51 protein-coding genes are annotated in these 55,931 nt (G+C 63.9%); 28 read left to right on the top strand and 23 right to left on the bottom strand.

All coding sequences use genetic code 11. The annotated features are described in order from the left end of the window. Nucleotides 1-54: 54 nt before the first annotated feature. Together ACFMBG_RS09045 and ACFMBG_RS09040 are read right to left on the bottom strand one after the other, a co-directional pair. On the bottom strand, nucleotides 55-546 hold the full coding sequence (locus ACFMBG_RS09045) for a hypothetical protein (protein ID WP_421054375.1): 492 nt from the start codon (nucleotides 544-546) through the stop codon (nucleotides 55-57). 208 nt (nucleotides 547-754) lie between these two features. Continuing rightward, nucleotides 755-1,396, bottom strand: a complete 642-nt coding sequence (locus tag ACFMBG_RS09040; RefSeq protein WP_421054374.1) for an NAD(P)H-dependent oxidoreductase — start codon at nucleotides 1,394-1,396, stop codon at nucleotides 755-757. 124 nt (nucleotides 1,397-1,520) lie between these two features. On the opposite strand from ACFMBG_RS09040, the gene ACFMBG_RS09035 reads away from it, so the two are divergent. Beyond that, entirely contained in the window at nucleotides 1,521-1,898 is a 378-nt protein-coding gene (locus tag ACFMBG_RS09035; RefSeq protein WP_421054373.1) for a winged helix-turn-helix transcriptional regulator, read from the top strand. A 17-nt stretch (nucleotides 1,899-1,915) separates the two neighbouring features. Here the strand turns inward: ACFMBG_RS09035 and ACFMBG_RS09030 are convergent, their stop codons facing one another. Together ACFMBG_RS09030 and ACFMBG_RS09025 are read right to left on the bottom strand one after the other, a co-directional pair. After that, nucleotides 1,916-2,185, bottom strand: coding sequence for a DUF6525 family protein (locus ACFMBG_RS09030; RefSeq protein WP_174147210.1), 270 nt, complete (start codon nucleotides 2,183-2,185; stop codon nucleotides 1,916-1,918). Beyond that, nucleotides 2,178-3,380 (bottom strand): GTP-binding protein, encoded by a 1,203-nt coding sequence (locus tag ACFMBG_RS09025; protein ID WP_421054372.1) that lies wholly within the window; start codon nucleotides 3,378-3,380, stop codon nucleotides 2,178-2,180. The genes ACFMBG_RS09030 and ACFMBG_RS09025 overlap by 8 nt, the downstream gene beginning before the upstream one ends. A gap of 191 nt (nucleotides 3,381-3,571) precedes the next feature. On the opposite strand from ACFMBG_RS09025, the gene ACFMBG_RS09020 reads away from it, so the two are divergent. Together ACFMBG_RS09020 and ACFMBG_RS09015 are read left to right on the top strand one after the other, a co-directional pair. After that, complete coding sequence (locus ACFMBG_RS09020; protein WP_421054371.1) at nucleotides 3,572-5,038, top strand: sulfatase family protein; 1,467 nt, start codon at nucleotides 3,572-3,574, stop codon at nucleotides 5,036-5,038. Beyond that, nucleotides 5,035-5,427, top strand: a complete 393-nt coding sequence (locus ACFMBG_RS09015) for a hypothetical protein (protein ID WP_421054370.1) — start codon at nucleotides 5,035-5,037, stop codon at nucleotides 5,425-5,427. The genes ACFMBG_RS09020 and ACFMBG_RS09015 overlap by 4 nt, the downstream gene beginning before the upstream one ends. Before the next feature lie 80 nt (nucleotides 5,428-5,507). Here the strand turns inward: ACFMBG_RS09015 and ACFMBG_RS09010 are convergent, their stop codons facing one another. Together ACFMBG_RS09010 and ACFMBG_RS09005 are read right to left on the bottom strand one after the other, a co-directional pair. Then, complete coding sequence (locus tag ACFMBG_RS09010; protein WP_421054369.1) at nucleotides 5,508-8,705, bottom strand: 2Fe-2S iron-sulfur cluster-binding protein; 3,198 nt, start codon at nucleotides 8,703-8,705, stop codon at nucleotides 5,508-5,510. Between the two features lie 16 nt (nucleotides 8,706-8,721). Next, entirely contained in the window at nucleotides 8,722-9,174 is a 453-nt protein-coding gene (locus ACFMBG_RS09005; protein WP_421054368.1) for a MarR family winged helix-turn-helix transcriptional regulator, read from the bottom strand. 439 nt (nucleotides 9,175-9,613) lie between these two features. Here ACFMBG_RS09005 and ACFMBG_RS09000 point away from each other — a divergent pair, with 439 nt between their 5' ends. From ACFMBG_RS09000 to ACFMBG_RS08990, 3 genes are read left to right on the top strand one after another with little or no spacing between them, the layout of a single operon-like run. Beyond that, nucleotides 9,614-11,401, top strand: coding sequence for a substrate-binding periplasmic protein (locus ACFMBG_RS09000; protein ID WP_421054367.1), 1,788 nt, complete (start codon nucleotides 9,614-9,616; stop codon nucleotides 11,399-11,401). Then, the gene (locus tag ACFMBG_RS08995; RefSeq protein WP_421054366.1) at nucleotides 11,370-11,918 is read left to right on the top strand and encodes a sensor histidine kinase; all 549 of its coding nucleotides are present in this window, start codon (nucleotides 11,370-11,372) and stop codon (nucleotides 11,916-11,918) included. The genes ACFMBG_RS09000 and ACFMBG_RS08995 overlap by 32 nt, the downstream gene beginning before the upstream one ends. After that, nucleotides 11,902-12,309, top strand: coding sequence for a response regulator (locus ACFMBG_RS08990; protein ID WP_421054365.1), 408 nt, complete (start codon nucleotides 11,902-11,904; stop codon nucleotides 12,307-12,309). Before ACFMBG_RS08995 ends, ACFMBG_RS08990 begins: the two co-directional genes overlap by 17 nt. A gap of 202 nt (nucleotides 12,310-12,511) precedes the next feature. Here the strand turns inward: ACFMBG_RS08990 and ACFMBG_RS08985 are convergent, their stop codons facing one another. Continuing rightward, the gene (locus tag ACFMBG_RS08985; protein ID WP_421054364.1) at nucleotides 12,512-12,685 is read right to left on the bottom strand and encodes a DUF1328 domain-containing protein; all 174 of its coding nucleotides are present in this window, start codon (nucleotides 12,683-12,685) and stop codon (nucleotides 12,512-12,514) included. A gap of 42 nt (nucleotides 12,686-12,727) precedes the next feature. Then, nucleotides 12,728-13,144, bottom strand: coding sequence for a hypothetical protein (locus ACFMBG_RS08980; RefSeq protein ID WP_421054363.1), 417 nt, complete (start codon nucleotides 13,142-13,144; stop codon nucleotides 12,728-12,730). A gap of 85 nt (nucleotides 13,145-13,229) precedes the next feature. On the opposite strand from ACFMBG_RS08980, the gene ACFMBG_RS08975 reads away from it, so the two are divergent. From ACFMBG_RS08975 to ACFMBG_RS08965, 3 genes are all read left to right on the top strand, one after another. Beyond that, complete coding sequence (locus ACFMBG_RS08975; RefSeq protein ID WP_421054362.1) at nucleotides 13,230-13,961, top strand: Crp/Fnr family transcriptional regulator; 732 nt, start codon at nucleotides 13,230-13,232, stop codon at nucleotides 13,959-13,961. A gap of 245 nt (nucleotides 13,962-14,206) precedes the next feature. After that, on the top strand, nucleotides 14,207-14,377 hold the full coding sequence (locus tag ACFMBG_RS08970; protein WP_421054361.1) for a DUF1328 domain-containing protein: 171 nt from the start codon (nucleotides 14,207-14,209) through the stop codon (nucleotides 14,375-14,377). Nucleotides 14,378-14,504: 127 nt separating this feature from the next. Then, entirely contained in the window at nucleotides 14,505-15,002 is a 498-nt protein-coding gene (locus tag ACFMBG_RS08965) for a Dps family protein (RefSeq protein ID WP_421054360.1), read from the top strand. A 175-nt stretch (nucleotides 15,003-15,177) separates the two neighbouring features. Here the strand turns inward: ACFMBG_RS08965 and ACFMBG_RS08960 are convergent, their stop codons facing one another. Continuing rightward, complete coding sequence (locus tag ACFMBG_RS08960) at nucleotides 15,178-15,993, bottom strand: response regulator (RefSeq protein ID WP_421054359.1); 816 nt, start codon at nucleotides 15,991-15,993, stop codon at nucleotides 15,178-15,180. A gap of 47 nt (nucleotides 15,994-16,040) precedes the next feature. Here ACFMBG_RS08960 and ACFMBG_RS08955 point away from each other — a divergent pair, with 47 nt between their 5' ends. The 4 genes from ACFMBG_RS08955 to ACFMBG_RS08940 are packed head-to-tail and all read left to right on the top strand — an operon-like array spanning nucleotide 16,041 to nucleotide 20,067. After that, nucleotides 16,041-16,286, top strand: a complete 246-nt coding sequence (locus tag ACFMBG_RS08955; RefSeq protein WP_421054358.1) for a NepR family anti-sigma factor — start codon at nucleotides 16,041-16,043, stop codon at nucleotides 16,284-16,286. Beyond that, nucleotides 16,279-16,836 (top strand): RNA polymerase sigma factor, encoded by a 558-nt coding sequence (locus ACFMBG_RS08950; RefSeq protein WP_421054357.1) that lies wholly within the window; start codon nucleotides 16,279-16,281, stop codon nucleotides 16,834-16,836. The genes ACFMBG_RS08955 and ACFMBG_RS08950 overlap by 8 nt, the downstream gene beginning before the upstream one ends. Continuing rightward, nucleotides 16,833-18,605 (top strand): sensor histidine kinase, encoded by a 1,773-nt coding sequence (locus tag ACFMBG_RS08945; RefSeq protein ID WP_421054356.1) that lies wholly within the window; start codon nucleotides 16,833-16,835, stop codon nucleotides 18,603-18,605. The genes ACFMBG_RS08950 and ACFMBG_RS08945 overlap by 4 nt, the downstream gene beginning before the upstream one ends. After that, nucleotides 18,583-20,067, top strand: a complete 1,485-nt coding sequence (locus tag ACFMBG_RS08940; RefSeq protein WP_421054355.1) for a phospholipase D family protein — start codon at nucleotides 18,583-18,585, stop codon at nucleotides 20,065-20,067. The genes ACFMBG_RS08945 and ACFMBG_RS08940 overlap by 23 nt, the downstream gene beginning before the upstream one ends. A gap of 233 nt (nucleotides 20,068-20,300) precedes the next feature. Here the strand turns inward: ACFMBG_RS08940 and ACFMBG_RS08935 are convergent, their stop codons facing one another. The 5 genes from ACFMBG_RS08935 to ACFMBG_RS08915 form a co-directional block, all read right to left on the bottom strand. Next, nucleotides 20,301-20,426, bottom strand: coding sequence for an entericidin (locus ACFMBG_RS08935; RefSeq protein WP_421054354.1), 126 nt, complete (start codon nucleotides 20,424-20,426; stop codon nucleotides 20,301-20,303). 10 nt (nucleotides 20,427-20,436) lie between these two features. Next, a complete protein-coding gene (locus ACFMBG_RS08930) occupies nucleotides 20,437-20,925 on the bottom strand; it encodes a hypothetical protein (protein WP_421054353.1) in 489 nt (162 codons plus the stop codon). A gap of 554 nt (nucleotides 20,926-21,479) precedes the next feature. Continuing rightward, nucleotides 21,480-22,130, bottom strand: coding sequence for a PRC-barrel domain-containing protein (locus ACFMBG_RS08925; protein WP_421054352.1), 651 nt, complete (start codon nucleotides 22,128-22,130; stop codon nucleotides 21,480-21,482). Nucleotides 22,131-22,422: 292 nt separating this feature from the next. After that, on the bottom strand, nucleotides 22,423-23,451 hold the full coding sequence (locus ACFMBG_RS08920; RefSeq protein WP_421054351.1) for an AI-2E family transporter: 1,029 nt from the start codon (nucleotides 23,449-23,451) through the stop codon (nucleotides 22,423-22,425). A gap of 358 nt (nucleotides 23,452-23,809) precedes the next feature. Continuing rightward, on the bottom strand, nucleotides 23,810-24,511 hold the full coding sequence (locus ACFMBG_RS08915; RefSeq protein WP_421054350.1) for a GntR family transcriptional regulator: 702 nt from the start codon (nucleotides 24,509-24,511) through the stop codon (nucleotides 23,810-23,812). Between the two features lie 204 nt (nucleotides 24,512-24,715). Here ACFMBG_RS08915 and ACFMBG_RS08910 point away from each other — a divergent pair, with 204 nt between their 5' ends. The 3 genes from ACFMBG_RS08910 to ACFMBG_RS08900 all read left to right on the top strand — a co-directional run bounded on the left by ACFMBG_RS08910 (nucleotide 24,716) and on the right by ACFMBG_RS08900 (nucleotide 27,913). Further along, complete coding sequence (locus ACFMBG_RS08910) at nucleotides 24,716-25,801, top strand: TRAP transporter substrate-binding protein (protein WP_421054349.1); 1,086 nt, start codon at nucleotides 24,716-24,718, stop codon at nucleotides 25,799-25,801. 67 nt (nucleotides 25,802-25,868) lie between these two features. Beyond that, complete coding sequence (locus ACFMBG_RS08905) at nucleotides 25,869-26,366, top strand: TRAP transporter small permease subunit (protein ID WP_421054348.1); 498 nt, start codon at nucleotides 25,869-25,871, stop codon at nucleotides 26,364-26,366. Then, entirely contained in the window at nucleotides 26,363-27,913 is a 1,551-nt protein-coding gene (locus ACFMBG_RS08900) for a TRAP transporter large permease (RefSeq protein ID WP_421054347.1), read from the top strand. The genes ACFMBG_RS08905 and ACFMBG_RS08900 overlap by 4 nt, the downstream gene beginning before the upstream one ends. Before the next feature lie 99 nt (nucleotides 27,914-28,012). Here ACFMBG_RS08900 and ACFMBG_RS08895 read toward each other — a convergent pair whose 3' ends face one another. Further along, nucleotides 28,013-28,708 carry a GntR family transcriptional regulator gene (locus ACFMBG_RS08895; RefSeq protein ID WP_421054346.1) on the bottom strand — a complete coding sequence of 232 codons (696 nt, stop codon included), beginning with the start codon at nucleotides 28,706-28,708 and terminating at the stop codon, nucleotides 28,013-28,015. Nucleotides 28,709-28,842: 134 nt separating this feature from the next. Here ACFMBG_RS08895 and ACFMBG_RS08890 point away from each other — a divergent pair, with 134 nt between their 5' ends. The 9 genes from ACFMBG_RS08890 to ACFMBG_RS08850 all read left to right on the top strand — a co-directional run bounded on the left by ACFMBG_RS08890 (nucleotide 28,843) and on the right by ACFMBG_RS08850 (nucleotide 39,592). Further along, nucleotides 28,843-29,541 carry an aspartate/glutamate racemase family protein gene (locus ACFMBG_RS08890; protein WP_421054345.1) on the top strand — a complete coding sequence of 233 codons (699 nt, stop codon included), beginning with the start codon at nucleotides 28,843-28,845 and terminating at the stop codon, nucleotides 29,539-29,541. Nucleotides 29,542-29,563: 22 nt separating this feature from the next. Further along, the gene (locus ACFMBG_RS08885; protein WP_421054344.1) at nucleotides 29,564-30,931 is read left to right on the top strand and encodes an NCS1 family transporter; all 1,368 of its coding nucleotides are present in this window, start codon (nucleotides 29,564-29,566) and stop codon (nucleotides 30,929-30,931) included. Nucleotides 30,932-31,249: 318 nt separating this feature from the next. Next, nucleotides 31,250-32,041 (top strand): cyclase family protein, encoded by a 792-nt coding sequence (locus ACFMBG_RS08880; protein WP_421054343.1) that lies wholly within the window; start codon nucleotides 31,250-31,252, stop codon nucleotides 32,039-32,041. Nucleotides 32,042-32,128: 87 nt separating this feature from the next. Beyond that, on the top strand, nucleotides 32,129-32,632 hold the full coding sequence (locus tag ACFMBG_RS08875) for a MarR family winged helix-turn-helix transcriptional regulator (RefSeq protein WP_421054342.1): 504 nt from the start codon (nucleotides 32,129-32,131) through the stop codon (nucleotides 32,630-32,632). 27 nt (nucleotides 32,633-32,659) lie between these two features. Beyond that, nucleotides 32,660-34,825, top strand: coding sequence for a thiamine pyrophosphate-dependent enzyme (locus ACFMBG_RS08870; RefSeq protein ID WP_421054341.1), 2,166 nt, complete (start codon nucleotides 32,660-32,662; stop codon nucleotides 34,823-34,825). Further along, nucleotides 34,822-36,363, top strand: a complete 1,542-nt coding sequence (locus tag ACFMBG_RS08865; RefSeq protein WP_421054340.1) for an indolepyruvate oxidoreductase subunit beta family protein — start codon at nucleotides 34,822-34,824, stop codon at nucleotides 36,361-36,363. The genes ACFMBG_RS08870 and ACFMBG_RS08865 overlap by 4 nt, the downstream gene beginning before the upstream one ends. A gap of 391 nt (nucleotides 36,364-36,754) precedes the next feature. After that, complete coding sequence (dctP, locus tag ACFMBG_RS08860) at nucleotides 36,755-37,723, top strand: TRAP transporter substrate-binding protein DctP (protein WP_421054339.1); 969 nt, start codon at nucleotides 36,755-36,757, stop codon at nucleotides 37,721-37,723. 40 nt (nucleotides 37,724-37,763) lie between these two features. Then, entirely contained in the window at nucleotides 37,764-38,264 is a 501-nt protein-coding gene (locus ACFMBG_RS08855; RefSeq protein WP_421054338.1) for a TRAP transporter small permease, read from the top strand. A gap of 11 nt (nucleotides 38,265-38,275) precedes the next feature. After that, nucleotides 38,276-39,592: a TRAP transporter large permease gene (locus tag ACFMBG_RS08850; RefSeq protein ID WP_421054337.1), complete on the top strand. Its 1,317-nt coding sequence runs from the start codon at nucleotides 38,276-38,278 to the stop codon at nucleotides 39,590-39,592. 26 nt (nucleotides 39,593-39,618) lie between these two features. Here ACFMBG_RS08850 and ACFMBG_RS08845 read toward each other — a convergent pair whose 3' ends face one another. The 6 genes from ACFMBG_RS08845 to ACFMBG_RS08820 all read right to left on the bottom strand — a co-directional run bounded on the left by ACFMBG_RS08845 (nucleotide 39,619) and on the right by ACFMBG_RS08820 (nucleotide 49,547). Continuing rightward, nucleotides 39,619-43,746 (bottom strand): response regulator, encoded by a 4,128-nt coding sequence (locus ACFMBG_RS08845; protein WP_421054336.1) that lies wholly within the window; start codon nucleotides 43,744-43,746, stop codon nucleotides 39,619-39,621. Nucleotides 43,747-43,800: 54 nt separating this feature from the next. Continuing rightward, entirely contained in the window at nucleotides 43,801-45,450 is a 1,650-nt protein-coding gene (locus tag ACFMBG_RS08840) for a Glu/Leu/Phe/Val dehydrogenase dimerization domain-containing protein (protein WP_421054335.1), read from the bottom strand. A gap of 180 nt (nucleotides 45,451-45,630) precedes the next feature. Next, nucleotides 45,631-45,813: a helix-turn-helix domain-containing protein gene (locus ACFMBG_RS08835; RefSeq protein ID WP_421054334.1), complete on the bottom strand. Its 183-nt coding sequence runs from the start codon at nucleotides 45,811-45,813 to the stop codon at nucleotides 45,631-45,633. Nucleotides 45,814-46,066: 253 nt separating this feature from the next. After that, nucleotides 46,067-46,774: a sulfite exporter TauE/SafE family protein gene (locus tag ACFMBG_RS08830; protein ID WP_421054333.1), complete on the bottom strand. Its 708-nt coding sequence runs from the start codon at nucleotides 46,772-46,774 to the stop codon at nucleotides 46,067-46,069. Further along, complete coding sequence (locus ACFMBG_RS08825) at nucleotides 46,771-48,186, bottom strand: amidohydrolase family protein (protein WP_421054332.1); 1,416 nt, start codon at nucleotides 48,184-48,186, stop codon at nucleotides 46,771-46,773. The genes ACFMBG_RS08830 and ACFMBG_RS08825 overlap by 4 nt, the downstream gene beginning before the upstream one ends. After that, nucleotides 48,183-49,547: a uracil-xanthine permease family protein gene (locus ACFMBG_RS08820; protein ID WP_421054331.1), complete on the bottom strand. Its 1,365-nt coding sequence runs from the start codon at nucleotides 49,545-49,547 to the stop codon at nucleotides 48,183-48,185. Before ACFMBG_RS08820 ends, ACFMBG_RS08825 begins: the two co-directional genes overlap by 4 nt. Before the next feature lie 173 nt (nucleotides 49,548-49,720). Between ACFMBG_RS08820 and ACFMBG_RS08815 the strand changes: the two genes are divergently transcribed. Next, entirely contained in the window at nucleotides 49,721-50,719 is a 999-nt protein-coding gene (locus tag ACFMBG_RS08815) for a LacI family DNA-binding transcriptional regulator (protein WP_421054330.1), read from the top strand. A gap of 435 nt (nucleotides 50,720-51,154) precedes the next feature. Here the strand turns inward: ACFMBG_RS08815 and ACFMBG_RS08810 are convergent, their stop codons facing one another. Next, on the bottom strand, nucleotides 51,155-52,924 hold the full coding sequence (locus ACFMBG_RS08810; protein ID WP_421054329.1) for a BCCT family transporter: 1,770 nt from the start codon (nucleotides 52,922-52,924) through the stop codon (nucleotides 51,155-51,157). A gap of 86 nt (nucleotides 52,925-53,010) precedes the next feature. Then, nucleotides 53,011-53,625, bottom strand: a complete 615-nt coding sequence (locus ACFMBG_RS08805) for an HD domain-containing protein (protein ID WP_421054328.1) — start codon at nucleotides 53,623-53,625, stop codon at nucleotides 53,011-53,013. A 93-nt stretch (nucleotides 53,626-53,718) separates the two neighbouring features. Here ACFMBG_RS08805 and ACFMBG_RS08800 point away from each other — a divergent pair, with 93 nt between their 5' ends. Both ACFMBG_RS08800 and ACFMBG_RS08795 read left to right on the top strand, forming a co-directional pair. After that, nucleotides 53,719-54,564, top strand: a complete 846-nt coding sequence (locus ACFMBG_RS08800) for a LysR family transcriptional regulator (RefSeq protein ID WP_421054327.1) — start codon at nucleotides 53,719-53,721, stop codon at nucleotides 54,562-54,564. A 181-nt stretch (nucleotides 54,565-54,745) separates the two neighbouring features. Beyond that, the gene (locus ACFMBG_RS08795; RefSeq protein WP_421054326.1) at nucleotides 54,746-55,885 is read left to right on the top strand and encodes a mandelate racemase/muconate lactonizing enzyme family protein; all 1,140 of its coding nucleotides are present in this window, start codon (nucleotides 54,746-54,748) and stop codon (nucleotides 55,883-55,885) included. The last annotated feature ends 46 nt before the right edge of the window (nucleotides 55,886-55,931 follow it).

Here is a 55,931-nt window from a genome sequence, read left to right as displayed (position 1 = left end):
GATCTCTCCGATGGCTAGGGGCTTAGGGCAAAAGGGCGCCGCTGCAGGTGAAGTTCAGCCCGGCTGCTGGTGTCCGTATTCTTTCTCCAGCAGAACAACACCGACCAGCACGTAGTCGACGGCCTCATGCTCGCCAAGCAGCGGAAGATAAATCTCGGAAGTGCTTTGGTAATCCGGCAGAGGTCCGACATAAGGGAGCGAGACCAGGAGCGGCCGGGGGTTGGCGGCGATCTCGGCAAAACCGCTCCAGATCAGTGACCCGGGCCCGAAACCGGGATGGTCGGAGAGCCGCGTCCCCACGAATTTGTCACGAAGCGTGTTGCTGATTTTGCTGCGCGCATACAGCGCCTTGAAGTCGGTGGCATCACCGGAAGCGGACCGTTCGATTTCAAAAACGGACAGGATGTTGGGGGCGTTTTCGGCATTTGGCAGCCCGAATTCCGGCAGACTCGGGAAACGGCCGTCCTGCGACGCGCTGTGCCAGAGCAGGAACATGGACTTCAGCTCCGGCTCCAGGTCGCTCACTGAAAATTCGGCTGTAAACATGGCTTAGGTGGCCCCCCGCAAAGACACTCCAAGCTGCAGCTGCCCTCTAGAAGACTGCTGGGACTCGAAAACAGATTATCGTTGGATTCTTAATGTAGCCTGAAATCAGGGCATTAAAGGTTTTGGGCTGCCAAATTCCGGGGGCAGAAACAGGCCAGCCAGATCGGCGGGCGGCAGTGACTGCCGCCCGCGCTGTGTTTAATAGGCCTCAGGCGATCTCGGTCACGATGGTGTCGCGGGACTTGCGGACCTTCTTCATCGGCAGCAGCCAGTCGCCTTCCTCTGCGCGGTAGCCCAGCGGCAGCAGCACCACCGAGCGCAGCCCCTTATCCCGCAGGCCGAGGATTTCATCGACCTTCGCCGGGTCGAAACCTTCCATCGGGGTGCTATCCACTTCCAGCTCCGCGGCGGCGGCCAGCGCAAAGCCCAGCGCGATATAGGCCTGGCGGGCGGCGTGGTCGTGGTTGGTGCGCTCCTCGCGCGGCAGGTAGGTCGCCTTGAGATTGTCGTAATACTGGTTCAGCATCGGGATCTCACCGCGTTCTTCGGTCATCTGGCGGGTGACGGCGTCGATGCGGTCTTCGGAGTAGTTGTCCCAGGCGGCAAAGACCAGCAGGTGCGAGCCGTCGGTGATCTGGGCCTGGTCCCAGGCGTGCGGTTGGATCTGCGCGCGGATTTCCGGGTTGGTGACCACGAACACCTCAAATGGCTGGGTGCCGGAGGAAGTCGGCGCCATGCGGATCGCCTCGAGGATCTGGTCGACCTTCTCCTGCGGGACCGCTTTGACGGGGTCCATCTTCTTGGTGGCATAGCGCCAGTTCAGCTTCTCGATCAGGGTGCTCTTGCTCATCTCTTTGGTCCTTTCACGGCCGGTTGCCAGGGGTGGTATAGATTTGTGACTGGCTATATAAGCGGCACTGGATTGGGCACAAGAAGGCACATTTCTGAGCCCCGGTTACACGGAGGGAACCACCATGGCGGAGGGGCAATGCCCGGAGTGCGGCCGCATCAACGAGGTGCTGTCGCGGGTCGGCGACCGCTGGAGCGTGCTGATCGTGATCTCGCTGGCGCAATACGGCGTGCTGCGGTTCAATGAGCTGAAGCGGCATCTGGGGATTTCCCAGCGGATGCTGAGCCTCACCCTACGCGAGCTGGAGCGCGACGGGCTGGTGAGCCGAACCTATTACCCGACGATCCCGCCCAAGGTGGAATATGCGCTGACGCCGCTGGGCGAGTCGTTCCGGGAGCCGGTGTGGGCCATGGGGCTGTGGGCGCTGGAACATCTGCCCGCGATTGACGCGGCGCGGGCGGAATATGATGCCGCAGCGGAGGCGGAGAAGAAAACCGCCTGATGTGGCGTCGCCCGCGGCTAGTCCCGGAACGCCCAGACGCGTGCGTCCCGTTTCAGCATCGCCTGTTCTGCGGCATCCAACCGGGCGGCAGCGGCAGCGGGATCACGGCTGCCGCCCGCCCTGGTCCAGATCCTGAGCGCCGAGGCCGGGCTCCAGGGCAGGCAGGCAGAGGCCAGCCACTGCCGCAGGCCCGGCGGCAGGGCGTCATAGGCCTGCATCGGGTCCCCCGCCCGGCGCCGCCGTTTCAGGCGGGAGTTCAGGTTGCGGCGCGCCCGGCGGTCAGCCATTGCGGTGCCAGCTTGGGAAGGGGTCCTCCAAGGAGGCCCAGGCCGGGTCGAAGCCATTCGCCGTTTCCGGCATCAGGCAGGCATCGAGGCGGGCGGTGGTGGCTTCCTTGTCGAGACCTGCACCGATGAACACCAGTTCCTGCCGCCGGTCGCCCCAGGTTTCGTCCCAGTTCTGCAGGAACTCGCGCCGGGCCTCGGGGTGTGCGGGCCAGCGTTCCGTTGGCACCGCCGCCCACCACAGGCCCAGCGGGCGGACCGAGGAGATGGCGCCGGCCAGGGAGTACTCGGCGGCCCACTCAGGACGGGTGGCCAGCCAGAAATGGCCCTTGGCGCGGATCACGCCGGGCAGGCCGCCATTCAGCAACGCGTGGATCTTGGCGGGGTCAAAGGGGCGTTTGGCGCGGTAGACGAAAGAGGAGATGCCGTATTCCTGGGTTTCCGGCACGTGGTGCTCGAAGCCGTAAAGCTCCTTGGCCCAGAGCGGATGTTCGTGCGCGCGGTCGAAATCGAAGCGGCCGGTGTTGAAGATGCGGTCTCCGTCAACTTCGGAATAGTCGGTCTGAATCACCTCGGCATCCGGGTTCAGCGCCTTGATCACCAGCATCGCTGCTTCGGTCTGGGCCGGGCCGGCCTCAGTCACCTTGTTCAGGATGATGACGTTGGAAAATTCGATCTGATCGGTCAGCAGATTGACAAGGGTGCGATCGTCCTCCTCACCCAGGCTTTCGCCGCGGTCGCTGAGGAAATCATGGCTGGAGAAATCCCGTAGCAGGTTCACCGCATCGACCACGGTCACCATTGTGTCGAGGCGGGCCACGTCCGAGAGGCTCTGTCCTTCGGCATCGCGGAAATCGAAGGTCGCGGCCACCGGCAGCGGCTCGGCAATGCCGGTGCTTTCGATCAGCAGGTAGTCGAACCGCCCTTCACCGGCGAGGCGGCGCACCTCCTGCAGCAGGTCGTCGCGCAGGGTGCAGCAGATGCATCCGTTGGTCATTTCCACCAGCTTTTCATCCTGGCGCGACAGTTCCGTTCCGCCGCGCACCAGGCCGGCGTCTATGTTCACCTCGCTCATGTCGTTGACGATCACCGCAACCCGGCGTCCCGCGCGGTTGTTCAGGACGTGGTTCAAGAGCGTGGTCTTGCCCGCCCCGAGGAAGCCCGAGAGCACCGTTACCGGCAGCCTGCTGTCTGTCATGCGAGAATCCTTTATGTTATATCATAACATCAACTGGAGCGGGGATAGCAGCCTGTTCCGCAGCCCGCAACCCAGGAAGCAGCGGAGTGCTGGATTGCAAAGGGGTATTCCGCCGCCCGGATGCCGCAAACCGGCATTCAGGCGCCGCGTTCTGCCGCCAGTCTGGGACCAAAGCCAAAAGGGAGCGTACGATGAGCCGGCAGGTGAATTTCCTCGTCATCATCTCGGACGAGCACCGCAAGGATGCGATGGGCTGCGCGGGCCATCCGATTGTGAAGACCCCGAACCTGGATGCGCTGGCGGCACGCGGCACGATGTTCACCGCGGCCTATACGCCCTCCCCCATGTGTGTGCCGACACGGGCGGCGCTGGCCACCGGCGATTGGGTGCATAAGACCGGGCATTGGGACAGCGCGACGCCTTACGCAGGCAGCCCGCGCAGTTGGATGCATCAGCTGCGGGAGGCAGGGCGCGAGGTGGTCTCGATCGGCAAGCTGCATTTCCGGTCTGCTGAGGACGACAACGGGTTTTCCGAGGAGATCCTGCCGATGCATGTGGTCGGCGGGGTCGGCTGGGCCATCGGCCTGCTGCGGGAAAACCCGCCGCCCTATGACTCAGCCGCAGAACTGGCCGGTGATGTGGGCACCGGGTCCAGTACCTATACTGACTATGACCTGGCGATCACGGATGCGGCGGAGACCTGGCTGGCCGATCCCAGGCGGCAGGACCAGCCTTGGGCGGCCTTTGTGTCCTTGGTCAGCCCGCATTACCCCCTCACCTGCCCAGAGGAGTGGTACAGCCAGTACGACCCGGCAGAGATGGACCTGCCAGTGAGTTATGGCCAAGGGCTGCCGGACCACGAGGAGCTGCGCAACATCGCAGCCTTCTTCAACTACGATGATTACTTCGACGAACAGAAGATGCGCGAGGCCAAGGCCGCCTATTACGGGCTGACATCGTTCATGGACCATTGCGCGGGCCGGGTGATCCGGGCGCTGGAGGCCAGCGATCAGCTGGAGAACACGGTGATACTTTATGTGTCGGATCATGGCGACATGATGGGGGATCAGGGGTTCTGGACCAAGCAGGTGATGTATGAGCAATCCGCTGGCGTGCCGATGATCGCGGCTGGTCCGGGAATTCCAGCGGGGCACAGGGTGGCGACCTGCACCAGCCTGACCGACATCGCCGCCACCGCGCGGGAGGTCTGCGGGCTGGCTGCAAAGGCTGGGCTGCCAGGTGTCTCTCTGCGCCATATTGCCAACGCCCCCTATGACGAGAGCCGCACGGGCTTCAGCGAATACCACGACGGCGGGTCGAAAACCGGCGCCTTCATGGTGCGTTGGGGCAAGTGGAAATATGTCCATTACGCCGGGCTGCAGCCGCAGCTGTTCGATCTGGAGGCCGACCCGCATGAACAGGCTGACCGGGCCAAGGACGGTATGGATGATCCCGTGGCCGAAGAGGCCCTGTCGGAAGGCGAACGCCGTCTGCGGGCGATCTGCGATCCGGAAGAGGTGAACGCCCGAGCCTTTGCGGATCAGCGCAAGAAGATCGAAGAGCTGGGCGGCGAGGACGCCTGCCGCACGGCCTATGTGTTCAACCACACGCCCACGCCTGCAGAGCAGGACAAGATGAGGGAGGGCTCGCCGCTGTGACACTGGAAGAAGCGATTGCAACCCAGCCGCAATGGGTGCAGATCTGGGTCAGCATCCTGTTCCTGGGCGCCTTTGTCCTGCCGCTGGCGCTGCTGATCTGGAAGCCAAGCCGGCTGGCCGGGCTGGTGACGGTGGCAGCCAGCGTCCTGGCGGCAGCCGGAGTCTATTGGATTTACAACCGGCTCGGCTATGTCCGGCTGCTGGGCCTGCCGCATATCGTTTTCTGGACACCGCTGGTTTTCTGGCTTTGGCGGCAGCAGGCGCGCCCGGATATGCCAGCCTGGCCGCGGCGGATCATTCTGGCGGTATGCGCGGTTATCGCGGTATCGCTGGTTTTTGACTACGCGGATACGGTGCGCTACCTGCTGGGCGAGCGGCAGCCGTTCTAAGCTGCCGCATCCTCGCGCGCAAAAGTTTTGCAAAAACTTTTGGCAATTTTCTTATCCAAGAAAATTGCGCCGCCTGCCGCTTACAGATCGATTTCCAGCACCCCGTCCGGCTCCAGCGCACGGGACTGGCACAGGATGATCGCACCCTCGCGCTGCTTGTTGGAGAGCACGAAGTCACGGTGCTCCGCCGCGCCCGAGAGCAGCCCGCATTTGCAGACGCCGCAGATGCCGTCGGAGCATTTAACGTCCACATGGATGCCGCTGTCCGCCAGTGCTTCCGTGGCCGTTTTCCCGGCCGGCACCGCGATTTCGCGGCCCGATTTTGCCAGTTTCAGGGTGAAGGCATGGTTCTCGTACTCAGGCTGTTCGGGGACCGAGAAATACTCCATGTGGCGGTTTTCCTCAGGGAAACCGTTGCTGCGTGCGGTGTCGAGCACCGCTTGCATGTAGGCCTCCGGTCCGCAGGTGTAGACGTGGCTGCCGGGAGCATACTGCAGCACCTGTTTCAGATCGGCGCGGGTACCCTGATCCGAGAAGTGCAGATGCACTTTGCCGGCCCAGGGAACGTTCTGAAGGTCATTCAGGAACCCGGCGTTCTCCATCTTCGAGCAGGAATAGCGGAACTCGAAATCCCGGCCCAGCGCATGCAGCCGGTGGGCCATGGCGATCATCGGCGTCACCCCGATGCCGCCGCCCATCAGGTAGGATTTGGCCGCATCCTCGACCAGCGGGAAGTGGTTGATGGGCTTGGAGATGAAGACCATCCGCCCCTCCTCGAAGATCCGGTGCATGAGCTTGGAGCCGCCGCGGCCCGCATCCTCGCGCAGGACGGCGATCTGGTACTTCGTGCGGTCCGCCGGGTCCCCCGACAGCGAGTACTGGCGGAAGAACTCCGGTGCGACCACCACGTCAATGTGGGCGCCTGCGGTTGCCGGCGGGAGTGGCGAACCGTCCGGCAGGGAGAACTCGTACTTGGTCACTGCATCGGTCATATGCTCGACCTTCGACAGCCGCACCCGCATCACCGGGGCGTCGCCCTCACCGGCGGTATAGACATGCTCCGGCGGCAGGCCCGCGGCGCGGCGGCGCTTGTGCTCCGCTGCCGGGATCATGGCCTGATAGGCGGCAATCCCGGCCTCCCGATCCATTGGCGCGGGCCAGGCGTAGGGCGGCGGCGCCAGCGGCGCGGGGTAGACGGCAAGGGTCTGATCCTCGAATTTCAGGTCCAGGCCTTTGGACAGCTGGCGGGCATTGACCGGATGCTGCGAGGGGGCATAGGGCCCCTCCTCCAGCATCTCCAGATCCCACCACCATTTCTTGGCCGTGTTGACCTCGCCATTGCCCAGCGCGTCGTCGAGTTTTGCCAGCAGCGGCGCGCTGCCCGGCAGGTTCATTGCGGCCCAGCGGAACGGCGCCTCGGCGAACAGGCCTTCGAGGTTCCAGGGGCAGGTCTTCATGCAGCGGCCGCACATGGCGCCGCCGGGCACGGTGACCCGGTAGGTGGTGCATTTCTGGCTGTCGGACTTCCAGATCTCGTAGCCGTTGAACATCAGCTTGGGCCCGGCGGTGATGGCGCCGGAGGGGCATTCACGGGCGCATTTGCTGCAGGCCTCGCAGAACCGCTGCAGGCCGAAGTCGACCGGCTTGTCATGGGTCATCGGCAGGTTGGTGGTCACCGCGCCGGATTTCAGGCGGGGGCCGAGGAAGGGATTGAGGATCACTTCGCCGATGCGGGATACCTCACCGAGGCCGGACAGCAGCAAGAGCGGCGGCTGCAGCACTTCACCGTCCATCACTGAATGCACCCGGGCGGTATAGCCGAGGTTGCGGATCTGCTGGGCGATCACCCCGCCCAGCAGCGAAAACCGCAGGTAGGCCCGCATCGACTGGGCGCAGGCGATCCAGTCGTCGCCGGAGGCGCCCTCCATGGTTTCGTGGCCCTGGTCGATGATGGTGCTGATGGCGTTTTCGTGGTAGGGCGCCAAGGGGTCGCCCGCGGCATCGTGGGAGTAATAGGCCCAGTCCGGGCAGCGGGAGATGCCGACCGCGTCGCAGCCGAGGAAATAGGCTGCGGCCTTGATACCCGCGGCGTTGCGGGCGGCGTCTGCGGCGCTGGGGTCGATTTGCGGCGCGGCTTCGCCGTCCTGCAGCAGCACGAAGGCGGCAAGCGAAGACCGGAAGGCAAAGGCGGAGGAGGATTTACGCACGTAGTTGCCGTTCTTTGCCGCCTCCTGCGGGCCCTTGCCGAGGTCGCCGAACAGGGCGCGGGCAAACATGTCGGCGCGTTTCGGCACCCGGGCGACGTTCACCTCGTCGATATAGGTTGTCGGATCGTCCACCCGCTTCAGGGTCTCAAACGGATGCGGACCGTCCATGAAACGGCGCTTGGCGTAGGGGTCGCGGGTGGCGGCGCTTTTGGCGTGGGTGCCGAGGCCCAGACGGTATTTCAGGCCCGGCGCCTGCCCTGGTTCCAGCGGCTGATCGGGGGCCAGCGCCAGCGTGGTGGTGACGGCGGCGATGCCGAAACGGCTGCCCAGGAAGGGGTTGATTAGGACTCCATCCTCATAAGTGGCAAGGCCGGCCTGCACCGCCAGCCTGGCCAGATGCACATCCGCGGCAGCGCCGGTGTGGGCGCGCGCCTCCCACCCAAGCAGGCGGATGTAGTTGGCAAGCGTCACTACGGTCTCCGCCGCCCGCAGGCAGGCGCGCTGCTCCTGCGCGTCCGCAAGCCAGTCAGTGCCATCCTCGCCTGTTCCGGGATCGCGGGGGAATTCATAGACATAGACCAGCGCGTGCGTGTGGTGGCGGCAGTCTGCGGGCGGAGCCTGCATCGACTCGCGCAAAGACGCCATCACCACGTCGATGCCGGAGGCAAATGTCTTGGTCTGCTTGGTGCGCAGTGTTTCCGCCAGCGCCGCCACATCCGGGTTCACCAGCGGCGTGTCCAGCCAGGCCGCGGACGGAACCACGCAGGCGCCTGCCAGCGAGGCGTCGCAGAAATAGCCAAAGGCCTTCAGGTGATCGCTGCGCTCCTGCGGGCTGGCGGGAATGACGGCGCGTTCTTTTTTCACAAGCCCCTCGCGGGTCGCATCGAGCATCGCCTGGTAGTCGCGCATCGCATTGACAATCGACAGCGGCGCATCGGGGCGGCGGAAGCTGACCTGCGGCAGCGGCGGTATGTCCTCCAGATCCACGGGGCCCTCGCGGCGGCGCAGTGTCTCCTGCGGATAGGGTCCCAGATGCACCGGCCGGTGGCGGTAGGAGAACAGTTTGCCCATGGTCATTCCCTGGATGCTACAGCTTGGCGACGATGCGCGGTTCGTCCTCAAGCAGCTTGGCGGCAGCCGCCCGCAGCTGCGTGAGCTCCTGGCCTGTGAGCTTGGCCTCGAAATGCGCCGCGTTTTCCTGTGCGATGGGCAGCACCGCCTGCAAAGCTGCTTGCCCGGGTGCAGTCAGGCCAACCCGGATCGAGCGGCCGTCGCCCTCGCCGCTTCTGCGTGTGATGAGACCGCGCGCCTCCATCTGCCGCAAGGCGCGGGAGGCAGCGGTGCGGTCAATGCCTATGAAATCCGCGATCTCCGACGGGGTGCTGCGCCCCTCCTTCCCCACAGCCAGCAGAACACACCAGGTGACGCGGGTCAGGCCGAACTCCGCGATCCGTTGCTCGAAGCGGCGCTCAATCACCCGGGCCAGCATGGTCACCTGGTAGCCCAGGGAGAGGTGAAGATGGAAACGGTCGTCAGACATGATGATTGGCAGCGTCAACCATTTAATTGACATTGTCAACTAAACTGTTTCAGTTCTTGCCATTTGTCAGCCCTGCGGCGGCTGGCCCTGCCCTCCCGAACCCTGAACCGGCAAGGCAAGAACAGGCAGCGCAACACAATCATAAATTGCGCAAAATCAGCACAAAAACGCGTCTGCCTACTTACCCGCCCCGGCGTGACCTGCCTGCCGGCCCCGAATGCTGAAACCCGCACCACCCCCTTAAGCCGCTATAAAGTAGCGCAAATGGCATCCGAACCGTAACTCATCGGCACCGCAACATGTGCTCTGCACCGGAATTGAGGCGCCTGCACCCAACAAGAGATTGTTAATCTTCTCGCCCGTAAGATTTATCCACTCCCCTCAAGATTGAATTTTCAGGACCTTTTGAATGAACGTTTTGCATCGGCTGTGGTGTTTGTTGTCTGCCGGACTGCTTTGCCTCCCGGGTCTCAGCTGGCACATTTCCGCACAAGCGCAGGAAACCCGGGGCGGGCTGACGGCGGCGTTTGTGCCGGTGCCGCCGTTTGCACAGCGGGACGCGGATGGCGGCCGGAGCGGGTTTTTGGTCGAACTGGCAGAACAGATCGGCGCGGAAACCGGTGCCGCGATCAGCTATCTGGACCTGAATACCTCGCGCGAGTTCATCCGTCAGCAAGCCGATGGCGGCACCCAGATCATCGCCGGTGTTGCGCGGCTGCCGCCGCTGGAGGCCACCAATGTGTTTTCCTCGCCCGTGGCAACTGAAACGCTGCGCCTGACGGTGCTGCGCCGCCGGGCCGCGGAGCTGGCAGGCCGCCCCCGCAGCGGTCTGCGCATCGGCATCGTGCCGCCGGCAGTCGGGTCGGCGGTGCAGGACCTGCTGGCCGCGAACCGCCCGGTGGAGTTCGTGACCCCGGAAGCGGCGCTGATGAACCTGCTGACAGGCGGCGTCGATGCGGTGCTGATCCCTGAACCGGTTGCCTTCTCGATTGCCAGGAACGCGCGGATTGATGCCCAGATCAGCTTTCTCGATCCGCCGGTCCGCGCGTTCGACCGCTTTGTCGCCCTGCACCAGAGCCGGGCGGACCTGCTGCCGGAGGTCAACGCAGCTCTCGCCCGGATGGAAGCGGATGGCCGTCTGCCGGCGCTGCGGCAGAAATACTTCCTCGATATCCCTAGGCCGGTTCCCGGGGTGCTGACCGTGGGTGTTTACCACAACCCGCCCTATCAGACCGTGGAGCCCGGCGGCGGATTCTCCGGATTTGGCGTGGAGGCGCTGCGCGGCCTGGCGGACCGCGCCGGCCTGGCGCTGGACTTCAGGCAGATCTCCCTTGCGGACTGGCATGCAGGCCCCGGGCCTGGCCGTTATGACCTCTTGCCCGGCCTGCGGATCACTGGCGAGCGGCGCCAGATGATGGATTTTTCCCTGCCGCTGGAACAGGTGCCGTTTTCCCTGTTCGCCCGCGCGGGGAAACCCGGGGAAATCACCGGGCTGGATGATTTGACCGGGCGCAGGGTTGCGGTGCTGCAGAGCAGCCCCGCGCAGGAGTTTGCCGTCGCTCATCAGGGTTTGATCGTGCTGGCGGAGGAAACTGAGGGGGCTGTGCTGAAAAGCCTTCTGGATGGCCGCGCGGATGCCATTCTGGCGCCCGCCGCAGGGACGCAGGCGCTGGCCCGGGAATGGGGCGCGGCGGGACAGATTACAGCCGCCGGCCCGCTGGTTTTTACCAGCGCGCGCGCCCCGGCGCTGCGGTTCGGTCTCGGTTCCGTCCGGGACCGGCTGAACGCGGTTATCCCGGGATACCTGGTCTCCGGCGAGTTCGCCTGGCTGCGGGAGAAATACTTTGGAACGCCGGAATTCTGGACCCGCCCGCGCCGGTACGCAGCCGCGGGTGCGGCGGGGACCGTCATCCTGGCGCTGCTCGGCTTTCTGCTCTGGCAGCACCAGCGCCAGCGGCAGCAGGCGTATGAACGCCAGGCGCGTGAGCTGGAACTGGAACAGACCCACCGCCGCCAGCTGTCGGGCATGGTGGACCGGCTTGAGACCGCAAACCGGCAGCTTGCAGAGGTCACCTATGCGATGTCGCATGACCTCAAGGCGCCTGCCCAGACGATGCGCGCTGCTGGCGGAATTGCGCAGCACGGCCGGCGCCGGCCTGGACAGCGGCGGGCGGGAACTGCTGGACGATCTGGACATGACCAACGCGCGCATGGCCCGGCTGGTTGAAGACCTCAAGGTTTTTGCCCGCTCGGTCGATGAGAAGCGGCCTGTTGAGCCCGTCGATCTGACCCGCGAGGCCGAAGCCGCAGCCGCGGACATCGCCGCCGATATTGCCGCCGCGGGCAGTGTCATCAGGACCGGCCCGCTGCCGGAGGTAGAGGGCAATCCGGAACAGCTCAGGACGCTGATCCGGCAGCTGATCGCCAATGCGGTGGCATACCGCGATCCGTCGCGCAGCAGCATGATCGAGATCGGCAGCGGCCCGGCGGCCCCTGCGGGGTGGATCACCTTCAGCGTGCGCGACAACGGCATCGGGATAGAACCCGAGTATCACGACCGGATTTTCGGGCTGTTCAAACGCTTGCACAAACACAGCGACCGCCAGGGGTCCGGGATCGGCCTGACCTTGTGCCAGCGCATAGCAGCCAATCACGGCGGCAGGGTTGAAGTTTCATCGCAGAAGGGGGCTGGCAGCACATTCACCGTAACGCTGCCGGAAAAAGCACATGACCGCAGCCATTAATAATCTGATGCTGATCGATGACGATCACGCCGATCTGAAACAGTTCAAACGGGTGCTGGCACGTACCGGGCTGGCGGGCCGCATCACGGCCTTTGATGATGCGGCCGAGGCATTTGATTACCTGTCTCAGAACAGCAGCGCAGCGGTTGATGCCATTTTCCTGGACATCAACATGCCGCGGATGAACGGTTTCGAGTTTTTGGAAAAGGCCGCCCGGGACCTGGAGCAGCAGCTGGCCGGTACCATCGTCATCATGCTGACCACTTCGACCGACCCGGGCGACCAGCAGCGGGCGCAGCAATTCAAGATCGTTCGCGGGTATGTGGCGAAACCGCTGCTGGAAGCGGATGTGCATCATGCCGCGCGCCTGCTGGCGGGCGCCCGCGGCTGAAGCAGACGGGCGGACGGCAGGGACACAAACCCGGCCGGTGCGCCAGCCCCGGATCCGGGATGGGGTTTCGCGCCCCTGCCCCCTGTCAGCCGCGCAGACCGCGGGGACCGCCGGCCCAGTGGCGCAGCCGGACAGCGTCATTCACCACGCCCGCCGCACTGACGCTGCCGGTGCGGGCGCCCCCGGTATTTACAACAGCTGTTTACACTGGCGGTTTGCCCTTCATTGCGCGGGCAATCATCGCAATGACAAACAGAACCAGGAAGATGAAGAACAGGATCTGTGCGATACCGGCGGAGGCGCCGGCGATCCCGCCGAACCCGAGCAGGGCGGCGATCAAAGCGATAACCAGAAACGTAAGTGCCCAACCAAGCATGTTTTTTACTCTTTTCAGCAAAGCTGCCGCAGACAGCATCCGCTAAACCAACCCGGCAACGCCGCCATTGTTCCCTGCACCCGGCCGCAACGGCGCGAGCTGGGCCCGGATCATCTGGCTGGACACCGGCCGGGCAAGCACCGGCCACCGCAGGCACGGCGAGTGCGCATCCAGTTCGTTTTCCGCGGCGCTCCCCAAAAGGACCAGGCGGCCGCCACGGACCTGAACATCCCGGTCGATGCGGAGCCGGGTTACCAGGTCGGAGCCCGCTTCGATGAAGGCCACGGCAATCCGCCGGTACCGCGCAAGCGCCACCAGCGCGGTATCATGCGCCTGTTGCACGCTGAGTTCGGCGGAAGGGTCGAAATCCAGAATGGCGTCGCAAATATCACATGTGATCAGGTAGTTTCTGGACATGATCAGATAGACATGCGAGCCGCCTGGAGTAAGCATTTCCATTGCACCAGCTCCCCTGCAGGCCTAGAGTGTGCATCCATTTCACACCGGGCGCATTTAACTGCGACATAGCTGCCAGGGGAGCGCCATGTCTTCGACCGCCTGCCGCGACTGCCCGCTGCGCAAACGGGCCATTTTCACGCCGATGTCGCGTGAGGAGGTCGATTTTACCCAGCAATTCAAAACCGGCGAGCTGGTGGTGGATGCGGGTACTACAATTCTGCTGGAAGGCTCGAACAGCCCGCAGCTCTACACAGTGCTCAAGGGCATGGGCACGCGCTACACGACCCTGGAAAACGGCCGCCGGCAGGTGATCAACTTCCTGTTTCCGGGGGATTTTGCCGGGCTGCAGGCCGGGCTGATGGGAGAGATGAAGCATTCGGTCGAGGCGACCACCGCCATGACGCTGTGCGTGTTCCGCCGGTCGGCGCTGTTCGAGTTGTTCAAGCAGCAGCCGGAACGGGCCTATGATCTGACGTGGATTGCTGCGGTCGAGGAGCATTTTCTGGGGGAGACCATTGCCTCGCTTGGCCAGCGCGACGCGGCGCAGCGGATCGCCTGGGCGCTGGTGCGGATCTATGAGCGGCTGAAAGCCGTGGGGATGGAGGAAAAGGGCACGGTGCCGCTGCCCTTCAAACAGCAGGACCTGGCAGATGCCCTTGGCCTGTCGCTGGTCCACACCAACAAGAAGCTGAAAATGCTGCGGGACAGAAAACTCGCACAGTGGCAGAACGGCAGGCTGAAGGTCAGCGATCTGCCAGCCTTGGCAAACGTGGCGATGGTCGACTTGGCAGCGCCCGAACCCCGGCCGCTGATCTGACGGCAAAGGCCGGGGTAGGCCGCGCCAGGCTGGCCGCCTGGGTATTTTCCTAATCCGGAAAATCCGGCCTGCCTGACCTCTCCGGGGGCCGGGCATTCCCGGCTTTACCATTTACTCCGCCGCGGTCCGGGTCGCCACGCCCAAGCAGCCGTGCAGCCGCAATCTAAAACTCTAGGTAACAGGCCGGAACCTTTCACCGGGCTTGCGGGTTGGGACGGTACAAACCGCAACTGAAAGGACACGGCATGCTGTACTGGGCGCTCGTTTTCCTGGCCGTTGCAATCATTGCCGGCATCTTCGGATTTGGCGGCATCGCTTCGGCCTCCGCCGGGATCGCACAGATCCTGTTTTTTATTTTCCTAGTGCTGTTTGCAGTAGCGCTGATCGTGCGCCTGCTGCGCGGCGCCTCCCGCTGACGGCCGGGGCTGGCGGCGGCCTCTTGCGGCCGCCGCCCGCGTTCCAGCCAGCAGGCCGGACAGAGCGTTTCCCGCCGTCCGGTTTTCCTTCCACCCCTTAAACCATGACTGACAAAAGGAGTTTCCCATGACTGGCGCACTTTCCGCCACCCCAAGCCCTGACACTGTCGAAACCGGTGTCCGCGACACCGGCCCGATCGCCAGCGGTTTGGCGGATGTGCTGGCCGACACCTACCGGCTTGTCTTCAAGACCCACGCCTATCACTGGAACGTCGAAGGCCCGGCCTTCTACTCGATGCACAAGCTGACCGAGGAGCAGTACGAGAACATGTTCGCCGCCGCCGACACCCTGGCAGAGCGCATCCGGGCGCTGGGGCACCTGGCACCGTCGCGGATGGATGAGATCCTGAACCGCTCGAAAATCGAGGATGCCAGCGGCGAGCTGACCGCCGGCGGCATGGCGCAGGACCTGGCCGCCAGCCACGAGCGTATCGCCCACCGGCTGCACGCGCTGGCCGAGCTGGCCAGCAGCCGCCGCGATATCGTGACCGAGGATCTGGCCACGGCGCGCTCCGCGTTCCATGAGCAGGCCGCCTGGATGCTGCGGGCGCTGGCCAAGTCCTGACCTGAAGCTGTTTCCGCCTTCCTGCCACCCTCCCGTCCTGCAGGAAGGCGCCAAACCCCGCCCCGTCTCCTCCCCGGGGCGGGGCCTTTTTATGACCGCTGGCACGCGGCCGGAACAAAAGACCCGGACCGCACATGCGGCCCGGGCCTCTGGCTTTCTGCCCCGCCGGGCAGCGTCAGCCTTTCAGCGTTTCGGTCGAGGAGAAGAACATCGCCTGGCTTACCGCCGAGCGTACCTGCTCCTCGGTGTAGGGTTTCGAGATCAGGAACGCCGGTTCCGGCCCCTCGCCCGTCAGCAGGCGTTCCGGGAAGGCGGTGATGAAGATCACCGGACGGTCGCCATGCTTGGCCAGGATACCGTTCACCGCGTCGATGCCGCTGGAGTTGTCCGCCAGCTGGATGTCCGACAGGATCAGATCGGCGGAATCCTTTGCCGCCAGGTCCAGCGCGTTTGACTCGGTGCGGGCGATGCCGGTCACCGAATGCCCCATGCCGGTGACGATCGCTTCGAGGTCCATGGCGATTACCGCTTCGTCCTCGATGATCATGATTTTACCGGCGGTCGCCCGCGACATTTCCTCGTAGGCGATCGAGATCAGCTCCGAGGCTTCGCTTTCGCTCACGCCCATGATGGTGCCGGTATCGGCTGCGCTGAACTCCTCGATGGTGTGCAGCAGCAGCGCCTCCCGGGTGTTCGGGGTCAGCCGGCGCAAGTATTTCTGCGCCCTGGCTGCCAAGCCCGCATCGCTTTCCTCCTCGCCCGCCGGGGCACCGGAGGAGGACCAGATTGCATGGAAGACACGAAACAGTGCCACCTTTGGGGACAGTCCGCTGTCGTATTCGGCGTCACCCGCCAGGATCGCCTCCAGCGAGGCCAGGGCATATTGGTCGCCGCTGCTTTGGCTGCCGGTCAGCGCCCGGGCGTAGCGGCGCAGATAGGGCAGGTTTGCACCAATCTGGCTGGCGATCAGTTCTCCCGATTGAGCGGTCATTTTGTGATGTCCTTTTTTGCAATATACATGGAACTATACGCGCCGCTGTGCGTTTTGGTTCCAGAAAACCGCGCAAAAAACCGATGGATGGCATGACACAGCTAAGACCCCCCCGGCCGCGCAACGAAAAGGCCGACCGCGAAATAGATGAAAACCTCAGGCGGGCTTTCGACGAGATCGCGAATGAGCCGGTTCCGGACCGGTTCACCGATCTGCTGAAGCAACTCAAGGAAAAGGGGGCTGCGACGCCTCCCGCCCCGGAACTGTCCAAGGAGGACCGCTCCGATGACTGACACCGCAAAGGACCCGAGAGACGACCTGGTCAATCACCTGGGCGCCTTGCGCGCCTTTGCCATCAGTCTGACCCGCAACAGCGCCACAGCCGACGACCTGGTGCAGGACACGCTGGTCAAGGCCTGGACGAATATCGACAAGTTCGAGCACGGGTCGAACATGCGGGCCTGGCTGTTCACCATCCTGCGCAACACCTTTTACTCGCTGCGCCGCAAGCGCAAGCGTGAGGTTGAGGATGGCGACGGGGCGCTGTCCGCAACGCTGGCGCAGAAACCCGATCACGACGGGCGTCTGCACATGCGCGATTTTCAGGCCGCCTTTGCCCAGCTGAATGACGAGCAGCGCGAAGCGCTGGTGCTGGTCGGTGCAGGCGGTTTTTCCTACGAGGAAGCGGCAGAGATGTGCGGTGTGAAGACCGGCACCATCAAAAGCCGGGTGAACCGCGCCCGGGCCCGGCTGACCGAACTGATGGAACTGGACAGCGACAGCCAGATGGAACTGACCGACACCGTCACCGCCGGGATCGTTGCCCAGCAGGGCGCCGCATGATCAAAATGCCCCGGCTGCAAGCGGGCAGCCTGCTGGTCAGGCTGGCGGCGCTGATGACGCTTGCCTTGCTGCCGCTGGGGCTGATTGCGCTGTACCAGACCAACGCGGTGGTGGAAGAGGCCGCCCGGCTGTCGCGCGCCTCGCTGCTGGACCGCACCGAACGGGCCGCGGCCAGGGAGCGGGAACTGCTGCAGCGGGCGGGCGGCGCCACCGAAGGGCTGGCCGCTGCCATCCTGCCGGTGGTGGAGGACCGCGCCGGCTGCATCCGGATGCTGAAGGCGTTCACAAACGGGGCGAACCCGTTCACCTTTGCCGCCTTCGTGTCATTGGACGGTAGGATGGAGTGTGCCTCCGACGGCCGGACGCGGGACCTTTCCGGCAAATGGATGTATCTGAAGGCGAAACAAACCACTAAGCTATCCTTTGCCCTGGGCCGGGGCCTGCTGAACGACAGCGGCAGCTACCTGCTGGCGACCAGCCCGGTGCTGCGCGACGGCATTCTGCTGGGATACGTGTCTATTGGCATTCCTCACAAGGTCGGCGCCGACCCGGGCGGTGCAGACGGGCAGGACAGAGGCATTCAGTACGTCACCGTGGACGCGCAGGGCGAAATCCTCTCTGCAAGCGTTCCCGAGCAGGAGGCCTCGCTGGCGCTGCCGGACTCAGTCCCCCGGCGGGACCTGGTGGCCCGCACGGGCGACACATTTTTCGAAGATGCCCGTTCCGGCCAGGAGCGGTTCTTTGCCGTGAGCGATATCCTTCCCGGCCAGGTGTCCGTGATCGGCAGCTGGCCTGTGGAAAACGCAATGTCCGCGGCCAGAAACCCGGCTTCGCTGGTGACGCTGGTGTTCCCGGTGCTGATGTGGCTTGCCGGCATTGCCGTTGCCATCTTCGGGCTGCAGCGGATGGTGATCCGCCACCTGAGCGCGCTGCGCAAGGCGATGCGCCGCTATGCGCTGGGGGAACGCGAGGATCCCAGCCTGGACCTGGTGACGCCGCCGCGCGAGTTTGCCGAAGCCCAGCAATCCTTCAACCGGATGGTGGCCATCCTCAGCGAGGCGGAGCGGCGGCGCGAGCTGGACCTGGAGGAAAAGACCATCCTGCTGCGCGAGGTCCACCACCGGGTCAAGAACAACCTGCAGCTTGTTGCCTCGATCATGAACATGCAGAGCCGCAACGCGCAAACCCCGGAGGCCCGGCGGATGCTGGCGCAGCTGCAGCGGCGGGTGCGCGGCCTGGCCACCATTCACCGCAGCCTGAATACCAACCCCGATGTGACCACCGTCGACAGCCGCGACCTCATCCACGCGCTGATTTCCGAAATCGGCGCGATGATCCCCGGTGCCGGACAGAAACTGGCGATCAGGACGGACCTGGCGCAGGTGCCGCTGAGCCAGGATCAGGGGGTGACCCTGTCGATGCTGGTCTCGGAGGCGATGACCAACGCGGTCAAATATGCCGGCGTGCCCGACGGTGGAAAGCCGGAAATCCTGGTCAGCCTGCGCGAAACCGCCGAAAACTGGCTGGAGCTTGAGATTACCAACACCAAGGGTCAGCCGGTGATACCCCCGGAAGAGGCCACCGACGGAACCGGTATCGGCGCTCGGCTGATGATGGCCTTTGCCACCCAGCTTGAGGGCGAGGCCTCCACATACGAAACCGAGGACAGCCATACCTACCGGCTGGGGTTCCCCGCCGTTGCCGGGGCTGTGCCGCCGGCAGCAGCATCGCAGGATCAGGAGAAACATGCCGCAGGAGCCGCAACCTGAACAGCGCCACGGCGATTTCGAGGTGCTGATTACCGCCGAAGAGGCCTGGCCCGCGTTTGAACGTGCGGTGCTGGGCGCGAAGCGTGAGCTCCTTGCCAGTTTCCGCCTGTTCGATTTTGCCACCCGCCTGCTCAGCCCGGAGGCACGGGAGGTCGGGGAAACCTGGGCCGGCCTGATCGCCGATGCATTGCGGCGCGGGGTGCGGGTGCAGCTGGTGGTGAGCGATTTCGACCCGGTGATGGCGGCGCCGCTGCATGCTGCCGCACAGAAGACGCTGGCGCAGGCGCAGGAGGTCATGGCAGGGCTTGCCCCGGAGCAGGCAGCACTGCTGTCGGTCGCCGCCTCGCTGCATCCGGCGCGGGCGGGGCTGCTGCCGCGGCTCGCGTTTTCGCCTTTTGTGCTGCGCAAACTGCGCAAGCTGCCCAAGCGGCTGCGGCCGGCTGCGGCCAGCCGCCCGGGGCTGCCGCAGCTCTACCCGGTGTCGCATCACCAGAAGATTGCGGTGATCGACCGGGAGGTCCTGTATATCGGCGGGCTGGATCTGAACCGGCGCCGCTATGACACGCTGGAGCATGACCAGCCGGCGCATGAGACCTGGGCGGACGTGCAGCTGATGCTGCGCGGCCCCGAAGCCGAAGAGGCGGCCCGCCACCTGGAGCGGTTCCGGGATGAGATCGCCCTGCGCAAGCGGCCGCCGGAAGGCAAGCTGATCCGCCGCACGATGTCGGCACCGCGCCGCGCCGGGTTCTGGGCCTTGTCGCCCCGCACGGTGCTGAAGGAGATCGAGGAGGACCACCTGGCCGCCTTCGAGCGGGCGCGGAATTTGATTTACCTGGAATCCCAGTTCCTGCGCTCCAGCCCGATTGCCCGAGGGCTGGCCCGCGCCGCGCGCCGCAATCCTGCGCTGTCGCTGATCCTGATCCTGCCCGCGCTGCCCGACGACGTCGCCTTTGAAGGCAACCGCGATCTGGACGCCCGTTATGGCATGGCTCTGCAGGCGGAAGCGCTGGCAGAGGTGACTGAGGCCTTCGGCACCCGCGCCTGCGTTGCCAGCCCGGTTCAGCGGCGCATGGCCGCCCGCGACGCGCCTGCGGTCTTGTCGGGTTCACCAATCATCTATCTGCACAGCAAGGTACTGGTCACCGACCGGGATTTTGCCATGGTCGGCTCGGCTAACTTGAACGGGCGATCAATGCGCTGGGACACCGAGGCAGCCCTGCGGATCAGCCAGCACGCACGGATCGACATATTGTGGAAGGACCTTGCGCGGCATTGGTGGCAGGAGGATCTGCCACCCGAAGCGTTGGAGCCGGCCAGCGCCGCCGCCTGGTGGCAGCGGGAGATCCGCCGCAACCAGGTGCGCCGTCCCGAGGCCCGCCGCGGGCTGCTGGTACCGCATGATCCGGACAAGATGGCGGAGCTTCAGCAGCCGCTGCCTGGCGCTACTGAAGATATCGTCTGAACAAGCCGCTGCCACGCGCAGCGGCGCTTAAAAAAGGCACCTGGGGTGCGCCCAGGTGCCTTAGAGGAGGCCCGAAACTGCCGGATCAAACCGGGCGGGGGGAGGACTTCGGGCCGTTATTTTCAAGACCAACGCAGCGACCCTGCAAAAGTTCCCATGCAGTGGAAAAACAAAACCCGGCGGCTTGGATCGCCGCCGGGTTTACCGGGAGGCCAGGAAAGCGGACGGGCGTCTTATTGCGCTTCCTGGGACTCTTCGGTGATTTCATCACCAAGGTTCGACACGTCCCGGCCGAACCCTTCGGCGGTTTCGCAGGCAGCCAGTCCGGCCAGTGCCAAAAGCGCGATCATGGTACGCATGGCGGCCTCCTTATTTCAGTTTCGACGCGACATTGCTGGCAAAGGCGTCGATGATGGCGTTGTAGAACACTTCGCTGTCAACGCTCACCGCAGCAGGATCGGTGCCTTCGGGGTAATACGCGTTGACCTGATCCGCGGAGACCGTGAGGTCGTAGCGCATGTCCTTGGAGGCGTCGGGCATGTCGATGTCCACATCGCCTTTCAGCACCCATTCGCCAACGCCCAGCGCCTGCTTGAAATTGCTGGCAAGCGCGACGGAGTCAATCTCGATATGGATTTCCGCGGCCTCTCCGGCATCTTCACCCGCGATCTGGCCCACGAGGTTCTTGGCCAAGGCGGTTTCCAGGTCGGTTTCCAGGCTGGTCCAGACTTTGGCAGCCTCGTAATTCTCGATCGCGCCAAGGTCGGCAGTCACGTCGATTTCGGAAACCTGGGACCCCGCAGCTGCTGCGGTGGCCATAGCGGCAACGAGGGCGGTAGTGCGGATCAGATGAGTCATTTTCTATGCTCCTTTCCATGTCTGTCCCTCTTGGGGATGCATCACAGAAACGCGCAGGCCGCCTGAAAGGTTCCTGATTTTTATACCCAAATTCGCCTAGCGCGGGTTCCGGACGGGTTCCTTTTGGCCATCAGGGAGTTACGGGCGGAACTTCCCGGCCGGCCCGGACGTTTGTCTTGCGCATAAGAGCAGCCAGAGACGGAAACCCATGAATTCTTCGAAACAACCCGTTGCGGAGGTCCCGCAGGATACCAGCCGCATCGTCCGCCAGACCGACGGCCCGGTCACCGTGGCCAGGCTGACAGAGGAACTTGGGCACAGCTCGCTTTCGGCGGTTCTGGCGGTTCCGGCCCTGGCCGTGGGCACGCCGCTGAGCGGGGTGCCTGCCTTAAATAGCCCAAAAGGCCGGGTTCCGATGCGGAACCCGGCCTTGAAGGGCCGCCTGGCAGTGATGTTTGCCCGAAACGCCGGTACGAGGCAGGGAACCGGCAGCAGGACGGGGGCAAACGGGCGGCTCTCAAAGGGGCCAGCAGGCCCCTTTGAGAAAGGGTGTGTTACTCGGACTGGTACTCAGGCAGAGCGTCCAGCTCCTCGCGGGTCAGATGGGTCTTCACGCGGATGTCGCCGTCCATTTTGCCGATATCCAGATCGCCCATGGTCAGCTCCACCGGCTTCTCGCCGATACCCAGGAAACCGCCAACGTCGATGATCACCGCTTCAACGCTGCCGCTGGTGTTGACGATCACCTGTGACACTTCGCCGATGTGCTCATCATTGGAGTCATAGGTCCAGGCGCCGGTCAGAGCCTCAGTGGTCATTTCGCCTTCGGCCAGCGGTTCCATGGCCGGGCCGTCCGCGTCAGGGTTGACTGCGTCCGCCATGCTCTCGGCAGCGTTCCCGGTCTCGGCGGCCAGTTCGCTGGCTTCCTGCTCCACTGCGGCAGCGCCGGCTTCGGCTTCATTGGCCAGTTCGGCAACACCAGCTTCGGCTTCATTGGCCAGCTCTTCGGCCTCCTGCTCCAGCGGAGCGGTTTCGGCCTGGGCCTCGCCCGAGACGCTGGTTTCGCCCGAGGCATCAACGGCCGGGGTTTCCAGCTGGACTTCGGCCCCGGCGCTGCCGGAAGCTTCGGTTTCGGTTTCGGTGCCGGCAAAGGCGGGCACGGCGGTTGCGACGATCAGCGAAGTCGAAAGCAAAAGATGTTTCATCGGATTGATCTCCATTCCAGTTTCACTCATCTGCGCGCTTGAGTTACAGCCACCCAACCCGCATCAGGCCGGTATGGTTCCCGCGCCGTGCAAATTTTTTTCAAAAAACCGGAAGGCTGGAAAAATGCGGGAAAATCATCGCTTAACCCCGCTGCAAGGCGCGCGGCTGAGGCCACAACTGCCCCTGTGCAAGCGCCGGGAGCAGGCACTTTCAGGCTGGAAAACCTGGCAATGCAGTTCCCCGGCGCGCAGGCTTGGGGAGAAGAACGGAGAGTGCAGCTGCCCGGGCCGGTTATTCGGATTCCGGGGCATCTTCCGGAGCATCCGCCTCTGCCGGTTCGGGCGGCGGCACCAGCATGCGGCCGCACCACAGCAGCACCGGCAGCGCCACGATGGCGCCAACCGGCCCCCAGATCCAGAGCCCGAATACAATGGCCCAGAACACAATGAGCGGATTGAGGTCCAACTGGCGGCCGACAAAGGCCGGGGTCACGAATTGCGCCTCGGTCAGGTTCAGTCCGAGGAACAGCAGCGGCGGCAGCACAGCGCCTGCGCCGCCGATCTGGGTCAGGCCCGCCACCGTCAATCCGGCCAGCATGAACAACGGACCGAGGTACAGAATGAAGTTCAGGATGGCCGCCGCCAGCCCCCAGATCCAGGCGCCCGGCAGGCCGATCACCGCCAGACCGGCAGCCGTCAGCAGGCCCAGCCCGCCATTGACGATTGTGACCGCCGCAAAGTAGCGCGCCACCGCCCGCTCCGCCCGGAAAAACCGGGCCGCAAAGCTGCCGGCCTGTTCATAAAGTTCGTTCCGGGTCAGCACGAAGAAGAACAGCGTGCCTGCAAAGATGAACATCTGCGCGCCAAAGTTCGGTGCCAGCCAGAGCGCATCCATCAGCGTTGGCAGGCCGCCTTCTTCCTCCGTGTCCGCATCCGCTGCGCCGATTGTTTCCTCGATTTCACTGCTGATGCTTTCGATCCCGCGCAGCAGGCCGGACACCATATCGAGCCAGCCGCGGATTTCATATTTGATCTTGGGGATCTGGCTGGCCAGCGATGTCAGCAGCGGGTCCAGCGACAGGATCAGCAAAGCCAGCAGCGCAGTGGACAGCACCAGCAGGCTGGTGGCCACCACAACCCGGCTGACCCCGAACCGTTCCAGCCGGTCTGCCAGCGGCGCGACCACAACCCCGACCACCAGGGCAAAGACGCCAGGCGCCAGTACCGGCTTGGCGAAATACATTGCAGCCCCCAAAAGGATCAGGGTGATGATCAGCAGCATCACCCGGACCGAGCGCTTGGCGATCACTGTCTGCCACATGATCTAACGCCCCGTGCCGCAGCACTGCTTGCGCATCCAGGCCTCCAGCGGCTTCGGGGCGGTTGCGGTGTGATCATTGGGCATGGAGGACCTCCCTGATGACATTGGTCTGCTGGCTGCGTTCGGCAAGCCGACGCTTCAATTCTGGCGCTCCGGGTCGCGCCGGTGCGGGCGTTTGCAGAGTTGGCATGTGAACAGCCTGGCGGGCCATTGACGAATGGCTGTGCACTCTCCGTGTTCCTTGGTGGTGAGCCCGGCTTGCATCGTATATCCGTCTGTTTCAGGTGCCTGTCCGCTTTGGAACAAACGCCTGCCGCCCCGGTTCGGTTCCCTGAGGGTGTTCTTCCGCAGCCCGTGGTCAGCCCTGAGTGAACAGCTGATAGCCTGGGTGCGCCACAGCGCGCAAACTGGTGATCGGATCATCCCCGATCCATGTGGTGCGCTCCATCACGAACAATGCGTCGCCGACCTTGCTCTGGAGCACCTCGCTGTCGCTTTCGGTGCCGGGCCGCGCATAAAGCCGCAGGTCGCAGCGGCTGTAGGGGCGGTTGCGGACCAGCCATTCATTTGCGCTTTCGCGGGTCAGGTCGACCGTTTCGATCTCCGGCACGGTTTCCAGGCAGATCCAACGGTCTTCGAAGATATAGGGGCGGCTGTCGGCCAGGTGCAGCGCCTCGACGCGCAGCATCGGGCGGGCCTCGGGCAGGCCGAAATTGGCCATGATCGCCGGGGGTGTCGCCTGCACCGATTGACGGATCAGCTGGTACTGGTAGACGCAGCCCTTCTGTTCGACCTCAAGCCGGGTGATCGGGATATTCAGCGTCGCGCGGGTGACCGGATCGCGCCGCACCATCGTGCCGCCCTTGCGCCGCCGCTCTACCAACCCGCTTTCGGCCAGATCCCGCATGGCGCGGTGAACGGTCGAGCGGGCACAGCCGAATTGGGCTGCAAACTCTTCATCGCGCGGCAGTTTATCCCCGGGCCCGTAGGTCGAATCCAGGATCATCTGCCGGATGCTGTCCCGGATATCCGTCCAGGAATGGCGCCGCTTGTCCGTCAAAATTCATCCCCCAGACCGCACGGGACAATGTTCGTTGCCGCTCCATATTTCATCTTGCGCCGAAAGGCGAACGCGAACCGCGCAACCGTGATTGACAATAATATGTAGCTACATATTAATGTAAAGCACTTACAAAACAAGAGCGAGTCTGCGCCACCGGCCCGCGGCCACCGCAGATCCACCGACAGACGGAGGAATGGAGACATGCAAAGACGGAAGTTTCTGAAAGCCGGCGCTTTGGGCGCAGCGGCCACGGCGCTGGCCAGCCCTGCCATCGCCCAAGGCAAGATGCAGTGGAAGATGGTCACCGCCTGGCCCAAGAACCTGCCCGGACCCGGTGTGGCGGCGCAAATGCTGGCAGACCGGATCACCACGCTTTCGGGCGGCCGGATCGAGGTCAAGCTGTTTGCCGCGGGCGAACTGGTGCCGGGCCGCGGTGTGTTCGACGCAGTGTCCGAAGGCACCGCAGAGCTGTATCACGCGGTGCCGGCCTACTGGGGATCCAAGTCCAAGGGCATCCTGCTGTTCGGCTCGCAGCCGTTCGGCCTGCGCGCGGATGAGCAGTTCGGCTGGCTGTACCACGGCGGCGGCCAGGCGCTGTATGACGAGATGTACGGCCGCTTCGGCATCAAGCCGTTCCTGTGCGGCAACTCCGGCCCGCAGTGGGGCGGCTGGTTCAAGACCGAGATCAACTCTGCCGAAGACCTGAAGGGCCTCAAGTTCCGCACCACCGGTCTGGCGTCGGAAATGGCCTCGAAACTGGGCATGGCGGCGGAGGCGACCAGCGGTCCGGCGATGTTCCAGGGCCTGCAGACCGGCGCCCTGGACGCGGGCGAATTCATCGGCCCCTGGACCGACAGCGCCCTTGGCTATTACCAGGTGGCCAAGAATTACTACTGGCCGGGTGTGGGCGAGCCGTCGTCGGCCGAGGAATGCGGCGTCAACGCCAGCGTATTCGCGGAATTGCCGGAAGACCTGCAGCAGGTGGTGTCGCTGGCTTGCGAGAGCCTCTACAACCCGGTCTGGACCGAATACACCACCAAACACGCACTGGCGCTGAAGAAGATGGTAGACGAGGACGGGGTGCAGGTGAAGATGTTCCCCGAGGACGTGATCGCTGCAATGGGCGCAGCCGCCAAGGAAGTGATCGCCGAGCTGCAGGAGGACGAGGATGAGCTGGTGCGCCGCATCACTGAAAGCTTCCTGGCCTACCGCGACAGCGTTGGCGGCTACATGACCTATGCCGACAACGGCCAGATGAACGCCCGTGCCTCGGTGATGGGCTACTGATCTTTGCAAAGCCCGCCGGCGTCCGGGGTGACCGGGGCGCCGGCTTTTTGATGGGGAGAGACGCAGGATGCTACGGGTTGCGGATGCGCTGGACGGCATCAACCGGGGTCTGGCGCTGGTGATACGCTGGCTGGCGCTGCTGATGGTGCTGGCGCAGTTTGCCATCGTGGTCGGGCGCTATGTATTCGGGGTGAATTCCATCGCCGCGCAGGAAAGCGTCCTCTACATGCATTCCACCCTGTTCATGCTGGCAGCCGGCTACACGCTGCTGGTCGACAAGCATGTGCGCGTGGATGTTTTCTATGCGGGTCTCAGCCCCCGCGCCCAGCGCCGCATCGACATTTTCGGCCATCTGGTGCTGCTGCTGCCGTCGATGGCGGCGCTGCTCTACTGGTCCTGGCCCTCGGTGCGCAATTCCTGGGCCATCCTCGAAGGCCCGATCGCCGTCGGCGGACTTGAGGCCGTGTTCCTGCTGAAATCGCTGATCCCCGCCTTTTGCGTGCTGGTCATGCTGCAATCCATCGCCCTGCTGATCCGCCTGTTCTCCGAAAGAGCCCCCCAATGACGGAATATCTCGACCTGGTCATGTTCGCGGCCCTGATGGCAGCGATCCTCATGGGGTTCCCGGTGGCCTTCTCCATTGCGGGCATTGCGATCCTGTTTGCCTATCTCGGCTGGGCGCTGGGGGTGATGGATATCTCGCTGCTGGGGGCACTGGGCCAGCGCGCCTTCGGGCTGCTGAGCAACCAGGTGCTGATCGCCATCCCGCTGTTCGTGCTGATGGGGGCGATCCTGGAAAAGAGCCGCATCGCCGAAGAGCTGCTGGACACCATGGGGCGGCTGTTCGGCCAGCTGAAAGGCGGATTGGGCATCTCGGTGGTGCTAGTGGGGGCGCTGCTGGCGGCCTCGACCGGTATTGTCGGCGCCACGGTGGTGGCGATGGGCATGATCGCCCTGCCCGCCATGCTGCGCGCGGGCTATGACCCGCGGGTGGCGTCGGGCATCGTCTGCACGGCCGGCACGCTGGGGCAGATTATCCCGCCCTCGACCCTGCTGATCATCCTCGCCGATGTGATGTCCAACGCCTACCAGCAGGCGCAGTATGAACAAGGCAAATTCTCGGTCGAGGCGCTGTCCGTGGGCCAGTTCTTTGCCGCGGCGCTGGTGCCCGGGCTGGTGCTGGTGGTTCTGTACCTCCTTTATATCCTGATACGCGGCGCCCTGCGCCCGCAGGACATGCCCTCTGCCCCGGCCGGCCTGGCCCGCCCCGGCCGTGGTGAGGTCGTGCGCGCCGTGGTGCCGCCGATCCTGCTGATCTTTGCGGTGCTGGGCGCCATCCTCGGCGGCGTGGCAACACCCACCGAGGCGGCCTCCGTCGGGGCGGTCGGCGCGCTGCTGATGGCGGGTCTGCGTGCTGGCGGCCCGGCCCGGCTGATCCTGTTCGGTGCAGCCGCGCTGATCCTGCTGGGCATCCTGTCGGGGCTGCATCCCATCCGCCTGCAGCGCAGCGACCTGAGCACCGGCGATTTTGCGGCGGGGCTGTTCTATGCGCTGCTGACGGCTGTCGGGGCCATCGCCGTGATCGCCGCCCTGCGCAGCGGGCTGAAACAGCGGATCCTGCATGAGGCCGTGACCTCAACCGCAACGATGACCGCGATGATCTTTGCGACCATCCTGGCCGCAGGCATGTTCTCGCTGGTTTTCATCGGGCTGGGCGGCGAGGAGCGGGTGGCGCATATTCTCGGCAACATGCCGGGCGGGCCCACCGGGGCGCTGCTGTTCTGCATGCTGTTCATCTTTGTGCTGGGCTTCTTCCTCGACTTCGTCGAGATCTCGGTCATCGTGCTGCCGCTGGTCACGCCGACGCTGATCCTGATGGGGCATGACCCGGTCTGGCTGGGCATCCTGATCGCAATCAACCTGCAGACCAGCTTTCTGACCCCGCCGTTCGGCTTTTCGCTGTTCTACTTGCGCGGTGCCGCACCCAAGGAAGTGACCACCCGCCATATCTATCAGGGGGTCGTGCCATTCATCGGCTTGCAGGCGCTTGGGGTTCTGCTGGTCTGGCTGATTCCCGGCCTGGCGACTTGGCTGCCTTCGGCGATTTTCTGACCCGCCGCGCCCTCGCAGTAATTTCCAATGCGAGGGTGCGCGCCTGTGGCGCAAGACGGGTGCGAAACCAATGCTGCGGTTAGGGCGGGATGTACCCGATTATTCCGCGGACGGCGCCTTGCGCGGAGCGATCAGCTGCTCCCTGAGGCTCATGGGCGCGGCGGGCGGCTCATCGAAGTTCAGCCCTTCCTCGAGATGGCGCAGATGCTCGTCCGCAAGCCGGACCAGCTCATCCGTATTGCCAGCCTCCAGCGCATCAACGATCCGGTCGTGCTCGTCTTCGGCGCAGGAGGAGCTGCCGGTGGGGGAATAAAGCCCCAAAATCAGTGTGCTGCGCATGGTCAGCTCTGACAGGAACCGCTCCAGCACCAGGTTGCCGGCAATCTGCGCAATCCGCATGTGAAACTGCCGCGAGGCGCGCAGCTCCGCCGGTTTGTCGCCTGCTTTGTGCGCCGCGGCTTCCTCAAGAATATTGTCCCGCAGAAGCACGATGTCCTCGGCAGATGCCTGGCCGGAGGCATGCCGGGCAATGGTGCGCTCGATCGCCCGGCGGGCCTGGAATATGTCGCGCGCTTCTTTCGGCGAAGGGGTCATCACAAAGGCGCCGCGATTGGGGCGCAGCTCCACCACCTGCTGCGCCGCCAGCGATGCCAGGGCCCGGCGCACATTGGCGCGGTTGCAGGAAAACAGATCGCTCAGCGCCTGTTCGCCCAGCTTGGTTCCGGCTGGGAGGCGCTGCTCGGCAATCGCGTCGAGAATCGCATTCACGATCTGATCTTCGGGAGAATCCTTCATCGGGCCTCAAAAAGTTTTTCCTGCCTTGCCGCAACTTAAGGAGCGTCAGGGCGCTTGGCAATGGCACCCCGGAGGACCGGTCTTGACGTGTTACCAAATTTTGTTAACAATAAATGACAACAAAGGAGGAGCGCATGAAAATTCTGGTCGTCAATCCCAACTCGACCGAGTCGATGACGCGGAAGATCGTTGAGGCCGCTGAGGCCGCTGCCAGCCCCGGGGTCACCATCCTGGGCGCAACGGCGGCTGGTGCCCCGCCCAGTATCGAGGGCCATTTCGACGAGGCGATGTCTTTGCCCGGCTTGCTGGCGCAGGTCGCCGCGGGCGAGGAGCAGGGCGTGGACGGCATCGTCGTTGCCTGTTTCGACGACCCTGGCATCGGCGCCTGCCGCGAGCTGGCCACCGGCCCGGTCTTGGGCATCTGCGAAGCGGCGGTGAAGGCGGCGAGCATGCTGGCGACCTCGTTCTCGGTGGTGACCACGCTGCCCCGCGCGGTGCCGGTGATCGAACATCTGATCCACGGCTACGGCCTGTCGCACCAGTGCCGCCGGGTACGCTCGGCCGCGATCCCGGTGCTGGCGCTGGAGGAGGAAGGCTCCGGTGCGCGGGAGAAGATCCGCGCCGAGATCCTGCGCGCCATCGAGGAGGATCATTGCGAGGCGGTTGTGCTGGGCTGCGCCGGCATGGCCGATCTCACCGCCTGGCTCAGCCAGGAGACGGGCATTCCCGTCATCGACGGGGTCAGCGCGGCAACGCGGATGATCGAGGCGCTGGCAGGCTGCGGCCTCAAGACCAGCAAGATCAACGCCTATGCGCGCCCCAACCGGAAATAGTGGTATCGTCAGGGAGGAAAACATGACCATGAATGCAGAATTGGAAGCCGTCGTCGAAGGCGGCGGTATCGAGGAACACGGCGGCAAGGGGATCGGGGAGGAGAGCCTTGCACCGCAGGAAACGCGGATCATGGATCCGTGGTCCTATCTGTTTGCCTGGCTCGGCGGCTGCGTGTCGATCGGCACCTTCACCATCGGCTCCGGCCTGGTGGGCACGCTGAACCTGCTGCAGACCTTCGTGGCAATTGCCATCGGCTGCACGGTGATCGGCATCGCGCTGATGATCAACGGCCAGGCCGGCCACAAATACGGCATTCCGTTCATGGTGCAGGCGCGATCCGCCTTCGGCTTTGCCGGCACCCGCCTTCCGGCGCTGGTGCGCTCGGTTCCCGCGATCGTCTGGTTCGGCTTCCAAAGCTGGATCGGCGCGGGGGCGCTGAACCTCGTCTCCGACACGCTGTTCGGCTATGACAACATCGTGGTGTTCTTCATCGGCTTCCAGCTTCTGCAGATCGGCCTGTCGGTGCTGGGGTTCCATGGCATCAAATGGCTGGAGAACATCGGCTCCGTCTTCATCATCGGCTCGCTGATCTACATGTTCTTCAGCGTGATCAGCAAATACGGCGAGGAGATCTCCGCCAATCTGGTCAATGTCGAAGGCACCTGGGGCGCGCCCTTCTGGGGAGCCACCATGCTGTTCCTGGGCATCTACAGCACCATGATGCTGAACGTCTCGGACTACTCGCGCGAGCTGCGCCAGAATGTCGGCCCGTTCCGCCAGGTGGCGATCTATGCCAACTCGATCCTGCCTGCGACGCTGTTCATGGGGCTGATCGGCCTGATGGTCTCCGGCGCCACTGGCGAAGTGGACCCCATCAAGGTATTCTCCAGCGCTGTCGACAACAAGCCGCTGCTGGTCATCACCCTGCTGTTCATCGCCTTTGCCCAGGTGACCACCAACATCCTGAACAACGTGGTGCCGCCGGCCTATGCGCTGATGGATATCTTCAAGATCAAGTTCAGGACCTCCGCGGTGATCGTCGGCCTGCTGGCCTTCGCCACCTTCCCCTGGGAGCTGGTCAAGGACGAATCCGCCGCCGGCCTCAGCCTGTTCATCCAGACCTATTCCGCCTTCCTGGGCCCGATCTTTGCGATCCTGGTGGTGGACTACTTCGTGCTGCGCAAGCAGGAGCTGGATCTGGACAAACTCTATGATGAGAACGGCCCCTATCAGGGTATCAACTGGGCCGCGGTGATTGCCATGGGCATCGGGGTTGCGGCGGCGCTGATCTTCTCCGGCATCTCCTGGTATGCAAGCCTGCTGCCTGCCGGTGTCTCCTACTACCTGCTGATGCAGCATCTGCCGGCTGCAAAGCGGTTCATGAGCTGACCGCAAGGCGACGCGCTTGAGGGAGGGCTCCGCAGCTGGCGGAGCCCTCTTTATTTTTGCACACGTGCATGGTCCGTCGGACAGCCAACCGAGCTGGCGGGAGTTCCGCAGCAAAGGGCTTCCCGCGAACGCCTTCCCCTTCACCCCGCATTAACATGCAAATGCAGATTAACAACGCGCAGAAATCAACCAATGCGCCAAAGCAGAACTTGACGATCAAAGCTCTTTTAAATTTGCAAATACATGTATATTTTAATTCCCAGTGCTTCACCGGACGCACAAAGCGGCGATCAGACCGCGCACAACGGGAGAGAAACAATGACTGCAGCCAATGCATTGGACGGCCTAGGCGCCATGATCCTGTCGGGAGAGATCGAAGTGGTGGACTGCTCGGGCACCTTGGGCCCTGAGACACCGATCCTTCAGCTGCCTGAAGACTTTGCCAAGAACACGCCCAAGGTCGAAATCCACAAAATCAGCGAATATGACGAGGACGGCCCGTTCTTTGCCTGGAACTGGATGGTTCTGGGGGAGCATTCCGGCACTCATTTTGACGCCCCGCACCACTGGATCACCGGCAAGGACTACAGCGACGGCTATACCGATACGCTGGACGTCCAGCGCCTGGTGGCGCCGGTCAACGTGATCGATTGCTCGAAGGAGAGCGCAGAAAACCCGGATTTCCTGCTGACAGCAGACCTGATCAAGGCATGGGAGACAGAGCACGGAGACATCGGCGAAGGTGAGTGGGTGGTTATGCGCACCGATTGGGACAAGCGCGCGCATAACGAAGAGGCCTTCCTGAACGCAGACGAAACCGGACCGCACAGCCCCGGGCCGACCCCGGATGCCGTTGAGTACCTGCTGTCGAAGAAAATCGTCGGCTGGGGCAGCCAGTGCATCGGCACGGATGCAGGCCAGGCCGGCGGGATGGAACCGCCCTACCCGGCCCACAACCTGCTGCACCGCGACAACTGCTTTGGCCTTGCCTCGCTTGCCAATCTGGACAAATTGCCGCCCAAGGGCGCGCTGCTTATTGCGGCCCCGCTCAAGATCCAGCGCGGCACTGGCAGCCCGATCCGGGCGCTGGCGCTGGTGCCGCGGGGCTGAGGCGGGAAACGCGCCCGCGTTACCCCGGACCCAGCGCCAATGTGCGGGCGGCGGCTCCGGCACTCATCTGGCGCAAAGGAAGGATGCATGACTGCAGACAAAACCGCGACCCCGCAGACCGATGCGGAGGAGAGCAAACCCCTGCCGCGGCTTGGGGAAATCGGGTTGGAGAACTTCCCGCCTTACCTGATGAACCGCATCATGGGCCGCTACAACGCGGCCCTGCGCGAGGAGATGGCGGCGCATGGACTGACCACCGCCAAGATGCGGGCGCTGGCTGTACTGTCGGTGCTGGACGGGCTGCTGATCCGCGACTTGTCCGTCTATGCGGTGGTGGAGCAATCCACCCTCAGCCGCGCGCTCGACGCGCTGGAGCGCGATGGGCTGGTCCAGCGCAAGACCGATCCCGATGACAGCCGCGCCACCCGCATCGTCATGACCCCCAAAGGCCGCGAAACCCATGAAGGGCTCTGGCCGCATGTGGCGGAGGCCTGCGCGCAAATGTTCAAGGGCGTCGAGCCGGAAGAACAGCGCGCCTTTACCGCCACCCTGCAGAAGATCCTGCGCAACGTGCGCGTGAACCAATTCTAAACCCGGAACCAACCCAAGGAGGCGCAAATGGCCGAAAGATCCTTCAAGGCTGAGGTCGAGCATCTGCGGCAGGGTGCAGGCAGCAGCTTCACCGGCGAGGGCATTCTGGCCATCACCAAGGCGCTTCTGGAAAACGGCGTGGGATACGTCGGCGGCTATCAGGGGGCGCCGATCTCGCACCTGATGGATGTGCTGGCCGATGCCGAGGACCTGCTGGCTGAGCTGGGCGTGCGGTTCGAGGCCAATGCCTCGGAAGCTGCCGCTGCGGCGATGCTGGCGGCGTCGGTCCACTACCCGATCCGCGGCGCGGTCACCTTCAAGGGCTCGGTTGGCGTCAACGTGGCTTCTGACGCGCTGGCCAATCTCGCCTCCTCCGGTGTCAATGGCGGCGCCATCATCATCGTCGGCGAGGATTACGGCGAAGGCTCCTCGATCATGCAGGAGCGGTCTTATGCCTTTGCGATGAAATCCCAGTTCTGGCTGCTTGATCCGCGGCCGAACCTGCCGTCGATCGTGAAATCGGTGGGTGACAGCTTTGCCTTGTCGGAGGCGTCGAACACGCCGGTGATGCTGATGGTGCGGATCCGCTCCTGCCATGTGACCGGCACCTTCGACTGCCGCGACAATCAGCGCCCGCCGCTGACCGTGCGCGAGGCGCTCTCCAATCCGCAGCGCGATTTCCAGCGTGTGGTGCTGCCGCCGATGTCCTATCAGCACGAGCACGACAAGATCGAAAACCGCTGGCCCGCGGCGGCGAAGTTCATTCTTGAAAACGGGCTGAATGAACGCTTCGGCCCGCAGGACGGCAAGGCCGGGCTGATCTGCCTGGGCGGCATGTACAACAGCGTGATCCGCGCGCTGCAGAGGCTGGGGCTGGCGGACATCAGCGGTAATACCGAGGTGCCGCTGTACGTGATGAACGTGGCCTACCCGCTGGTGCAAAGCGACCTCCTGGATTTCTGCGAGGGCAAGGAGGCGGTGCTGATGATCGAGGAGGGGCAGCCCGAATTCATCGAACAGCAGCTGGGCGCCATGCTTTACAAGGCGGGCAGCCAGACAAAGCTGGAGGGCAAGGGCATCTTTCCGAAGGCGGGCGAATACACCGGCCAGGTGATGATGGACGGGCTGGATGATTTCTTCCGCAAATACGCCGCCCACCTGCTGCCCAGCCAAATTCTGGCGCCGAACGCGCCACAGCCAGAGATCCCGGACCTGAGCCAGACCGTGCCGATCCGCCCCCCTGGGTTCTGCACCGGCTGCCCGGAACGGCCGATCTTTGCCTCGATGAAGTTGGTCGAGCAGGAGCTGGGCAAGCACCAGATCTCCGCCGACATCGGCTGCCACCTGTTTGCCTCGCTGCCGCCGTTTGAGATTGGCGGGCAGACGATGGGCTACGGGCTGGGACCCGCGTCGAACGCCGCATTCGACGGCGGCGGCGAGAAACGCGCGATCTCGATCATTGGCGATGGCGGGTTCTGGCACAACGGGCTCAGCAGCTCGATCGGCAACATGGTGTTCAACAAGTCGGACAGCGTGGCGATCATCGTCGACAACTACTACTCGGCGGCGACCGGCGGCCAGGACATCCCGTCCAGCCGCGCAAAGAACGCCAGCAAATCGACCAACAACCCGATCACCAAGGCGCTGGAGGGCGCGGGCGTCAAATGGATCCGGCAGATCGACCGGACCTATGACGTCACAAAGATGCGCGAGACCCTCCGCGAGGCGCTGACCACCGATTACGACGGCCCCAAGGTGATCGTCGCCTCCTCCGAATGCATGCTGAACCGGCAGCGCCGGGAGAAGCCGCAGCGCAACAAGGCGATCAAGGACGGCGCGCGGGTGGAGATCCCCCGATTTGGCGTCGATGAGGACGTCTGCACCGGCGATCACGCCTGCATCCGCCTGTCCGGCTGCCCGTCGCTGTCGCTGAAAAAGCTGGACGACCCGCTGCGCGACGACCCGGTGGCGCATATCGACCAGTCCTGCGTCGGCTGCGGCAACTGCGGCGAGGTGGCCGATGCGGCCATCCTCTGCCCCTCGTTCTACGAGGCGCGCGTAGTGCATAACCCCAGCGGTTTTGAACGCTGGGCCGCCGGATTGCGCAGCCGGGTGATTTCCTGGCTCCAGACCCGCCGCGCGGCGCGGCGTCTGACCTTCAACGGCACCGCCACCGGGAGGACCGCATCATGACCATCGAACTGCCGGTCGCCGCCCGCCCGGCCACCCCGGGCCTGCAGGGTGTCATCAAGCTGGCCATTCTCGCCGTCGGCGGCCAAGGCGGCGGGGTGCTGACCAACTGGATCGAGGCCCTCGCCCGCAGCCAGGGATACAGCGCCCAGGCCACCAGCGTTGCCGGCGTCGCCCAGCGCACCGGGGCCACCATCTATTACATCGAGATGGCGCCGGGCAGCGTGGCGCACCCGGTGTTCTCACTGGCGCCGGCCCCGGGTGACGTCGATGTGATGATCGCTGCGGAGATGATGGAAGCCGGCCGCGCCATCATGCGCGGCTTCGTGACCCCGGACCGCACCACGCTGATCGCCTCGACCCACCGCGCGCTGGCCGTCTCAGAGAAGATGGTGCCCGGTGACGGCATTGCCAATGCGGATGAAGTGCGCGCAGCCGCGGAAACCGCGGCCAAGAAGCTGGTGATGGCCGACATGGACAGCGCCGCGGTGCGGGTGGGATCGGTGATCTCTGCCTCGCTGTTTGGCGCCCTGGCAGGCTCCGGCGCCCTGCCCTTCCCCCGGTCCGCCTTCGAAGAGGCGATCCGTGCAAGCGGCAAAGGGGTCGAGGCCAGCCTGCGGGCCTTTGCCGCCGGTCATGACCTGGCGGAGCAAGGCGAACTGCCGGCAGCGGGGCCCGCCACGGAAGCCCCGGCAGAGCCCCAAGGACCAGGCAAAGCCCTGCGCGCCTGGAACGCGCTGGCGGCGCGTGTTTCTCAATTGCCCGCCGCGGTGCAGGAAATGGCCGCTCCGGGTTTGCGCAAGGTCGTGGATTTTCAGGACACGGCTTACGGGACCGAATACCTGGACCGGCTGCAGGGCGTGCTGGATCGCGACAGCGCAGACCAAGAGTATGAGCTCAGCCGTGAAGCGGCGAAATACATCGCCAATGCAATGGCTTATGATGACGTGATCCGGGTTGCCGACCTCAAGACCCGAAGCAGCCGCCTTGGCCGTATCGAGAGCCAGATGGGATCGCAACACAAGCTGATGACTCTCACCGACTACCTGCACCCCCGCGCCGAAGAGATCGCAGGCCTGCTCCCCGCCCGCCTGGGCGCGCGGGTGGAAAGCAGCCCGAGGTGGATGGCCCGCCTCGACAGGCTGTTCAACAAGGGCCACCGCATCCGCACGGACAGTCTCCGCGGGTTCCTGATGCTCTATCTTCTTGGCGGGTTGCGCGGCTGGCGCCGCCGCAGCCTGCGCCACGCGCAGGAGCAGGCGCATCTGGACCAATGGCTCACCGCCGCGCTTAGCCATCTGCCGCAGAGCTATGGCATGGCGGTCGAAGTGATCCGCTGCCGCCGCCTGATCAAGGGGTATTCGGACACCCACGCGCGCGGTCATTCCAAATTCGACCGGGTGATGGCGGGTGCCACCATGGTGGCCGCCCGGGAAGACGGTCCGCAATGGGTGGCCCGCCTGCGCGAAGCCGCTTTGCAGGACGAAAAGGGCGAGGCTTTGGACGGTGCGATCAAGACGATCCAGAGCTTCGCGGCATAGCTGACCCGGTTTGCTCGGCAGGATCCCGTCCTGCGCGCCGCGGTGGCCCAGGAACCGGCCTCTCCGGCGCAGCGCAACAGGTTTGATCAACCCGGGGCAAGCAGCGCCGGGCCGAGTATGGGCGTGCGTGCGACAGCTCCAGAGAGGCCGCTTTCCGCTGTTCTGACATGGCCCGGAAACAGAGAACGCCGAATCACTGTGCCCGTCAGCCACCCGAAACAGCTGCTCTTTGAAACTTTTTTATGCGTTTGCATATAAACTTACTTGAAGCTTAAAACTTCATGCTTGATGGTGAGGCAGCCTAGACCTAGGCTTTTCCAAGGGCGCCCGGAAAAACAAGGGACTGCAAACCACCCGGTCTGCGCGCCGCCACACAGCCAGGGAGACCGACATGACCATTCGCACACTTTCCGCCGCCGCCATTCTGGGGGCCTCCTCACTCGCCGCCGCTTCCGCGCAAGCCGGGGAGGTCACGCTGAAAGCGGTGACCGCCTTTGCCACCGGAACAACTTTTTCCCGCGATTTCGAAGCCTTCGTTGATTGGGTGAACGAAAACGGAGAGGGGGTTGTTCAGATCGACCTGCTCGGCGGTCCCGAAGCCGTGCCGCCCTTTGAACTGGGCAACGCGGTGCAGGCGGGGATCGTCGACATCGCCAACAACACCACCGCCTACTACCCGAACCTGCTGCCCGCAGGCGACGCGCTGCACCTGGCGCAGAATACCATTCAGGACCAGCGCGCCAATGGCTGCTATGAGCTGATCGACCAGATCCACCAGGATCAGATGGGAGTGAAATACCTCGCTCGCGTGGGCGATCACATGAATTATCATCTATATCTGACCAAGCCGCTGGAAGGACCGGATCTGACAGGCCTGACCATCCGCACCACGCCGGTCTACCGCGCCATGTTCGAAAAACTGGGCGCCACCCTGGTGCGCACGGCGCCGGGCGAGGTCTATACCGCGCTGGAGCGCGGGGCGATCGACGGTTACGGCTGGCCCAGCCAGGGCGTGCTGGACTTCGGCTGGCACGAGCAGACCGCCTATCGCGTTGACCCGGGCTTCTACCAGGTGGACGTGAACTTCCTGGTGAACCTCGACAGCTGGAACGGGCTCAGCGATGAGCAGCGCGCCCTGCTGGAAAAAGGCGCTGCCTGGATCGAAGAGCAGAACGCCGAGAACATCGCCCGCAACGAGGCCGAGGCCAAAGCCCAGGCCGATGCCGGGATCAAGACCATCACCCTGGAGGGCGAGAACGGCAAGCTGTGGAGCACGACCGCACAGACCGAAGGCTGGGGCGAAGTGATGAAGACAGACCCGCAGCTGGCGCAAAAGCTGCAGGCCTGCCTGCTGAAGTGATGGGACGGGGGCGGCCCGGCGCCGCCCCGCTTCCTTGCCCATGACCCGCTTTGACCGCAGTTTCGGCGCCCTGCTCACCGGCCTGGCCGTGCTCAGCGCTGCCATCCTCGCCGCAATCACCCTGGTGATCCCGCTCAATGTCCTGCTGCGCAATCTCGGCCTGCCGGTGATCTACGGCGCGCTCGACGCCATCGAATACGGGCTGATGGCGGCGGCCTTCCTCGGTGCCCCTTGGGTGCTGCGCCAGAATGCCCATGTGCAGGTCGACCTGATCACCCACGGCCTGCCGCCGCGTGCCCGCCGCAAGGTCATACTGGCGGCCTGCCTGCTGGGCGCTGCCACCTGTGCCGTCTTGGGATGGGCCGGGCTGCAGGCGCTGATGCAATCCTTCGCCCGCGGCTCCATGGTGCGCACCGCCTTCACCTTCCCGGAATGGTGGACGCTGACGGTGCTGCCGCTGTCGATGGCGCTTTGCACCCTTGAATTCCTGCGCAAGATCTTCCGCCCCGCGACGGAAGACGCGCCGCTCTCCGGCCTCTGAAAGGACTGCCGATGGATTGGATCCTCACCCTTTCACTGATGCTGGGCGGCCTGGCCGCGCTGCTGCTGATCGGCCTGCCGGTGGCCTTTGCCTTCATCACCGTCACCATGATCGGCGCTTACGAGGTGCTGGGCGGCGACCGCGGCCTGCTACAGCTGGCACGCAACGCAACCCAGTCGGTGGCCAATTTCCAGATGGCACCGATCCCGCTGTTCATCCTGATGGGCGAAATACTGTTCCAGACCGGCATCGCCCACCGCGCCATCGACGCGATCGAGCGGGTGGTCACACGGGTGCCCGGGCGGCTGTCGGTGGTCACCGTGTTCGGCGGCACCATCTTTGCCGCGCTGTCGGGGTCGACCATCGCCAATACCGCCATGCTGGGATCGACCCTGATGCCGGGGATGCTGCAGCGGGGCTATCACCCGACCATGGCGATGGGGCCGATCATGGCCTCGGGCGCCATTGCCATGCTCATCCCGCCGTCGGCGCTGGCAGTTCTAGTCGGCAGCCTAGCGGGGATTTCCATCGCCGGCCTGCTGGTGGCGGGTGTCATGCCCGCGCTGCTGCTGGCGGCGGCCTTTGTGGTCTACATTGTGGGCCGCAGCCTGCTCGACCCCAAGGCGGCGCCGCCCGACGATCTGCCGCAGATGACCCTGGGACAGCGCTGGCGGCCCTTCCTGATCTATGTGGCGCCGCTGTCGGTGCTGTTCGCCGTGGTGATCGGCAGCCTGCTGCTGGGGTTCGCAACGCCAACGGAATCTGCCGCGCTCGGCTGCTTGGCCGCGCTCGCCACCGGCGCGGCCTACCGGTCGCTGTCCTTTGAAAAGGTTGGCAGGGCGCTGATGGAAACCGTGAAGCTGTCGGTGATGATCCTGTTCATCATGGCCGCCAGCCAGACCTTTGCCCAGGTGCTGTCGTTCAGCGGTGCTACCAACGGGCTGATCAAGGCGATCAACGCGGTGGATCCGACCCCCACCATGGTGCTGATCGGCATGATCGTGATCCTGCTGCTGCTCGGCTGCTTCGTCGATCAGGTCTCGATGCTGATGGTGACCGTGCCGGTATTTGTGCCGCTGGCCGCACAGATGGGAATCAACGAGCTGGTGCTGGGCGTGGTGTATCTGCTGACCATGGAGATCGGTCTTCTGACACCGCCGTTCGGGCTATTGCTCTTTGTGATGCGGGGGGTGGCGCCCGAGGGCATCGGGATGAAGCATATCTATGCCGCGGTCACGCCTTTCCTGGTGATCAAGCTGGCGGTGCTGGCGCTGATTGTCTGGCAGCCCGCTGTCGGCACCTGGCTGCCGGGGCTGATGGCAAAATAAGCAGCGATCCCGGGAGAACCGAGCAGCTACCCTGGCTGAGCAAGGATATTCTTGAGCGCTGCCTCGCAGCGCTCCAATTCTGCAGCGAGATCACGCTGCGCTGGCGGCACGTCTTCCAGACGACCATCTCGCCCCAGATCTTCCAGCCGCCGCGCCGCCTCGGCCACTGCCGTGGCGCTGACGACGGCGGCCGACCCCTTGAGTGTATGTGCCGCGCGCCGCAGTTCTTCAGCGTCTTCACTGCGGCGCGCGGTTTCAATACCAGCTGCCAGGTCAGGCGCTTGCGACAGGAATAGTTCCGCCATCTCCCGCAGCAAGCCTTCGTCGCCCAGCTTGGCCAAGGCATCCTGCCAATCGACCACCTCCGGACTGGCGGCGGTAGGGGCCGGCGCGGCATCGGCGGGTGCTGCCTCCGGCGGATCAGCTGCCGGCGCCGGCTGTTGCGCTGCGGCGCCACGGACAGTCTGTTCAACGGCGCGCAGCAGGCCGTCAGCCCGGAAGGGCTTGCCGACAAAATCGTCCATCCCGGCCTCGGCGCAGCGCTCGCGGTCCGCCGGTGTCACGCTGGCGGTACAGGCGATGATCGGCAGCCGGCGGTCCTCCGCCTGTTCACGGGCGCGGATCGCCTTGGCGGCAGCGACGCCATCCATGACCGGCATATGCATATCCATCAGCACCAGGTCATAATTGTTGCGTGCGGTGGCTTCGACCGCCTCCTGGCCATTTTCGGCCAAGTCCACGCTATGGCCGCGACGGGTCAGCAGATCGATGGCGACCTTCTGGTTGACCGTGCCATCCTCGGCCAGCAGGATCTTCAGCGGTGCCACGCCGGCATCGGCCGGGGCCGGATGCGGCGTAGCCTCGCGCACAGAGGTGCCAATTGCCGCGAGAATGGCGTTCAGCAGGTCGGATTGCTTCACCGGCTTGACCAGCATCCGGTGAATCTTCAACTCACGCAGGCGTGCTTCGCCGCCTGAGTAGCCGGCGGATGACATGATCAGAATACGCATTGCATCCAGCGCCGGACGTTCGCGGATCTTTGCGGCCAGCGCCATGCCGTCCATCTCCGGCATCATCAGGTCGAGCAGCGCCAGCCGCGGCTGGGTGCCGCGGGAGATCATTGCGTCCAAGCGGGCCAGCGCGCCGGCCGCGCTGTCTGCCAGCACCGGCGTCATGCCCCAATTTTCCAGAACTTCCGCCTGAATCTTGCGGTTGGTCGCGTTGTCGTCGGTGACGAGCACCGGCATACCGTGCAACTCCTTGGGCACTGCCGCACGCGGCAGGTCGTCCTCGCTGGCCAGCCCCATCTCCACGGCAAAGGAAAAGGCGCTGCCCTTGCCCGGCGCACTGTCAAGCGTCATTTCCCCGCCCATCTTGCGGGCCAGCTGGGCCGAAATCGCAAGGCCCAGCCCGGTGCCGCCATACTGACGGGTGGTCGAGGTGTCGGCCTGTCCGAATGCCTCGAAGATTTTTTCCTGCTGTTCCTTGGGTATGCCGATGCCGGTGTCGCGCACTTCGAATTCCACCGTCACCCCTGTTTCGGTGAGGCCGGCCAGCCGGGTATCCACCACCACCTCCCCCGTATCGGTGAACTTGATGGCATTGCCAACCAGGTTGACGATGATCTGGCGCAAGCGTGTCGGATCGCCGACCACCCTGTCGGGAACCTCCGGCGGGATGTGATGGGCCAGCTCCAGCCCCTTTTCACCCGCGCGCACGGCCAGCGTCTGCAGGGTATCGCCCAGCAGATCGCGCAGCCGGAAGGGGGCCGACTCCAGCTCCAGCCGCCCTGCTTCGATCTTGGAGAAATCGAGAATATCGTTGATGAGACTCAGCAGGGTGTCGCCAGAGCGCATGATGATCCGGGCATACTCGCTCTGTTGCGGTGTGAGGTCGGTGCCGCAAAGCAGCTCGGCCATCCCGATCACGCCATTGAGCGGCGTCCGGATTTCGTGGCTCATGTTTGCCAGAAACTGGCTTTTGGCCACGCTTGCCTGCAACGCCGCGTCGCGCGCCGTCTCCAGCTCGGCATGCGAGCGGCGCAGTTCCCCTGTGCGTTGTTCAAGTTCAGCAGTGCGGGCCGCGACCAGCTCTTCCAGCTGGCTGCGGTGCCTTTGCAATTCGGTGATATCCGTATAGGCGCTGACAGTGCCGCCGTCGCGGGTCTTGTGCTCACTGATCCAGAGCCAGCGTCCGGTGGTGTGATGAATGGCAATGGGCTTGCCGGGATTGCGGTGGACGGCCAGGCGGTTTGCAATCCACTCCTCTTCACTGACATCCCCTGTCTCAACCAGCCCGGCTCTGAACACCGCGTGCAGCACATCCTCGAAGGTCATCCCCGGTTCCAGCTTTTCCACCTGCGGGAAGAACTTCTCCCGGAAAACCGAGTTGAACAGGACCAGCCTGTCGTCAGCGTCATAGAGGACAAAGCCCTCTTCGACCGACTCGATCGCATCCACCAGCTGTGTCCTGGCATATTCGGCCCGGGCACGCGCCTCTTGCACCTCTGCTTCGGCGCGCTGCCGGGCAACCACAATACCCAGCTGCGTCCCCACCTGCGCCATCACGTCCTGCAGGGCCGGATTTTTCTCTTCCACGCGGCTCGAAAAGAATTCCAGCACCGCGACAACGCACCCGTCGTGCGTCACGGGGAAGCCTGCACCCGTTTTTACCCCGATTTCCTTGGCCAGCTTGGCACGCGGGAAGTTGGGATCGCGGTTCACATCGGGGATCCAGGCCACTTCACCGCTGCTGAACACCCGTCCGGGCAGGCCGGTGCCAGGCTTAAAGCGGGTTGCGCAGGTCACCTTGCGGAAGGTTTCAAAGGCATCTGGGTCCGCCAGGTGCCAGATGTCCGATGGCGCCAGGTCGCCCGCATCCTCATCGTAGAGATAGACATGCCCTACCGGCCAGCCTGTGTGGGTGCAGATCTCATCGAGCGCGACCCGGAAGGCATCCCGGATGCTCTCCGCCTCGTTGGCCGCCCGGGTGATCGTCTGGTTGCATTTCAGCAGCGCTGAGCTTTCCCGCAGAGAGGCCTCGGCGCGGGTGCGTTCGGCGATCTGCCGGCTGAGGGATGCCAGGAAGACGACCAGGATGGCTGTCACGGCGAGGCCGCCTGTCAAAGCAATAGCCGCATCGGTCGGCCATACCTTGGGCCGGAAATCCTCACCCGGGACCGCCAGAAACGTCCAGCTCCGCCCTCGCAGATCAAACCTGGCCGAATAACTGAGTTCGGCCGCGGCAGCCAGGGCGGCGAGATCGGCAGTTTGCCGGTCCTCTGTGCTGCTGCCTGCAGGGCGCTCTGGCAATTGGAAGCTCTCACCGGTTTCGCTGTCGGTAAGGTAGACTTCGACACCGTCTCCGGGGAAGTTGTCCAGCGCGTCCTTCAGGATATCGCTCACCCGCAGAACCACGGCCACGACGCCCTGCAGCTCTTCGCGGCGCAGCGCAGGGCCGGAGCGGGTGAAATACGGGGCGGCGATTGCGATGCGTGACTGCCCTGCGGCCAGGCCGGGCATGGTAATATGCGGGCTGGCCACTGCCCCGCCGCCGTCTCGGGCCTGCTCGATCACCTTGAGAAACACCGGATCGGACGACAGATCATAGCCAAGGGTGCCAAGTGCTGCACTGCGGCGGGATTCGACGAAGAAGACCGGGAAATGCGCCTCCCGCGGCTGCGGGTGCATGCGCGATCCATCCGGTCCGCTCTGATAGATGTCATAAGGCCCCTTCAGCTGCGCGGCGCCCAAATTCTCCCAGAAAGGCAGCAAGTTGTTCTCAACCCGGGGCGCAAACAGCACGAGTTCGATGTTCGGCTGATCGTTCAGAAAGGGCCGCACGAAGATCTGAAACTCGCGGCGCTCCACCGAGCGTGAACTGGCATAGAGCCCGTGCAGCGCATCGATCACAGCTGCGCCCTGCAGCATCTGCCGTTTGACGGCCTCCACCCGGCGCGCGGCGGCGCGGTCGAACTCAGCCGCCGCGGTTTCGCGTTCCTCCTTCAGAAGCGCCTGCCAGACGATCAGCGTCAGTGCCAGGCTGAGCAGCCCGACGGTGCCGATCACCCACGCCCGGCCCCGGACAAAAATGCGGCTCGCAAGCGACGCCTGTTCGCCAATGGCGGGACCGGAAGGTTTTGCTGAATCCGTCATCTGGCCAGCCTCCAACAGCCGGGGCCGGTGAGGATGCCGCTTTTTGCTGCCCTCCTACGGGAACAGGCCGCGCAAAAGCTTGGCATCGGTCACCCGCTGGACACCTTCGACCAGCGCCGCGGTGCGCATATCGAGCCCATCGCGCGCCGCACGCGCTACCGTGCGCTCAAAGGCGTTGAGCATGATTTCCTGGAGCCGGCCGTTAATCTCGTCCAGCCTCCAGGTCAGGTTCTGGGTGCCCTGCACCCACTCGAAGTAGGACACTGTAACGCCGCCTGCGTTGCCCAGGACGTCAGGCACGATCATGACGCCCTTCTCGTTGAGGATTTCATCAGCCTCCAGGGTCGTCGGGCCATTGGCGCCCTCTGCCAGGATCTTGCAGTCGATCCGCTCAGCGTTTTCGGCCGTGACCTGGTTCTGCAGTGCCGCCAGCGCCAGCACATCGCATTTGGTTTCCAGCAGCTCGGCATTGGTGACGTGATCGGCCTCGGGGTAATCCTTCAGTACCCGGTGCTCCGCGACGTAATCCATCAGCGCCTGAACCGGCAGCCCATTGGGATTATAAAGACCGGTCGACACATCGCTGACGGCCACGATCTTCGCCCCGGCCTCCTCCAGGAACTTCGCCGTGAAGCTGCCGACATTGCCAAAGCCCTGAACCACTGCAGGCGCCGCCTGCAGGTCGAGCCCGGTATGGCGGGCGGCTGCTTCGATCATGTAAACCAGCCCGCGCCCGGTGGCCTCGCGGCGGCCGAGCGACCCGCCAAGCACCACCGGCTTTCCGGTGACCACTGTCGGCACGGAATAACCCACCTGCTGGCTGTAGGTGTCCATCATCCAGGCCATTACCTGCTCGTTGGTGCCCATGTCGGGGGCGGGAATGTCCTTATCCGGGCCAATGATATCAATGATCTCGGTGGTATAGCGGCGGGTCAGCCGCTGCAGCTCATGCCGTGACAGCCCGGTGGGATCGACCCGCACGCCGCCCTTGGCGCCGCCGTAAGGCAGATTCATCAAGGCGCACTTCCAGGTCATCCAGGTGGCCAGGGCCGCGACCTCGCCCAGGTCCACGTCTTCGTGGTAGCGCACACCGCCCTTGGTCGGCCCCATCGTCAGCACATGCTGAACGCGGTAGCCGAACACCGTCTCCACCTGACTGCGGTCGTCGCGGAAAAACGGGAAGGACACCACCTGGGTGCGCTGCGGGAACAGCAGCCGCTGGCGGATGTTGTCATCCAGCTCCATGATTTGCGCCGCCTTGAGGAATTGCTGCTGGGCGAGGCGGAACATCGGGGAATCCCATTCCGCGGTGCGCGCCCGGGCACGGGCCAGCGAGTAGCGGATCGCGCGACCCAGCGCGACCGCGTTGAGGTTGGATTTGACCAGAAAGTCACTGGCCCCGGCCTCCACCGCATTTGCGGCGAGCTTCAGATCGTCCATGGCGGTCAGGATGACCACCGGCGTGTCCGGCGCCGCCGCGCGGACCCGGAACAGGGTTTCAAGCTCCTGGCTGTCGGGCAGCACCAGGTCCAGCAGCACCAGGTCGATGCCCCCCGCGGCCAAGCGGGAAAGGCCATCGGCCAGGTTATCGGCAAGATCGACCGAACATTGCAATTGGGGTTCACTGTCGATCAGCCGCTCGACAAGCTTCATATGGAGCGGGTTGTCCTCGACCAGCAGGACATTAACGGGTTGATCGGCCATGCTGTTTCCTTTCTAAGCGAAAGACGCATCGGACCCTCCCATGCTGATACAAAGTTCCGCCGCAGTCATCTTGCGGGCGGCCAGATCGCCAAGATGTGATCACCGGACTTGCTGTCTTCGCCTGCTGCAGACGATGCAGCCGCAGTTCAGCTCATGGCAAATGCGCCCCGGGGATCCGGATCACGAGGCGCCCTGGCGTCCTTCTGCTACTAGGCTCCAAGTGCCGCGAAGCTGTGCCGGTGAGACGCCCAACCGCTTGCGGAAAGTGGTCGTCATGTGGCTCTGCGCCGAAAAACCGGCAGCAAAAGCCATGCTGGCTATCGGCTCGTCTGTATGATTGAGCAGTTTGCGTGCCTTGCTCACACCCTCGCCACAAGACGTTGAGATGCCTTTAGCTGGCTGGTAATTTCCCAAGCATCACCAGTTGCACAATTATCTGCGGCCCGAGTGCCGACATCGCCGTCGAGGTGCTGCATGTGGCCCAGCAGCCCCGCTCAGCCTGGTCGTTTGACGTAGAGGTCCGGCCATTTGGTCAACGGTGGTGATGCCACGAGGCCTGAGTGGTCCAGTTTGATTATGCGTGCCCGGGCACCCGATCCTCTGGATGCAAGGCACTTCAGCTTGCGATCAGGTAAAGGCCGCTGACGAGGGCAAACACCAGCACTGCAATCCTTAGGCCCGGTCCGCCGATCCGGCTGTGGGTCAGGCGCGACAGTGCGCTGCCCAGCATGACGGCAGGGAACAGATACACGGCGGCCAGCAGCTGCACCGTTTCCATGCGCCCGGCAAGGGCAAGAATGATCAGGGAAATCACTTCACCGGCGAGAAAGCAGATTGCCACGGTCGAGCGCAAGACCGGGGCTGCCGAGTGCTGGTAAAGCAGCGCCAGCGGCGGGCCGCCGATCCCGGTGGAGGTTTCGGTAACCCCAGTGAACAGCCCCACGCCCAGCGCCGCGGGGCGTGTAGGGTCAAAGCGCGGTGCCAGCAGAGCCGCACCAGCCGCGATGACCGTGAACCAGCCGACCGCCAGGTCGAGCTGGCGGCCGCTCAGCACCACCAGAAGCCAAAGCCCCGCGAAAGTCCCGGCAAACCGGCCCAGTGTGATCCAGCCGGCGCCGTTCCAGTCGACCTCGTCACGTTCGCGCCAGGCCACGTGGCTGTTGAGCGGCAGCATCAGGATCAGCAGCGTGACCGGCAGCAGCGAGGGCTCCACAAGCCCCAGGACCGGCGCCACGATCAGCGCAAAGCCTATCCCCAGCGCTCCCTGGATGAAGGCCGCGGCAAATACCACGGCCGACAGGATCAGCATAACCTCGATAGTCACTTTTGTTCCGCCCGTTGCTGCAGCGCTTGCGCCCTGTGGCTGGAAGAGACCGGGTGGATGCGCTGGATGCCTGCGCCGGCGATGGCAGCGTCAGACAGCGCGCGCACCTCGGCCATCAGCGCCTTGGCGTCCCAGTCCAGCGGCCAGCCTTGCCAGAGCCGCAGCGCGCCTTGCGTAAAGACCGCATCGATCTGGTCGCGGCTGCCGTAGCGGACCAGTTCCCAGATCAGGTCGTGCGAAGGGGTGAACTCCGGCCGGTCGAGATCGACGAGAAGGAAGTCCGCCGCCAGCCCCGGTGCAATTTCGCCCGTGACAGCGCCCAGCCCCGCCGCATCGGCGGCGCGGGTGGTGGCGGCATCGAGCCAGAGCCAGCCGCCGCCGCAGGAGCTGTCGCCGGTGGCGAGGCCAAATCCCGCCCGCTGCAGGCTTTCACCTGCGTCCATCAGGCGAAACCCGTCGGCGCGGGTGCCGTCGGTCCCCAGGCCAAAGCGAATGCCAAGCGCCTCCATCTGCAACGCGGGCGCAATGGCGTTGCCCTTCCAGACACTGGCGACGGGGTTGTAGGCCACCGCCGTGCCGCTGTCGCGCAGCAGGTTTAGTTCCTGCGGGGTGACAAGGGTGGAATGGGCAATCAGGACATGCGGCCCCAATGCGCCGATAGACGCGAGATGCTCCAGCGGCCGCTGGCCGCGCGCCACAAGCGAGCGCTCGACGGCCGCCAGATGCTCGTTCACGTGGGATTGGAACACCACGCCCGCTTCGGAAGACAGGTTTGAAACGCTGGCCAGCATACCGTCGGTGGCGGCTTCGGGAATGGAGACCGCCAGCGAGGGATGGATCAGCGGATCGCTCTCCCAGGCTGCCAGATGCTGTTCTGCGCGGGCCATGATGGTGGCCCGATCCGCCACCTTGGCGGTGCCGCCCAGGTCGTTGCAGATGTAGCCGACCACGCTGCGCAGCCCCGTTTCCCGTGCCGCGGACGCCAGGGCGCCGATGCAGCCGTCCGAGCGGGTGCCGGCATCCACCGCAGTGGTGAACCCGCCACGGAGACACTCCAGCGCCGCCAGCTTGGCCGAAAGATAGACTAGGCGTTCATCCAGGCTGGCTTCCAGCGGCACCCAGATTCGGCGGAAGATCTCCGAAGGCTCGCCAAAGACCAGCGACTTGCCCAGCGACTGGGTCAGATGGGTGTGGCTGTCGATGAACCCCGGCATCATCAGGTGATCCGGCAGGCGCAGAGCATCCAACTCGGGGTGCCGGGCGCAAAGCGCCTCGGCATTGTCGATGTCCTGGAACCGGCCGCCGCGGACCAGAACGCCCAGGCCGGACCGGCTCTCCCCCTGATGGAGGAGCTTTCCGGGCAGAAGGAGGAGGTCGCCACCAGCGGCGAGGCGGTTCTTGATGGCGGTCATTTGCTTGCCTCCGCTTCGACGGAGATGGCTTCGGGTTCACCGGGACGGTCTGCGCGCCCCACGTGCACAAAAAGCGCATTCACCACCGCGGCCGTGATCGTGCCCATGGCCAGACCGTTGCCAAGGATCATCTGCGACCATTTCGGGAACTGGCTATAAAGATCCGGGATCAGCGTCGGCAGCAGCCCCATGGTGAGCGCGGCGGCCAGCGTGTACATGTTGCCGTGATCGCGCAGGTCGACGCGGCGCAGCATGTCGATGCCGATCACGCCGATGATGGCAAAGACGATGACGGCAGTGCCGCCCACGACCGGGCCAGGCAGCGCAGAGGCCAGGCGGCTGACCGGTGCGAAGATCGCGATCAGGATCAGGATCACGCCGGCAGCGGCGGTCACGTAGCGCGATTTCACGTTAGTTGCGCGCACGATGCCGATGTTTTCACCCGAGGTGATGATCAGCGAGGTGCCGAACAGGCCGCCGATCAGCGAGGTGATGGCGTCACCGCGGATGGTGGCCGGCACGATGTTCTGCGCATTGCCGCTGCGGCCCGCGATCTCGGCGGTGGCCAGTGTCTGTCCGGTGGCTTCGGCCATGGAGATGATCGAGAAGATGATCAGCGGCAGCGAGGCGAAGATGTCGAACTTAGGCATGCCGTAAGGCAGCAATTGCGGCACCGCGATGACCGGACCAGTGAACAGGCCAGTGATCTGCGCCTCACCGATGGTGAGCGCGATCAGCGTGCCGCCAACGAGGCCCAGCATGACAGCCAGCCGTTGCAGCGTACCGGAGAGAAAGCGGGCACAGAGAATGGTCAGCAGTATGGTCGCGCCCGCAAGTGCGATCTTGATCGGGTCGGCAAAGCCTTCCGTGCCCGGCTTGCCGGTGATGGTGCCGCCGAAGATCTTCACCAGCTTGACCGACACCAGCAGCAGCATGGTGCCCACCACGATCGGCGGGAAGAACACGATCAGCCTTCTGAAGACTGGCAGTGCGGCGAAGTAGAACAGCGCCGTCATGATCACCGCCCCCACCGCGGTCTGCACGTCCGTCTGCACGGCAATCGCCATGAAGATGAAGATCGGCGCCCCGCCGGGCACCATGATGAAGGGCAGCCGGGCGCCAAAGCCGCGGGGGCCGAAGCTTTGCAGCAGCGTGCCGAAGCCGCAGACCAGGAAAGTGGCGCTGATCAGCGCAACCGTCAGGGCCTCGTCGAAGTTGAGGGCGCGCGACACCAGGAACACCGCGGTGATCGGCGACGCTGCCATCACCAGCACATGTTGCAGCCCGTAAACCGCAAGACTGCGCGGCGGCAGCATTTCATCCGCGGGGTCGCGGCTATGCGTTTGCGTGTGTGTTGACATTGTTTTCCTCCCTTTGGGGCCCGCCATCCCACGGGCAAACCGGAACAAACCGTAAGAAAAAGCCATGCAAACCGATTTGCATGATGGGTTGGCTTAGCACGGAAATTGATTCGTGCAAACCGATTTGCTAAACAGTTTGCGCCGGCCAGGCCGGGCACAAGGATGAGGCAGCGATGAAGAAACCGACAATTAGCGATCTAGCGCAGGCGGCGGGCGTTTCGAAAACCACGGTTTCCCATGCCTTTAGCGGGCGGCGGCATGTCGATCCCGAAACCCGGGAGCGCATCGAGAAGATCGCGCAGGAAATCGGCTACAGGCCGAACCGCGCAGCGCAGCATCTGCGCACCGGGCGGACCGGGATGATCGCGCTTGCGTCCTCGATGCCCTTCTCGGTGGCGGCGGGCCCTTCCCGGCTCGGCTTTCTGATGGAGATCGCGGCCACCGCGGCGGTGGCGTCGCTGACGCGGAACATGGCGCTTTGCCTGATCCCGCCCTTCCAGTCGGGGACACAGCTGGATGCCATCACACCGGATGGTGTGATCCTGGTCGAACCCTTCCAGGATGACCCGCTGGTGCAGCATTTCATGGGCCTCGGGGTGCCGGTTGTATCTGTAGGACGCGTGCCCGGACGTGAGGACATCCCGCACGTCGACTTGAATTCCGGCGCGACCGCCCGGATGGTACTGCAGCACTTGCGCGCCTCCGGGGCCTCTCGCATCGGGCTGGTCACCGGCGCGCAGCGGCGCAATTCCTATCTCGAGACAGAAGCCGCCTACTGGTCCTTTTGCAGCGAGACTGGCATGGAGCCAGCATTTCTCCAGCTGGATGAAACCGGCGGCGAAGCTCTCGCTGCGGAAGAGGTTGCCGGCTTGCTGTCCGCCAATCCGGATCTCCAAGCGCTGTTTGTGCCGGTCGACGCCTTCGCCTCCGGAGCGGTCACGGCAGCAGTGGCGAGAGGATTGAAAATTCCGCAGGATATCAGAATCGCAACCCGCTACGACGGGCTGCGCGCCAAGCTCTCCGTACCGCCTCTGACAGCCGTGGAACTGCACCTGGAGGCCATCGCGGACCTATCTGTCGGACTTCTCATGGCCGCAATAGACGGTGGAGCCGCCAAGTCTGTCAGCGCCCCGCAACCGGAGCTGGTTCCACGCGCGTCCACCGCATTCTAGCCGGAGTGTCCGGGATCAGCACCTGTGGGCCTGATTGAAGGATTTGCGTAACGGAAGGTCTCTGGCTCACCCGACGGGCCTTGCTGCACAAATCGGTTGAGTGTCGAACTCCCCCTATCCCGGACAGATTTATCCTGCGGGCTCTGTGACAGGTGCGCCCAGAGCGGTGCAGCGATTGAGCGCGGCTCCGGCGGTGGTATCCGGTCAGTCGCCGCCGCGGCGAACGCCCCAGGTGCCGTGAGGCCCGTACGGATCGTCATTTTGCCTTTTGCCGAGTTTCTTAATAACTTGGAGGTTGGCATCAAACGGGTTGGCGCCTGCCTGAGCGTTTGAATTTCGCCGATCTGCCGCAATTGTGTTTGCACCGGACCTCGACCCAATTCGGTTGCGGGATTTCCGGTCCCAGAAGTGTATCTCCAGGACCGGAACATTGTGTTATGCATGCAGCTCCTGCGCGATATGCGTGCCGTCCTTTGCATATTCCTCAGCAGGAGCTTTCACGGCCGAGGGGTCCATGGCAAGGGACTTGCACAGCCCCCACGTCATTGCGATCAGGACAAAGGATATCGGGAACGCCGCGGCAATAGACGCGGTTTGCAGAGCGCTCAGCCCGCCGGCCAGCAGCAGAACCGCGGCAACTACGCCCTGCCCAATGCCCCAGATGATGCGGAATTTCTTCGGCGGATGATCATCACCCATCGACAGAATGGTGGTGATAACCAAGGTTCCGGAGTCTGAAGAGGTGATAAACCAGGAGGCCAGCAGGAAGGTTGCCAGTGCCGATAGCGGCCATGCAATCCAGGCCATGTCACCCATCTGAGAATTGGCGGTGAGATTGGCAATGGTGCCATACAGGGCATCTGGCAAGTCCCAAGCGCGCACAGTGTCGATGATGCCTGCACCGCCCGCTGCAGCGGGTCCGCCAACGGCGTTCAGTTCTTGCCAGATTGCGTTGCCGCCGAACATGCAAAGCCAGAGAAAGGTAATAGTGGTGGGCACGAACATAACGCCGACCATGAATTGCCGGATGGTACGGCCGCGGCTGATGCGCGCGATGAACATGCCGACGAACGGTGCCCAGCTGAGCCACCAGCCCCAGTAGAAGATGGTCCAGCCCCCCTGCCATGCGGAGTTTCCTGCCTCATTGGCCGTCCAGAAGCCCATCGGGATAACGTTCCACAGATAGTCGCCAATTGAGGTGACGAAGAAGCTCATGAGCCATTCGAAGGGGCCGAAAATCATGAAGCAGGCCAGCAGAATGATCGACAGCCAGATATTCCATTCGGAAATGATGCGGATCCCCTTACCGACCCCGGAGACGGCAGAGGCGGTCGCAACAACAGAGATCACTCCGATCAGGACCAACTGTGTCGGCAGACCGGAGTCTACTCCAAAGAGCACCTTCAGCCCTGTCGCCATCTGATTGACGCCCAGGCCCAGTGATGTCGCGACGCCGAACACGGTGCCGAATACCGCCAGAAGGTCGACGGCATGGCCAGCAGGGCCATAAATCTTGTCGCCGATGAGGGGATGCAGGGCAGAGCGAAGCGTCAGCGGAAGCTTCTTGCGGAAGCCGAAGTAGGCGAGGCACAGGCCGACGATCACGTAAACCGCCCAGCCATGAAAGCCCCAGTGGAAATAGGTGACACGCATCGCGGCGACTGCGCGCTGCATGTCCATGTCCATGTGGCCTTGAAGGTCCGCGTGGGGGTTGTTCGGATAACCGAATGCACCGGAGTTATCGAAGTAGAAGATCGGTTCCGCCACCCCGAAGAAGAGGATGCCGATGCCGACACCGGCCGAGAAGAGCATCGCGAACCAGGAGAAGTTGCTGAATTCGGGGGTGCTGTCGTCGTCGCCCAATTTGATGCTTCCCCACTTGGAAAACATCAGGAAGAAGCAGACGAACATGATGACAGTGATTGTCGAGATATAGTACCAGCTCAGCCCCCCCTCGATCCAGCCGCGAACCGCGCCGTAGACGCCGCCGGCAAATTCCACGTTCATGATCGTGAAAATCACGAACGCGGCAATCATGCCCTTCGCGGCCATGCCCATTCCGGGATGCAGGCCGGCGAAGAAGCCGCTCCTGGATACCCGGCCGTTGTTGGGATTTGATTGGGACACTTTTTCCTCCGTAAGAATGAGCCATGGGACTCGCCCGCCTATCCCTCCGGGATGAGCGGTATTGATCAGCCGCTGCACGAGGCACGCGGCCGGTGGCAATGAAAAAGAGAAGCCGGCGCCGCCTGATGCCAGCCGGTCCGGCTTCTTTTCAGTTGGGGACTGATTTAGCCCTGTGCGCCTTCTGCGGGCACTTTCTCGTCTGCTGTTTCCAGCAGTTCCAGGTGGCCTTCCTGCTTCGTCAGAACACGCCTCAGGATCGGTTCAAAAAACTCCAGCGGCTTGGTCGGGTAGTCCGGGTCGAACGCCTTTTGATCGTATTCGTGACAGAAATGCCGGCAGTCTTCCCAGTAGGGGCTGTCGCGGTACTTGTCGCGGGCGTTGCGGTCGCCGCCAAGGTGGTGGTTGTAGTAGTAGCCTTGAAACACGCAGTGGTGCTTGGTGATCCAGTGGCACTTTTCGCTGACGTAAGGCTTCAGGATCGCCGCTGCGAGCTCGCCGTGATTGTAAGGGGCGAGGATGTCGCCGACATCGTGAATTAGCGCGGCGACTACAATCTCTTCATCCGCCCCGTCGTTGAGGGCGCGTGTCGCGGCCTGCAGGCAGTGCTGGTAGCGGTTTACCGGATACGGGGTCCAGTCCTCATCCAGTGAACGGATCGCATCGAGAAGCCGGTCAACGAGAGCCGCGTTGTAGGCGTCCTCGTAATCCATGACTGCGAGGAAGTCCTCTTTGCTCGCATTCTCGAAGTTGGTCCATTTGGGCTGATGCTTGTTGTTCATCGCACGTCCTCCTTTGGCCAGGCACTATAGCCGCCCGCCCTTGCAAGGGAAAACGAATTGATTCCATCACTCTGATGTGAAATACCTTTCGGTATGCAGTTAGAAGCCATCGAAACCTTCCTCGCCATCGTTGAGACCGGGGGTTTTCACGCCGCCGCCAGGCAACAGGGCATTACCCAGACCACGGCAAGCGCACGGATTCGCTCGCTGGAAGCGGCGGTGAACAACCGCCTGTTCGAGCGAGGGGCCGGCGGCACCAAGCTGACGGCCTTCGGGCAGGAGTTTCAGCCGTTCGCCGAGGAAATGATCTCCTTGTGGAAAATCGCGTCCAGCGACTTGGCTGAGCGGCTGTCGAACCGAACCGCACTTCGCATTGGGGCTCAGCTGAGTATCTGGGACCCTCTTCTCGTCGACCTGACAATCGAGCTTGAGCGATCCTTCGGCAAACTGTTGTTCGCCCTGAACTTCGACCACATCCTCAATGTGAGTGACGCGGTGATGAACCACATCCTCGACATCGCGCTCACCCACGAGGAGGTGAGTGATCCCCGGGTCAGCTGCCGGGAACTCCCTCCCGAGCAGCTGGCCTACGTCGAGACCCCGGGAGCGTCCGAGCAGGAAGAGCCTCTTTTCATCAATCTGGAACTGGGCAAGGAATACCAGCACTACGTTGAGAGTGTCACCGCACAGTCCGAGCGCCAGAGCCTGTTTCTGGGCAACTGCATGATGGGGTTGCGGTACCTGCTTCGCCGCGGCGGCCGGGGCCTGTTCCCTCAGTATGTGGTGGACGATCATCTCGAAGCCGGGCGGCTGCAGGTTGTGCAGGGGGCCGAAGCCCTTTCCCTGCCCTGCTATCTGCTTCACCGGGCCGAAGGCCCCTCGGACCAGCAGATCGCCGACGTGATCTCCTGCCTGTCCACGGTTCGCGGCCACAGCTGATCCAATCGGCATTTCCGCAGCCTCTCACATGGGACTGGCGCTTGCCCTGCAGCGGTCGGCGCAGGACCGAAAGGTATGTGATGAAAAATATTCGTTAGAAATGGCAATTGTTCATCGGTAATGCCTCAGCGCATCAACGGAGACGATTCGTTTCCTGGTTTGGAGCGAGGGGAAGCCACTCATGAGCGCGCACATCGAAGACAGCATCGGCCGGATTGAACGGATCCAAGTCTATGTGGTGGACACGGGAGTTCCCCGCTTTTCCTGGTCGCCGACCATGCCGGGGCTTCTCACCACGAACACCATTGCCCGGGTTACCACATCCGATGGGATCGAAGGTGCCGGCGGTGTTTTTTCTTGCACAGAGAACGACTTCGACCGGGCAGTCGCAGAGGGGATGCGCCCGCTTCTTAAGGGGCTTCTGGGACGGGCCGCGCTGCGCCGCGAAAGCATCTGGAAATGGATGCAGCTCCGCAACCTTTCGGTGCCGAACACCGCTATCGCCGGGCTGGACATAGCGATGTGGGACCTTGCAGCGAAACGCGCGAACATGCCGCTTTACATGTTTCTCGGAGGCGCTCGGGACCGCGTCAAAGCGTATGCTTCAACGCAGGTACTGGATGGTCCTGGTGACTATGCAGGCCTCATTGAGGAACTCAGGGAACAGGGCTTTTCAGCGTTCAAGTTCCACTACAAATGCGAGCCCGAAGCCGACCTCGAAATGATGCGGCTGGTGCATAAGGAGTTTCATGGGCAGGGGCTGGACTTCATGTTCGATGCCGATGCCTACTACACGCACAAATCGGCACTGCGGGTCGCGCGGGAAATGAGCGACATGGGCTTTGTCTGGCTGGAGGCGCCGTTCCCGGATCATGATCTGGATGGCTACCGCGAACTGCGCCGCCGCACAGATATGACCATCCTTCCGGCCGGAAACTCGATCGTGGAACTGGCCAACATTGCCCATGCAATGCGCCATGATTGCTGGGATCGTGTGCGCATTGACGCGACGACGGCCGGGGGGCTGACACCGGCACGGAAAGTTCTGTCGCTGGCGGAAGCGAATGGCTACAACGTCGAATTTCAGAGCTGGGGCTGCGCATTGTCCATGGCCGCCAACCTCCACTTGATGCTCTCGAATGAAAATTGCGATTACTTCGAGATGCCGGTTCCCTATTCGGAGTTCCAGGTTGATGCGCTTGGGCGGATTGAGGTCGACGCCGATGGCTATGTCAACGCACCAACGGGTGCCGGGCTCGGGCTGGAACTCGACTGGGACGAGATTGAAGAACGGTCAGTATACAAGATTGATGTCAGCTAAGACGCAGTTTGCGCCCTGGCCGAGGACAAACCGGTTCAGGAAACAG

The sequence above is a fragment of the Leisingera coralii genome (genome assembly GCF_049056525.1).
Classification (GTDB): domain Bacteria; phylum Pseudomonadota; class Alphaproteobacteria; order Rhodobacterales; family Rhodobacteraceae; genus Leisingera; species Leisingera coralii.
This window is presented reverse-complemented; position numbering and strand designations above follow the sequence as displayed.

Bases quoted from the DNA above. Each gene is read 5' to 3' on its own strand.
- ACFMBG_RS09045 (WP_421054375.1), bottom strand. From the start codon at position 546: ATGTTTACAGCCGAATTTTCAGTGAGCGACCTGGAGCCGGAGCTGAAG.
- ACFMBG_RS09040 (WP_421054374.1), bottom strand. From the start codon at position 1,396: ATGAGCAAGAGCACCCTGATCGAGAAGCTGAACTGGCGCTATGCCACC.
- ACFMBG_RS09035 (WP_421054373.1), top strand. From the start codon at position 1,521: ATGGCGGAGGGGCAATGCCCGGAGTGCGGCCGCATCAACGAGGTGCTG.
- ACFMBG_RS09030 (WP_174147210.1), bottom strand. From the start codon at position 2,185: ATGGCTGACCGCCGGGCGCGCCGCAACCTGAACTCCCGCCTGAAACGG.
- ACFMBG_RS09025 (WP_421054372.1), bottom strand. From the start codon at position 3,380: ATGACAGACAGCAGGCTGCCGGTAACGGTGCTCTCGGGCTTCCTCGGG.
- ACFMBG_RS09020 (WP_421054371.1), top strand. From the start codon at position 3,572: ATGAGCCGGCAGGTGAATTTCCTCGTCATCATCTCGGACGAGCACCGC.
- ACFMBG_RS09010 (WP_421054369.1), bottom strand. From the start codon at position 8,705: ATGGGCAAACTGTTCTCCTACCGCCACCGGCCGGTGCATCTGGGACCC.
- ACFMBG_RS09005 (WP_421054368.1), bottom strand. From the start codon at position 9,174: ATGTCTGACGACCGTTTCCATCTTCACCTCTCCCTGGGCTACCAGGTG.
- ACFMBG_RS08995 (WP_421054366.1), top strand. From the start codon at position 11,370: ATGACCAACGCGCGCATGGCCCGGCTGGTTGAAGACCTCAAGGTTTTT.
- ACFMBG_RS08990 (WP_421054365.1), top strand. From the start codon at position 11,902: ATGACCGCAGCCATTAATAATCTGATGCTGATCGATGACGATCACGCC.
- ACFMBG_RS08985 (WP_421054364.1), bottom strand. From the start codon at position 12,685: ATGCTTGGTTGGGCACTTACGTTTCTGGTTATCGCTTTGATCGCCGCC.
- ACFMBG_RS08980 (WP_421054363.1), bottom strand. From the start codon at position 13,144: ATGGAAATGCTTACTCCAGGCGGCTCGCATGTCTATCTGATCATGTCC.
- ACFMBG_RS08975 (WP_421054362.1), top strand. From the start codon at position 13,230: ATGTCTTCGACCGCCTGCCGCGACTGCCCGCTGCGCAAACGGGCCATT.
- ACFMBG_RS08970 (WP_421054361.1), top strand. From the start codon at position 14,207: ATGCTGTACTGGGCGCTCGTTTTCCTGGCCGTTGCAATCATTGCCGGC.
- ACFMBG_RS08965 (WP_421054360.1), top strand. From the start codon at position 14,505: ATGACTGGCGCACTTTCCGCCACCCCAAGCCCTGACACTGTCGAAACC.
- ACFMBG_RS08960 (WP_421054359.1), bottom strand. From the start codon at position 15,993: ATGACCGCTCAATCGGGAGAACTGATCGCCAGCCAGATTGGTGCAAAC.
- ACFMBG_RS08950 (WP_421054357.1), top strand. From the start codon at position 16,279: ATGACTGACACCGCAAAGGACCCGAGAGACGACCTGGTCAATCACCTG.
- ACFMBG_RS08945 (WP_421054356.1), top strand. From the start codon at position 16,833: ATGATCAAAATGCCCCGGCTGCAAGCGGGCAGCCTGCTGGTCAGGCTG.
- ACFMBG_RS08940 (WP_421054355.1), top strand. From the start codon at position 18,583: ATGCCGCAGGAGCCGCAACCTGAACAGCGCCACGGCGATTTCGAGGTG.
- ACFMBG_RS08935 (WP_421054354.1), bottom strand. From the start codon at position 20,426: ATGCGTACCATGATCGCGCTTTTGGCACTGGCCGGACTGGCTGCCTGC.
- ACFMBG_RS08930 (WP_421054353.1), bottom strand. From the start codon at position 20,925: ATGACTCATCTGATCCGCACTACCGCCCTCGTTGCCGCTATGGCCACC.
- ACFMBG_RS08925 (WP_421054352.1), bottom strand. From the start codon at position 22,130: ATGAAACATCTTTTGCTTTCGACTTCGCTGATCGTCGCAACCGCCGTG.
- ACFMBG_RS08920 (WP_421054351.1), bottom strand. From the start codon at position 23,451: ATGTGGCAGACAGTGATCGCCAAGCGCTCGGTCCGGGTGATGCTGCTG.
- ACFMBG_RS08910 (WP_421054349.1), top strand. From the start codon at position 24,716: ATGCAAAGACGGAAGTTTCTGAAAGCCGGCGCTTTGGGCGCAGCGGCC.
- ACFMBG_RS08905 (WP_421054348.1), top strand. From the start codon at position 25,869: ATGCTACGGGTTGCGGATGCGCTGGACGGCATCAACCGGGGTCTGGCG.
- ACFMBG_RS08900 (WP_421054347.1), top strand. From the start codon at position 26,363: ATGACGGAATATCTCGACCTGGTCATGTTCGCGGCCCTGATGGCAGCG.
- ACFMBG_RS08895 (WP_421054346.1), bottom strand. From the start codon at position 28,708: ATGAAGGATTCTCCCGAAGATCAGATCGTGAATGCGATTCTCGACGCG.
- ACFMBG_RS08890 (WP_421054345.1), top strand. From the start codon at position 28,843: ATGAAAATTCTGGTCGTCAATCCCAACTCGACCGAGTCGATGACGCGG.
- ACFMBG_RS08885 (WP_421054344.1), top strand. From the start codon at position 29,564: ATGACCATGAATGCAGAATTGGAAGCCGTCGTCGAAGGCGGCGGTATC.
- ACFMBG_RS08880 (WP_421054343.1), top strand. From the start codon at position 31,250: ATGACTGCAGCCAATGCATTGGACGGCCTAGGCGCCATGATCCTGTCG.
- ACFMBG_RS08875 (WP_421054342.1), top strand. From the start codon at position 32,129: ATGACTGCAGACAAAACCGCGACCCCGCAGACCGATGCGGAGGAGAGC.
- ACFMBG_RS08870 (WP_421054341.1), top strand. From the start codon at position 32,660: ATGGCCGAAAGATCCTTCAAGGCTGAGGTCGAGCATCTGCGGCAGGGT.
- ACFMBG_RS08865 (WP_421054340.1), top strand. From the start codon at position 34,822: ATGACCATCGAACTGCCGGTCGCCGCCCGCCCGGCCACCCCGGGCCTG.
- dctP (WP_421054339.1), top strand. From the start codon at position 36,755: ATGACCATTCGCACACTTTCCGCCGCCGCCATTCTGGGGGCCTCCTCA.
- ACFMBG_RS08855 (WP_421054338.1), top strand. From the start codon at position 37,764: ATGACCCGCTTTGACCGCAGTTTCGGCGCCCTGCTCACCGGCCTGGCC.
- ACFMBG_RS08850 (WP_421054337.1), top strand. From the start codon at position 38,276: ATGGATTGGATCCTCACCCTTTCACTGATGCTGGGCGGCCTGGCCGCG.
- ACFMBG_RS08845 (WP_421054336.1), bottom strand. From the start codon at position 43,746: ATGACGGATTCAGCAAAACCTTCCGGTCCCGCCATTGGCGAACAGGCG.
- ACFMBG_RS08840 (WP_421054335.1), bottom strand. From the start codon at position 45,450: ATGGCCGATCAACCCGTTAATGTCCTGCTGGTCGAGGACAACCCGCTC.
- ACFMBG_RS08825 (WP_421054332.1), bottom strand. From the start codon at position 48,186: ATGACCGCCATCAAGAACCGCCTCGCCGCTGGTGGCGACCTCCTCCTT.
- ACFMBG_RS08820 (WP_421054331.1), bottom strand. From the start codon at position 49,547: ATGTCAACACACACGCAAACGCATAGCCGCGACCCCGCGGATGAAATG.
- ACFMBG_RS08815 (WP_421054330.1), top strand. From the start codon at position 49,721: ATGAAGAAACCGACAATTAGCGATCTAGCGCAGGCGGCGGGCGTTTCG.
- ACFMBG_RS08805 (WP_421054328.1), bottom strand. From the start codon at position 53,625: ATGAACAACAAGCATCAGCCCAAATGGACCAACTTCGAGAATGCGAGC.
- ACFMBG_RS08800 (WP_421054327.1), top strand. From the start codon at position 53,719: ATGCAGTTAGAAGCCATCGAAACCTTCCTCGCCATCGTTGAGACCGGG.
- ACFMBG_RS08795 (WP_421054326.1), top strand. From the start codon at position 54,746: ATGAGCGCGCACATCGAAGACAGCATCGGCCGGATTGAACGGATCCAA.